Below are 57,671 nucleotides of genomic sequence, written 5' to 3'. Positions count from 1 at the left end.
CCGTTGCTACTTGTTCGCTTGCCGAAGCATCCTCCTCCGCTGAACGTCCTGTCTTTCCACATGAACTTAAAATCAATAATGAAAGTCCGCATAAAGCGAACGAAAGCATTGTTTTTTTAATATCCATAGTTGCCCCCAATCTTTAAGCCTAACCATTGGCGTGTAGAAGATATTCCTAACCCCAGTTTTTTTAATGGATAATTTCGTCTTGCTGTAGTGTGTGCTGAAATCACTATGTTTCCGGCATTACTTCCTGTTGAATGAACAATCATCGTATGATACGGAACACCTCCATCACATGAAGATCGTTACAACGTTTTCGTTAGTTGTCCCTTGCTCATGTAAAAAAGTCTATTCGTTACCTGAGACAAAAATCGCTCATCATGGCTTGCAATCAGAATGATTCGCTCCTTAGATGCATAGATCTTCAGCAGCTGCACTAATATTTCAATTCCTTGCGAATCCAATGCATTCGTGGGTTCATCTAATATAATGAGACGCGGTGCGTGAAGGAAGGCCGAGGCAAGACCTAATCGTTGCTTCATGCCCAATGAATACTTTCCGTACGCTTTGTTCTTCGCCTTTGCCAGTCCTACTTTGTTCATCATGTCGGATATTTCTTTATCCGTTATTTCCGACTTCAAATAGGAAAGCAATTTTAAATTTTGCTCTCCGCTCAGATAGGGCAAGGATGCCGGAGCTTCAAGGAGTAGTCCCACATCCTTTGGTAGATGATCGAAATCTACTTTATGCCCATCTATGTAACATTCGCCCTCTGTGAGCTGAATGAGTCCAAGAATAGCCCGAAAGAGCATCGTCTTCCCCGATCCGTTCTGTCCTACGAATCCATAAATTCCACCTTCTTCTATGTCCAACGTGACATTTTTCAAAACCCACTCTTCAGCCAACTTTTTTCCAACGTTTTTTAATTCAATCACGGTGTCCTCCTCACAGAACATCGACGTTCTTTGTTCGTCGATAATAGAGAATAAAAACCATAAAGAGATATAGCGCGCAGACTACAAGATTGAGAGGAAGCGAATATCCTTCCGGCTCTAAAAAATCTTGGCGAAAAACGAGAGAGCCACTGCCCAACAGAAATGGCGATGGTATCAAGCTAACTGCTCCTAACCACAAAAAAACAACGACAAGCCCCACTCGATACAGTATCCATACACTTAGAAAAAGCACTGCTGTAAGGAACACAATATTCTCTATGGTAAAAAACAGATGAATTCGTAAAAAAGACATCCATCCACTAACACCTCCGCCTTTGACCAATGCAAGAACGCTTAGCACAAGAACTAACGTCCCATGAAAAGCTATGCACAGGGTACATATGCTTCCAAGTCCTACCATAAAGTAAAGTCTTTTCGATCCGGACTGCAACAAGAGCTGACATCCGTTCGCTTGATAGTCCTTCCAAAAAGCATCGGAAAACAGCCACACAGGAAGGAAATGTAATAAAAACCACACAGAAGGAAGTCGATACATGGAAGCATCCACATGCAAGCCAACGTCATATTGAACGATCTGCATCCATGTCTCATAGGGAGATAATCCCATCTCCGCTCCCTCCTGTAATGCCATCCCCTGGAAAAGCGTAATAATCATCAGAATGAGAAGTGATTTCCGCAAGCAAAAGAAAAAATAATAGATGAGGTTGCGACTAAATAGCTTCATAGCACATCTCGATTGCGACAGGCATGCAAATATGTTGCGAAAATGAAGAAGACCCAAACGCCGAGTTCGATTTTTGCCATAGTGTTTAAGGCTACAACGCCATAGGGGAATCGGATCGATAGCTGGGCAAACCACTCGATGGGAAGCTGAAGAAGTCGAGCCAATCGGTTCCATAAAAAGTCGAAAACTTGAATGACAAAAAACGGAATAAATAGCCCCGCATAGCTTCCTTTTAACCAATAATTTATTGACAGCGACGCACACGCCAATATTCCCCCAAAAAGTCCACATCGTAATAATGCAAAAACAAGATAGAAGAAAGGGTGCTTCAGGAAAAACAGAGAAAAGATATTTTGACCTGACGCCGGAGGAATATAGTGTTCCGAAATGGGGATCATAGGAATTCGCGTAAAAATGATGGCATTCTGCACCATCCCCAAAAGAAGCAATACAGAAAAGCCGGCTAAAAAATTCAGGATATAGTGCGATCTGGTAATTATCTTTTGCCTCTTCTCTGTGCGAAAAGGAACAACAAGGCGATGTTTTTGATCTTCATAGAAGAGGTCGCTTGCCGGTAGGGCAACCATCACAAATGAAAGCCATCCTAATATCGTCGCCGGAATTCCGTTGGAGAAGGGTTGCCACATATTCCATGCGCTATTTAATGGAAACCAGTGTCTTACATCCAGGGGTATTTCCCCTCCATCTCCAAATGAAATATCCTGTATGGCTACGAAACAACAAATGAAGAGGATAGGAATGATCGCCCAAATGCGTTTTCGATAACACACCCGATACAAGTCAAGATTGAACATGTTTGGCCTCCAAAGGAATAAATTCAAGGTATAGATTACCTGCATTCCATTCACGATCATACAATTCAAGATATGCGCGCGGCTTCATAACCAATGCCGGTCGAACGGAATCGGCTTTTTGTGCAGCGCTAAGCAAAAACATAATGCTTCCTTCCACCGCGTTATTGGGCTCCAACACAAGTGCTCTCGTTTCGGGATCGCGAAGATTCTCAGAATATTCTTGTATGTCCGGGAAAATATAATCATTTTCAACCATAGCAAAAGGAAAGAGAGAAGCCTTCGGATCAGGCATATCGTCGCCTGTTTTTACTTGCAAGAAGATCGTACAAGTATGATAGGTTATTCCATCCAGTTCTTTCGTACCAAATGCGTAATCGGTCACCGTTACTTCGGTACCATCTACATTCAAAGTATATGGCAATGACTTTTGTACTTCTCGTACTTGATTTGGTATTTCACGATTGATCTGAAATATTTGAAAGGCGCAAAATAGAAAAAGCCCTACTAAAGCACCTATAAAGACTTTAAATCTCTTTGGCATTTTCATTCCTCCCTTTCTTTGATTAATACTTTTGCAGCGCAGTTGAGTCCCTTGTTTCAGATAGCGATGATAATTTTTAGCCTGCCGCGAATCGTTTTCCCTGTTTTGCCGACAACAATCTTACTTGTGTGTACCCCCCCCCCATTTTCTATCAAGACAACCTAACTGTCTACTCCAATTATAATACATGCTATATCGTTTTCACAAATACAAATGATGATTATAGTTTTGTAAAAATAGAGTGAAAATAACGAACCGACTTCCACTCAAAATCAAGAATCTACTGCCTCTTGTTTTTTTGAAGTCGGTTCATGATTAAGAATTCAGAACGAAAGGATCCCCCCCCTAAAACCACAGCGTATCGCGGTTGATGGGCGTTTGAAAGAGTTTTCGTGCTTCCTTTGGATATGCAGTTTGACCCATTACCCACATCAATTTCGTCACCACCGACGGCAGCGACATATCATAGGCTTCCCAAAGATCGAGATCTTCTTTAACATCCCGCCCCACGGCATAGACGGACATATCGCTTCCTTCATACGGTACCTGCGTAGTCATCACAATTGTTTTTCCTTCACGGATCAACTCCGCAACTGCATCACGATAAGCGCCTGCCCGATACGTTGGCAAACCGCCCACACCGAACGCTTCGATGATCACAGCGTGGAACGAACGACCAAAAATAGTGAGCATCTTCGGATCAAGGGAGGGCGTCAACTTAAACAGGCCCACAGCAGGATCGAGCGTGGAATAAAAATGAACCGGTGCGCTTTGACGCGCTTTGTCTTCAATATAGAAGGCGATTCGCTCCTCCTGGATCGCCGCCAACAACGGATAATTCACACTGTCAAAGGCATTGTAGCTTTTTGTACGCACCTTCTGCACACGCGTACCACAGATCACCTTGCCCTCGAACACGATATTCACGTCGTGGGCACGCGGATCGGCTGCAAAGCGCACAGCGTCACGCAAATTGACACGCGCATCGGTATTGTCGAGATTAATCGGTTTTTGTGATCCGGTAAGCACGATGGGCTTGGGCGAATGCTGAATCAAATAAGAAAGAGCTGCGGAAGAATAGGCCAATGTATCTGTTCCATGACAGAGAACGAAACCGTCATACGCGTCATAATGCTCTTCAATGGCCTTTGCCATGGCCAACCAATGGCATACTTCAATATTGGTTGAGTCGAGGTTGAGCAGCTGTACAGCATCTACTTCAATAGAAGGAGATAGCTCCGGCAAATACGCCAACAGCTCTTCAGCCGTAATCGCCGGCGTAAGTCCATCTTTTGTGGCCACCGATGCAATGGTTCCGCCGGTACCCAAAAGCAAAATCTTTTTGTTCATGGTCTCTCCCTCCCAAACGCAATTTTGACGATGGATTATCCATTCGACTACCATTGTCTTGCTGATGGAAAGCGAACACCGAAATCCACAGACATTATAAGGTGATAATACGATCGAAGCGAGGATCTTCTTCCGCATGTTCGTCATGTTTCACGTAGACGAAGGTAATATTCGGGTCTTGCAAAAGAATCTCCTCGATCTCGCGCGCACTGTCTGTATCCAAGTTGGAAGTTGTTTCATCGACAAGTATAACGTCTTTTTTGCGGATCAATGCGCGAGCGAGGGCAATGCGCTGACGCTCGCCGCCGGAAATATTCTCGCCATGCTCCAGCAGGTTCATATCCAGACCATCTTGATTGACGAAGCGGTCGATTCCGACAAGATGGGCAATGCGCTCGATCTCTTCGTTCGAAAAAGTATCGCCAAGCGTAATATTAAACCGCACCGTATTTTCAAAAATATAATTATTTTGCGTGATATACGCCATGTTCCGCACTCCGCGATAGGGAGAAATCACAGTTCCATCGATTTGAATGGCCCCTTCATCAGGAGCATCGACGCCGAAAAGAATATTCAGTAAGGTGGTCTTGCCGCTTCCGCTCGGTCCGACGATGCGTACATTTTCTCCACGCCGAATGGACACGTTCACAGCTTGAAAAAGTGTTTTATCTCCATACCTTTTTATCAATCCGGAGGCGGTCAGTTCGTGTTCAAGAATCGGCTTTTCCTTATCATCCTCCGCCTCTCCCTTTGAAAGGCGCGCGTATAAAGGACGAGCGCCTTTGACTTTGCTCAACAATTCCGGAAAGGAGGCGAGCGAATTATACAACTGACCCGTGAGATTTCCGGCGGTCAGAACCAACGAAATAGGGATGGCTCCAATAAAAATGAGTAGCGCCAAAACAAAGAGATTCACCACTTGGGCAATTACACTGGAAAGAGCGCTAATCTGTTCTAGGACGATAGAACGATGCTTTAACGAGATCCATGCCTCGTTGAACGCACGGAACAGCGGCATATGTGCTTCCTTAAAGCCACGTGAAAAATCAAAAACAGCATACACCTTTCTTCCATTAAAGAGATCCGTAAGGTGATGAAGAAAGGTTTCGTTTGCTGTGGAATACTCTTGCACCATTCGTTCGCTATAAGGCCCCATCTTGCTGTTGGTTATAACAATGACACCGAAAAGAACCAAGCTGACGCACGCGAGACGCCAATCAATCCACAATAAGGCTGCCAAAGCCATGGCAATTTGAAGCCCGTTTTCAACACTACTAAAATACGGATTGAAAAAGTTGTTCTCCAGCAAATCCATATCGCTCGTCAGATTGGATATTTCGTAGCCGCTCAAGCGAGAGATTTGTATTTTGCGCATTTGTAGCTGTTGGTCAATAATGTATTGCGCCTGAAAAATCTTCATCGCCGCATCGGTTGCTAAAATAATGAAAACGCCGAAAAAGTTGACGCCAACAGCCCGGATCAACCGATGAAAATCCTGTGCGATGAGTGCCTCTAAAAGCAGAGCCATGGCAAAGTTGTAGAGCACATTGGCGGCAACGTTCAACGTCGTGAATGAGATGGTGAGCCAATACGCCTTATTTTTTCTCATTGCCCCGCCCTTTGTGTCCTTATTTTTTCTCATCGTTTCCCCCTTATGCACGGATACGTATTTATAGACAAACCACTTGAGAATATCCCAAACGATGAATACCTGCTTCGGACGATTTTAGGCCTGTTGTTTCTTTCTCATCTTTTTCTTCTTGAGCAATTTTAGGCGGAAAAACTCCTCACGCTCTTTTTCTTCGAGCGATTGCGCAATAAAATCACGATATATTTTATATTTGGGAATTTGCACCTTTTCCAGAGCATTGGCACGCTTCTGTGTTTTCAGCATCTCCCGCTGCAGACGATCCGCCGCGTCCGTAACCGAAGCCAATTCCAACAGGATACTCTTAAACTCCTGCATGGCTCCGGTCGCAAAATCGAGGGTAATGTGTACGGTGTCATAATCCAGCTCATCCTTCGTGCTTTCCTCATAGTGCAGATGGGTTACCTCTACGCCCATATAGGAGCGGTTACTCAAGGTAATGGATTCGTCAAAAGGCATGCCGGCAGCGATGGATTCCAGTCGATAATGTCCCATGGCCACTGTGGCGTGCTTCAGCTTTTTCTGAAAATCCGCGCTCACGGTTTGCAGGCGCGCTTCCAGATCCGCTTTTTTCTTCTGCTCGGCATTGGCCGCACGCAGAAGAACGACGCGTTTTTTGTCCAAAAGCGTATAGCTGGACTCCATCAGCGCAAGCATCGCTTTCACTTTCATTAAATTAGCTTTGGTCGGTGTAATCTTAAAAAAGGCCATGTCTCACCGCTTCAAATACTTTTCTTTCATTTCCGGACTGATCTGCGAAAGTTCGCCTTCCGGCAACAGTGCAAAAAGTTCCCAGCCCAAGTCGAGTGTCTCCTCAATGGAACGATTTTCCGTGAATTCCTGTTGCAGGAATCGCTTTTCAAACGCGTCACCAAAAGCAAGGATTTTGCGGTCATCTTCGCTCAAATCGTCTTCACCGATAATTTGTGCGAGATTGCGCACTTCCTGCGCTTTGGCGTAGGAGGCATAAATTTGGCGCATAACGTCGGCATGATCTTCCCTCGTGAATCCTTCCCCGATGCCGTCTTTCATTAAACGAGATAGGCTCGGCAGAATATCGATGGCCGGATAGATGCCGCGGCGGGACAGTTCGCGCGAAAGTACGATCTGTCCTTCCGTAATATAGCCCGTCAAGTCCGGAATGGGATGCGTGATGTCGTCATTGGGCATGGAAAGAATCGGAATGAGCGTAATCGAACCTTTTCCGGAACGAAGGATACCGGCGCGCTCATACATGGCAGCCAAATCGGAATAGAGATAGCCCGGAAAGCCCTTTCGGCTCGGCACTTCCTCACGAAGGTTGGAAATTTCACGCAACGCCTCGGCATAAGAGGTAATATCCGTTAACAAGACCAACACGTGCTTGTGTTCTTCAAACGCCAGATATTCCGCTGCCGTTAAGGCGCACTTCGGCGTGATCAAACGCTCCATGACCGGATCGTCCGCCAGATTGATAAAGCTTGCGACCTGATCTTGTACGCCGGCGGCACGGAAGGTTTCTTCAAAGAAATCCGCTTCATCCTTCTGCACGCCGATCGCCCCGAAAACAAAGCAAAAGTCGTCGTCCGAATGACGAATTTGCGATTGCCGGATGATTTGTGCCGCAATGCGGTCATGATCCAGACCGGATCCGGAGAAAATCGGTAACTTCTGTCCGCGGATAATAGTCATCAAGCCATCAATGGCGGAAATTCCGGTTTGAATAAAATTCTTGGGGTATTCGCGAGCGACCGGATTCATGGCGGAACCGTTGATATTATAGCGTTTATTGGAAAATACCGCGCCGCCGCCGTCGATGGGATTGCCCAAGCCGTCGAACACGCGGCCCAGAATGGAGGCGTTGAGCGGAATGGAAAGCGGATGGCCTTCAAAGGTGACCACGGCGTTGTCGACACGCATACCCGTAGTATCGCCGAAGACCTGCACCATGGCTAAATCGTCTTCGATCGCCATGACTTGTCCGGTGTATGTCTTGCCTTCAGAGGTGATGGTGACAATTTCGCCGTAGCCCACATCATGCACTTTATCGACGGTAACGATGGCGCTCTCCAGATGCTTCAGTTTAATGTACTCAATATTCACGACGCATCCTCCCCCTGATATTGCATTTTCAACGCATCGTAATGCGAAACGATAGCTTCTTCCAGATCGTCAATGGCTGATAGATTGTCGTTTGCCACATTGTATTTCATCATGGTGACCTTCTGATACAGATCATCATCACGTACAATGCGCAAAGGCGCATGCAGACGCAAAAGATCCCTACCGTTTTCATAAAGCGTGTTGATGACCTGCAGCATCCGCACCTGCTTTTTGAGCGGTACATAGGTGTCCTGTGCATGAAAAGAATTTTGTTGCAGATAGCCGACGCGAAGAACGCGTGCAATTTCCAATACCAAACGCTGTTCTTCCGGCAAAACATCCGCCCCGACGAGAGAAACGATGTCGTTGAGCTTGCTTTCTTCAAGAAGAATGCCCATCATCTTCTTGCGAAGCGCCATCACGTCCACGTCCGTACGATCCAGATAATCATTGGTTAACAGCTCGGTATAGCCGGAATAGCTATTCATCCAATTGATAGCCGGATAATGGCGCGAATAGGCCAATTCCTTGTCCAAGCCAAGGAAGACCTTCACATAACGCTTCGTTGCTTCCGTCACCGGTTCCGAAAAGTCGCCACCGGCAGGCGAAACCGCACCGATTAGCGTTACCGATCCGGTGGAAGCATTAAGGTTTTCCACGCGACCCGCCCGTTCATAGAATTGCGCGATACGCGAGGAAAGATAGGCAGGATACCCTTCTTCCGCCGGCATTTCCTCCAGGCGGCCGGAGATTTCTCGCAGAGCCTCCGCCCATCGCGAGGTGGAGTCCGCCATCAGGGCGACATCATAGCCCATATCGCGATAGTATTCCGCCATGGTAATGCCGGTATAAATAGACGCTTCTCGCGCTGCCACCGGCATATTCGACGTGTTGGCAATCAGCACGGTTCGGTTCATCAGGTTTTCTCCGGTATTCGGATCGATCAGTTGCGGAAAAGAATCCAGAACATCCGTCATTTCGTTTCCGCGTTCCCCGCAGCCGATGTAGATAATGACGTCCGCATCGCAGAACTTCGCAATCTGATGCTGCAGCATGGTTTTTCCCGTACCGAAACCGCCCGGAATCGCTACGGTTCCCCCTTTCGCAATGGGGAAAAAGACATCCAGTACTCGCTGACCGGTCACCAATAGATCATTGGTCGAAAGACGGCGGGAAACCGGACGTGGACGACGCACCGGCCAACGCTGCATCAACGTAAGCTCGTGACGAATCCCGTCCTGTTCGACGATGGCCAAAACATCATTGACGGTATACTCTCCGTCCGCAACGCAGGAGATGACCTTTCCGGAAATACCGTTCGGCACCATGGCGCGATGCTCGATCAGTACCGTTTCTTTGCAGGTGGCAAAGACTTGTCCGGAAGAGAGCGTATCACCTTCGTGGATCTTTATCGACACCGTCCATTTTTTTGCAGCATCCAGCGCCGGCATCTTGACGCCGGTGGCCATGAAATCGCCATGAGCATCCTGAATACGTTCCAGCGGACGTTCAATGCCGTCAAACATATTCATCAGCAGTCCCGGCCCGAGAACGACGGAAAGCGGTTCACCCGTTGCATAGATCGCATCGCCGACCTTGAGTCCTTCCGTCTGCTCATAGACCTGAATGACGGCACGATCTTCATCCAGTGAAATGATCTCGCCCAGTCGACGGTTCTCGCCCACTTCCACCATTTCATGTATGCCGAATCCATTCATGCGCGTCCCGCGTATAACCGGACCGTTGATGGCACGAATGATACCTTCTGCGGTCTTATTCATGCGCTTCTCCTTCCGCTTCCTGAATTGCACCGTTCATCAGCCAGTCGTTGAGTGCGCGGCCGATTTCATATTCATTGTCCTGAATCAAATAATGAAAGGTGTGGCGCGTGCGTTTTGCCTGCTGGCGATCCACGAGAACAAAGCCGCCGATTTCTTCCTCCGGCATGCTTTTTACCGGCAAATCTTCACCGCAGATTTCTCTGGCCAGATCCCGATCGCGATCCAACACATGGACTTCCGCCACATCCATTTCTTCCAGTGCAGCGCGAAGATGCTTTTTCATCCAGTCCGCATATTCCGGCGTCTGTGCAAAATCGGCAAATTTTTGCCGAATGGAGGCATTTAACGCATCGAGGCACTTCTTCTGTGTTTCCAAAAAGATGCGCTGATTTTCCTGCCGATGTACGACCAGACGCTCATGGGCTTCGCGCCTTGCGCGATCCACATGCTGTGCGATATACTGCTCGCTCTCCCGCGCTAAGCGGGCTCTACGTTCTTCAATGAGTTTTGAATTCTGTGTCGTAGAATCGTAGAGCATTTGTTCGGAGCGGCGTTTTTCCTCCGACCAGATCATGTTGCGAAATAAGGCCAATTTACTTTGTAATTCAACCATGATCAACTCTCCTCCTGTTCCGGAAGAACGACGACAATCGGCTGATGGTGTTTCGCCCGAAATGCATCAATTTCTTCCTGTAAGGCTTCCGCCACATTTTTCGACAGATAGAGCACGCCCAGATCCTTATCCTCCACCGCCATTTTCCACTCATCGGAAAGAACGGTGTTCTCGTCCACCTCGCGTGTTTGAATGCCACTTAAGCGTGAGCCGAGCGCCAATTCTCTATCGTCGGTAATGAGCTTCATGTGCATAATCGCCTCTTAGCCGATTTGGCCGAGAATCATGATGGAGATAATCAAGCCGTAAATTGCAATACCTTCGGCAAGCCCCACAAAGATGAGCGTTTTACCGAGGATGGATTGGTCTTCGGAAACTGCACCGAGAGCAGCCGAACCGCAGGCGCCGACGGCGATACCGGTGCCGATGGTGGCCATTCCGGTGGAAAGCGCCGCACCAAGGTAGGCCAAGCCGCTTGCCGCATTATTCGCATTGCCCTGCGCAAAGGCGGTAGAAGGCATGAATAAAATCAATGCCATCAAAATACAGGGAGCAAAACAGGTCAGATTCAACCGAAGCGCATGTTTTAAGCGCTTTTTGGAGGAATCCGTATTCTTATAAAGCAAATAAAAACCCGAAGAGATGGTTAATACGACAATAATGGTGGATAACGTTAAAATGGGTGCCACAGTATTTCTCCTTTTCCGTATGCGTACAAAACACTACCGATGCTGAAACATTTTTTTTGCATCAATAAAGGGTTTGCCGTCGCCAACATAATACTTGCCGAACAGCTCATAATATTCCAAACGAAGGGACTGAATAAACACGATCAGTCCTTCAAGGCCAATGATGACAATGTTACCGATGATGAGCATCGCCACATTTCCCGCACCGCCCATCATCTTTCCCATGGTTGAGAAGGCCATGAACAACCCGACGTGGTTGATGGCGAATGCGCCGACACGAATGAAGGAAAGCGCGCCGGAAAAAATGGAAATGAGCGCTTCCAAAAGGGAAAATCCGGTTTCGACGTAGTAATCTCCCACCCCCTGGTGATAAAGCGGCCGCTTACGTAGCAGCAGATTCGTTAACGGCTGCTGGAACAAAATTCCGGCTAATGCGGCGACAATCAGGGCAGTCAATACACCCGAAGGAAGAACAGGTTGGACAGCAACATTAACCACCGTCAACAGAAGCGAAAGGTACAGAACAAAGCCGCATAATCCTTCTTTACCGAACCAGGCTTCCTGGTACTCCTTCCTTCTCAACTTATTCACAATACCGAGAAGATAAGCGATGCTTGACAGCACCACACCGAAAAGGATGGCGGCAATAAGCACTGTGTTGATGTTTTCAAACGGTCGCACAACGAGAGCGGGAATGACCGTTTCCAGACCGAAGAACGACCCGTAAGCCAGGCCGAACGCCATCGAGGCAATGCCCATGCGAAAGACCACGCCGCCTAAATTGGGATGGCGCATCTTTTTCAAAAGCAAGCCGAGCAGAGCAAAGACCGCTCCCTGCCCCAGATCGCCGAACATCGCGCCGAAGAGAAGGACATACGTAATGGCGAAAAAGCCGGTAGGGTCCAACTCCTTGTAATTCGGTGTACCATACATGTTCACCATCGCTTCAAACGGGCGAACAATCGCTGCATTCTGTAAGCGTGTCGGCGCCTTCTCGGATACGTGTTCTTCATCAATGAACTGTACAAAGGTATCTTTGAAACGAGCAATCGTCCGACGAAAAGCTTCCTCCTCCTTTTCACTCACCCAGCCGGTAACATAAAAGTAGGATTTCCCGCGAGCAAAATACTGTTTTGCGTTGTTTACCGCGTCATTTAATGAAGCGGCATAATATAAGCCTTCAAGATCTTGTTCATGGCGATCGATACGTGTTTGTTTTTCTTTTTCCAGAGCTTCTAGCTTATTCCCTTCTTCTTTAAGGCTCTCTTCCATTAAGCGAATGCATTCTTCGTTCGTCTTGCCTTCCGAAAAATCGGGATTGAGCTGTTTCCAGTTAAGGCGGTCTTCCAGGCGATGAATTTCATTTTGCACCTTGTTCGGATAGACCAAAAGATAGAATTCCTCTTTTTCGATCGCACCGAGATGCAAAATCGCCGCCGGAATTTTTTCATAGCCGGAGCGAATAGCTCGTCGTTCAATCGCGGTAAGCGTACCAAATTCATACGCAAACTGTTCCAGACTTTGCAGCGCGGAATAGGCAATGTCATTTGCCGAAAGTAGGCGTAACAGGCTCAAGTCCGTTTTCACCTGTTTTTGCTTTTGACGGATCGTTTCGATTTCCGCATCCAATTCCATTAAGCCGGCCAATACCGCTTCCTGTTGCGTGGTCAGCTCCGTCGTGAGATTCGGTTGGGCAAAAATGTCGCCCATCTCGCGGGACTTCCGTTGCAAGTAGGTCAATGCGGCCTGTCGCCGCTCTCCGGTACCACTTTCTTTTTCAAACTGACGCACCGTGGAAACGTCCACCGTTTTCGACAAATTTTCTTCCGTCACCGGAATGGTGAAGGAATAATTTTCGATCATTTTTTCCGCATCCAATAGATGCAGGCCGCCGGTGCGAAAAAGGGCGAGCACGACGGGCGAAAGTTGCTCAATAGGGGCAACCAGCTGCATCATTTTCATTCGTTGAATTGCCAAAAGCCACCTCCTATTCCGTCTTCCATTCGATTAAATACTGTATCATCTGTTCCTCTTTCCATCCCAGATTTATGGCCTCCAGTATGCGTCGTATTTCGGCGATTCGACCGTTTAACATGTGTATAAAACACACTGCTGCAAGCAGACCGTCATCGGTGAGACTGAAGATTTTTCGACAACGCTGATAGAGATAGCGTTGCCTTGCGATGGGCAAAAAGGAATAATCCTCTTTACCGCCTTCAATCAAACCGCGATAAGGGCTTTGACGAAGCCATACCGTAAAGGCCGGCAAATCCAGGCTTACTACATTCTCCAACGTCTTTCCGTATAGGATCTTTCCGCCCGGAACCATCTGCATGGCCAAATACGGATCTTCATCGCGTAAAAAGCGCTTCGTATGGACGATCCAGGTAATGTTTCGCAAGTCGATCATCGTGCCGAGAAGATCATCGAGAACCACTGCCGTCTTTCCCCCGATGTCTTTCGCTTCCCGACGCAGTCGATGAAAATACCATCGGTTGAAATTGACCATGAGCGAATCGAAATCGATCGATCCCGTATCAACATCGTTTTGAACGATCGGTTCCAGAAGGCGATAATATGGTTTCTCTTTCAGCGTCGAAAGATATGCCGGCACGCTAATGGACGTGTCGGCAGTCAGATGAAGCGTGTCGGCATAAATGCTGTGCTGAATAAAAAGAAGCTGTTCTTTTCGATTATCTCGTTGTAGTACGCGAAGAAAGCGTTGCAACTCCAACAATTCATCTTCCATAAAAAAGCTGTGGAGGAATTGTTTTTGCTTGGCGTCCAAAAACGTCAGCAATTCATCATTTCTTTGACGTTTCCAGGCTTCGAGGCGCTGCTCGCCGGTGCGCACATCATGAAAATCGCCAATGTCCTTACCTACAATCTCGCGCAGAACACGAAATGCGCCCTCCAGGGTCGTTTCTTCCAACAGCCGAGAGAGCTGTTGAGGGTTGAGATATTTCCCAAAGCGCCCGCGTAATTTCGTTACTAAGGCTGTATCAGATCCCATTGTCGTCTCGCAATCGCTCAAACCATTCCGTAGCCATCTTCTCGCGATGCGCATCAAAAAAGCGCCATATCACCGCGATTTGTTCTTCTGACGTCGATACGAGGGCGCTCTCATCCTCTTTTCGTTTTTTTTCAATAGCGTTAACCTGTTCTTCCGCTTGTTCTCGCATTTGACGGTTCGCTTCCCGTTGAAGCTCAGCCATCACCGCTCGCGTGTTGTTCATTTCCGTTTCCAGCACATGATCGGTGTTTTCTTTGAGCTCCCGAGTCGAACGGTCTATGTCGAGGATGGCCTGAATCGTTTCATTCATTTTCGCCTCCTCCTTTTTCCTTTCCACTTTCTCGGTAACCGCCCCTATGGTACTCCTTTTTTGTTGTCAAGAAAAGGGTCACGAGAAAATAGCCGTGACCCTCATCGATTACCGATATTTCTTATAGCGTTCAATATTCTCTTTAGAGAGGAATTCATAGGCGGCATTGATTTCCTGGAATTTTTTCGTAGCTTCCGGATCACTGTTCACATCGGGATGGTATTTTTTCGCCAGCTTGCGATACGCCAGTTTCACCTCGTATTCCGTCGTATCCGTGGAAACGCCCAGCACGCTACAGCTCTTTTCATAAGTGGAACGAAACTGTTCCATGGGATTCGGCCCCGCCCAGGTATTTTGTCCATAGCCATTTTGTCCGCCACCGTAGCCGTAACCACCATAGCCTTGGCCATTAAAGCCCGAGGAACCGTCCGCACGCGGACCGTATTGCCCATCCGATCGGTAGTAGAAGCCGCCGTTACGGAAATACTCATTAAAGATACGATCCCACTTTTCCTTTTCGCGGCGTTGCGCTTCCTCGCGTTTTCTCACCTCTTCTTCCCACAACTTTCGACGATAGGCCGCTCCATAGCTCGAGAAATTACGATTGGAGGATTTTCCCTGTCGCAAGTCATCGGAAAGATCGTAGAGATATTCCGTCAACACGTATTTTCCGTATTCCAGCATCGAGACAAAGCCGCGTCCCAACAGCGGAAAAAGCACTAAAATAAAGAAGATGAGCCATACCCAAGCTGGAAGTCGTATGATGGGAATAAAAAAGAAGAAAAACGGCATGGAAAATAATAAGGTGGCCAAACAGCCGACCAAAGGCGCAAAATAGGCGCGAATGCGTTCCACAAGATTCACCGCAAGTTCCAGCAAAAAAATCAATCCTGAAAATAACAGGTCTATCCCTTTTGCCAATACGTATAGGATATGTCCCAAGAGCACTTTCATGTTTTTCCTCTTCTTCCTTGCACAGAAGCAAAAGCTCTGTGCTGACTTCGACAGGCGACAAAAAGGCATCGCTCATCATGACAATGATTTTTTCCATGGTATCATACCCCTATGAGAGAAAAAATAGAAGGCGGAGAAAAAATGACATCGCATACCATTCTGATCACCGGTGCATCACGAGGCATCGGCCGCGCATGTGCCCTTGCGCTTGCCCGTCCCGGAGCAAAATTGATCGTCCATTATCATACCCATGCAACGGAAGCGGAGCAAACGGCTGCGCTTTGCCGAAAATGTGGCGCAGAAGCCCTTGTCGTACAGGCGGATATTTCCTCTTCCGATGAAGTGAATCACCTGTTTTCCCAAGCGGAGAAACACTTTTCCCCGGTGGACATTTTGGTCAACAATGTCGGCATAGCGGTATACGGCCAGCTGCAGGATATTGCCGATGCCGAGTGGCAACACGTCTTTGCAACCAATGTCAACGGAATGTTTTATTGCACGAGAAGAGCGCTACCCGGCATGATTGCCCGTAAATGGGGACGCATCATTAATGTTTCCAGTATGTGGGGACAGGTCGGAGCGTCCTGTGAAGTGCTCTATTCTTCTACCAAAGGGGCGGTTGACGCCTTTACCAAGGCTGCCGCAAAAGAGTTGGTCTACTCCGGCATTACCGTAAACGCGGTATCTCCCGGCGTCGTAGATACCGATATGTTTTCCGCGCTCGGCGAGGATACCGCCCGTGAGGTTGTGACGGACATCCCGCTCGGCCGTCCGCTTCGCCCGGAAGAAATCGCCCTCTGGGTCAGCCATTTCGCGGCGGATGAGTCCGAAGCCATAACCGGACAGATCCTCGGCATTAACGGCGGAATGGAGATCCACTGATTCGAAGAAGGCTTGCCGAGTCGGCGTGCCTTCCTGCTGCAAAGTTCCTACTGTAAACGATCCGCTGTGCCATGCCGAATCCAATAGAGATACGCTGCCTTAACCGGCTTGTGATACGCTAGTTGCAACGCCCGCGCATAGAGCGCCAATTGCTTGCGGTATCGCTCGGGATTCGGATGTCGATCCGATTTAAAGTCCACTAAAATCATGCCGTCCGGCAGATCGACAAATAAATCAATCTGCCCGTCCACGGCAATTTCACTTTCTTCATAAGGTAAGCGCATTGTAAAGCTATGCTCCCTCACCACGTTTTTCTCATGGGCAATCACCGCTTGTCCCAAAGAACTTTCAAAAAAGCGCAATAAGAGCGCTTCCTCAAGCAGGGATCGCTCCTGCTCTGTAAAGAGCGCACGCGACGCCATCGCGTCCAGTGCTTGTTTCATAGTTTCTTCCGTATAATTTTTTAACGGTAAATTTTGCAGCGCACGATGCAACAACGTGCCTATGGTAGCCGGATCAGCTTCAACCTTTCCCTGCAGAAAAACAGGAAGTGGCATATGCTCGACGCTTTCCGTCGTGCTCGTCTCTGTCTTTGTCGGCGCACCGCCATACCACGGCCAATCTTCAAAATGCGGATCTAAGATTTGATTTTTCCCGGAGAGTTGTGAAACCGTCATTTTTAATGGCAACGGCGTTGTTTCTTCCTTGAGATCGGATGCCTGCAAAATCGCATCGATATCAAGAGCCCCTCCGTTCTCGCGATCGAGTGCCGTATCAGAGAGCGCCGGCAACGTGCGATAGTCTTCGCCTTGCGCAAAAAGAATCTCCAATCCTTCCTGCGACGAGAGGCCCTCGGCACTTGCTGAAAGAATTCCTAACGTCCAATCCAACACTGTATTGCTTTTTTCTAGAAATGCCTCTAAGTCCAGCACTTCCGGTTTTGCTTTCTCTATATTCGTAACGTGTCCCACCAAATATAAGCGATGCACGGCTCGTGTCAGCGCCACATAGAGAATGCGCACTTCTTCCGCGCGCTCTTTGTTAAGAATGGCATTGGTAATGAGGTTTTGATAGGTTGTCTTTTTGCGAAAACAGCTGCCTCCTTCTGGCGCACGGTAGTTCAATTGCAACGCCGTTCCCCACGAGGGATCCGATACCAGTGCCTTTTTCTTCACGGAAGCATTGAATTTTTTCGCCAAATCCACTAAGAATACGACGGAAAATTGCAACCCCTTCGCCTTGTGAATCGTCATCAGGCGAACGACGTTATCTTCTTCCGACAACGGTACGGACGGTAACGTATCTTCGCCATTGCCGGCAGGGCGCAACGCCTCTTTCAAAAATCCTGTCAGATCGCCGCCTTCCCGGCTTTCATAGTCTTCCGCTAAACGTATGAGGGCTAACACGTTTTGCAAACGCATCTCTCCATCTGGAAGCGTGGTCAAATACGCAAATAAGCCGCTCTCCTCGAAAAGAAGCGTCATCCATTCCGAGAGCGGCATTTCCGTATAGCGCTGCCGCCATGCGTTGCGTTTCTCCAAAAAGCGATCTCGCTTCGCCTGCAATGCCTCGGAGACGGACGACGTATCGGAAAGAAAAGCTTCATGGAAAGCACCATCCGGATATGCCGCACGCATTTGCGCCAGTTCTTCCTCTGAAAAGCCGCCCATTTGCGATAACAAAACAGAGAGCAGCGGAATATCATAGCGACGATTATCCATAAAACACAACAGATTTTTGGCCAGTTGCTTCTCGAGCGTTTCCTCTTCTGACGCCGACGCGTCCTGAAAATACGGAATGCCAAAGCGTCGAAATACCTGCTCGTATTCCGGCATGCGAAGGTTCGTACGTGCCAGCACCACACAATCGCGGTACTGACCGCCCGCCTTCACATGCTCTACGATCTGATGCGCCACATAGAAAGGTTCGGAAGAAATTTCATCCAATGCACTTTTCGGTTCCGCATCGTCTTCTTTTTCACGCACATCCTCCAAAACGCAGAGCGTAACCTCGCCTTTTCCCTCATGCTCTGCCGAAGCCTGCGCCCGATGCCCCGATGAATCATATGTCACACCGCCGCGCTGTTGCGTCATCAAGGGCGTAAAAATCCGATTCACAAAATCCAAAATACGACTGTCGCTACGGAAATTGGTTGTCAGGTTAAGGGCTTGCTCTCTGTCGGAAGCTTCATAGCGATTGAAGCGCTGCACAAAGTTTTCCGGCAAAGCCTGGCGAAAACCGTAGATGGATTGTTTCACATCACCGACGAAAAATAAATTATCCTCGCCTGCTAATGTCTCGACAATTTGTTCTTGAATGGCATTGGCATCCTGATATTCATCAAAGAAGATGCGTTGATATTGCTCCTTTAACGACTGCACCACTTCCGGATTTTGCAGTAAACGGATTAATTCGTGTTCGACATCGTTAAAATCCATCCCGTTGGCATCACGTTTTAGCTCTTGTAAGCGATGTCGATACTGTGTGGCTAAAAAAGCAAGCGGACGCAAGCGTTCCTGCAAAAGCTCCTGTTCTCGGGTAATGGCATCCCAATTCCACTGCTCCAGTCCTGCAAGCAATGCCTTAAAATCGTTTTTTAAAGCCGCACGCTGATTTTGAAATACTTCTTTAATGCGCACCGCCTGCGCACCGTCACGTTTTTCGGTTACCGACGGTTGTTTCTCAAAACGGAATGTTACGCCCTGTGCCAAGCGTTCCATCAACGCTTCCCGTTGTTCTTCGGTTAAGGTAAGTGGACCCTTTTCTCCTTCCGCGGCTTCAAATAAAGTGGCACGCAGTTGGGCGCATTCCCGATAGAAGAACTGCACAAAGAACTCCGGCAATTCCTTCCAAGGTAATGCTTCCATCCGACGCAGCTGTCTCTCCACGGAAAGAACCGGCGCGATGACAAGAGCATCCCGAACGCCGTCCATAATCTTTTGAATAGTAGCTTTCTCGGTTACCCCTTCCACGCTCTTTTGCATCCACTGTTCCGGATCGGCAGAAGCATCGGCCAGGCCATCCCACTGTTTTATGAGATCTTGCAAGTCCTGGTCGTCACGACGATTCGTATCCATATAACATGCCAAAAAATCATGCAACGATGCCGCCGATACTGAAAAAGGGTCTTCTTCCGATAAAAGGGTCCCCTGATACGCCGCGCGCAGCACGTTTTCCATGGCCTCTTCCTGCAGCCCTTCCAATTGTCGGCCGGATAAAATATGGAGTCCCGGATCGCGATCCAAAAGGTCAAAGTGACGCTGCAGCACTTCCAGGCAGAACGCATGCAGGGTTTGAATATTGGCCGCCGCTAAGAGATTGAGCTGGCGAAAAATCCAGACAGGATCACTGTTTCCATCGGATAGCCGCTGCTGCAGTGCCTCACGGATACGACTGCGTATCTCACCGGCTGCTTTTTTGGTAAAGGTGACAACCAGCATTTGATCCAGACCGATGTGATGAATGGTAATTTCACGCAAAATGCGTTCAACCAATACACCTGTCTTTCCGGCGCCCGCCTGTGCCGATACGATACGATTGGCGGGCGTTAATTCCAACGCTTTTTTCTGTTCGTCTGTGAAATTCATGCCTCGCCTCCTTTCGGCTCCGTTTCTTGTTGCGCCTTCCAACTTTTCCAATCCGTCGATGGAAGGATACGCTGGGCTCCAAATTGCCGCAGCCGTTCAAAGCGACAAATCGCCGCATAGGGACAATAGTGACATCCTGAGTGTCTTGAAGAATTGGAAATCTTCCAATATACCGGATGGGCAGAAATATAGCCGCTCTCACGAGACGCTGTCAGTTTTTGTGCTTTCTCGACCGATTCCTGCAATAAACGTTCCATTTCCGTCTGCGTGAGCACATTCTCTCTCTTCGTCCAATCCTTTCCGGTGCCGTTAAATTGATAGACAGACGCCGTAGCACTCTCGGCCAAGCGTTCATCCAACGCTTCGCCTACCGGGACGCGACTCAAAAATCCGCTAAGCTTTAATTCCTTCGGCCACAGCAGCGTCTCCCCGTCGCCCTCCTTTTCTTCCGAAAGGGCGGGCGCATGCACGGGGAAATAAAAGGCCCCGAGCGGTTTTGCGTTTTGGGAGGCAGCTTTGAGATAAAGCGGCAGCTGAAGACGGGTGCCGCTCATCATGGCCGTTAAGTCAAAACTCGTATTTCCTGTTTTGTAGTCGATAACTTCCACATAGCGTTGTGCGTTTTCTCGAATGGTATCCACTCGATCCATGCGCCCCTCTAGCAGTACCGATCGCGGGGATTCGGCCAAAACAATACCCGGTAAGTTTCGTCCCGGGCCAAAGGAATATTCGTGATCCACACGGCAAATCTTACTCTTTGCCAAATGCGAAAGCAGACGGGCATGGGTTTCCCGCATGGTTTCTTTAGCTAAATCCAACATAAATGCATTTTTCGGATCGTTGCGCTTTACAGCGTCTAAGAAGTCTTGTATCGATGCGTCACCGGCTTGAAGAAGCACCGCTTCCGACGCAGCAAAGTCGGGAAGTTTTCCCTGTTCCAGATAGTCCGGCAACAACGTCGTCCATTGGTCCACAGCCGCATGCAAAATGCTCCCGATATCCAACGCCCGAATGGATAGATCCTCGCTTTCTTTTGCACGCAAACCATAGCGAACAAAATATTGATACGGGCATGCCGCAAAGCATTCTAATTGTGAGGCACTAATCGTCTCCGAAGGATAAAGGGCGAGGGTAATCTCTTGCGTCAAGAGCGGGCGCTCCGGAGATTCGGCGCCTTCCCGTTCCAGCGTTTCTGCCAGCTCGCGATAGGCGGGCAAAGCTTTCATATGGCTTAAAACGCGTTCGGCAAAACGGCGCACGGCAGGAGAAGTGTCTTCTTCTCGCAATAATGCAGGCAAGCGCTTCAGTAAGAGCCCACGGGAATACAGGATCTCCGGAAAACCGAAAGTATCCTGCACCGTTAGCGCAAGACCCAAACATTCTTTCATGCGTAAGAGCCAGTGGCTGGGTGTCATTGACACATTCGCACTGTCCTGCATCGCCGTGGACAAGGTCAGGCGCTCTGTTGCTTGCTGCAAGACAGAATAGAAATTCAGACGCTCCTCTTCTACCGCAAAGCGTTGCATCGAAGGCAAAGCTTCGCCTTTTTCCAACACCAATGCCTTTTCTTCTTCGCTTAAAAGCCCGGTCTCTTTATGCATGCCCGGCAGCCAAGCATCCGTCATACCGAGTATGAACACATATTTACGTGGTTGCATACGGCTACGGAGCAGATCGCCGACAAATACCTGCTCTTTAAAGGGAGGAATGACCCCCAGTGATATACCGGCAAGACCTTCTTCACAAAGGCCCGCAAACAAGGCAAGATCCGTCTCCTTATCGGCAAAGAGTTCGACCATTTCGTCCAAACGTTCCATGAGAGCACTCCAAACGCGCTCATGGATGGCCAATCTCTCCTCTTCCCCTTCCGCCTGCAGGGTTTCGCCATAGGCAAAGAGGGCATTTTGCGTGGTCGGCGTGCGTAAGGTTTCTACCAATGCTGCCGCAAAATCTTTCACCCGATGCGCCGTTTCGATGCGTCTTGCGAAGAAGTGCAGTCGTTCCAAAACGACGGTATTCACACGACGTGCGACATCATACGGATGACGATAGCGTGCTTCTTCCTCAGCATCACGAAATTGTCGCGTGGGATCCGCCGTAAAATAACGAATCTCCTCAAACATCCCATAGCGAATGTGCCGTTCTTCAATGAAGCGTTGATAGATCTCGATCTCCTCTTCTTCAACGCCCAACAGACCCGCCTTCAAGAAGGCCAGCATCGTTTCGGGACGCGGTCCCTTCAGATTTAAGGCGAGCAAAGCACGAATTGTTCGCAGCAGCGGATGATAGGCCACTTCCTTCACTTCATCGTAGAAAAAGCGAATGCGATCCCTATGGAAGGCGCGTTTGAGCATGGAGGCATATTCCGTCTGCTCCGTTAAAAAGACAGCGATATCGCTAAAGTGCGCCCCTTCTTCTGCCACCAGCTTTTTCATGGCGACCACCAAGCCATCCACTTCCTGCTCGGTATTGCGATAGCTCACGAGGCGTATGCCTTGATTCTTGTGCTCCGACGCCAAAGCCTCTTTAGCAGGATGCAGTGGCGTCTTTAACGCAAAAACCGCCTGCGCCGCCTGTAATGCCTGCTTTTGATAAGGCGTGGCGGGTCGGGCCGCAACAGGACGCAGCGTAACGGATGTCATCGCAGCAAGTTGACGTACAAAACGGGTGCTCAACGAAAACGCCGCAGCATCATCCGTTTTCTCGGAAAGCATCCATTCCAAGGTCTCTGCACCGATTTCCGGCGGTGCGGAAAGAATGGTGCGCGCCATTCCCGGATCCATGGTGACCGAGACATGAAGCGTATGCCCCGTCTTTTCTAGGGCCGCAAGCGCTTCCCCTTCTATCTTTGACATGGAATGAAAGCGATCAAAGAAAAAATCCACACCGTCGAATACCGGAACTTCCGATAATTGCGCAAAGGCATGGCGCATTTGGTCATCGCCATCCAAGCGAATGTTGCCTAATGCTTCTTCATAAGCTTCATAAATAGCGGCAATCTCTGTAAATTTACGGCGCGTGCGATGATTTTCCGGCGCTTTCTCCGCTTGCGCCTGCAGGCGTTGACTATCAATGCCGTACTCTTTCCATTCCTGCATCTGGCGTACAAAATCATCCACCAATTGCGTGCCGATCGTCCCTGCGGTAAAAACCTCTCGTTCCTCTTTTTTGGATTCCAACAGCGAGCGCACCAGCATGCGGCGGCCTTCTTCGGTTAACACCGGCGTGCGCAGACCGCTGCCTTCCTGCAAAATATCGCGAACTAAAGAACGAAAACTTTTAACCTGCGCTTTCATCAGAATCGGCGTGTCCAGAGCAGCAAAAAGAGCCTGCTCCGCTTCCACCGTAAACTGCGAAGGCACCACTAAATAGGCATGTCTTCCGGCAGCAATGCTTTGCCGAATGGCATCGGTTAACGCATACCAAACCTCCATCGGGACACGCGAGGCGTAAAGATTGAGCATTACGCTTCCTCCGCAGGAAAGACGAGGCGTGCTGCGCCGATCATACCCGCTTTATTGCCAAGTTTTGCCTGAACAATGGGCGTTTCCCTTGTGGCGAAAAAAGAATATTTACGATACGCAATGCGAAGCGGCTCGAGCAGCGTATCGCCGGCATTGCTCACGCCGCCGCCAATGACAAAGCATTCGGGATCCAAGGTGGCGCTTAAAACCGCTAAGCCCCGCCCCAGCGTATCAGTGACGTGCTCTACCACGCGCTGACAAAGAGCGTCGCCGTTTTGTGCACCGCGGAAAATGGCACGAGTGTCGTAGCTGTCACCATAGGGGCGTAACGACGATGGCTCATCCGATTGCGCCAAAAGTTCACCGGCATAACGCAGAATATTGGGCGCCGAGCAGACTTGCTCCAAGCAATAATGGCCGCCGCAGCCACATTCGAAAGAAAAAGGCTCCGATAATATCGGCATATGGCCAATCTCACCGCCGGCGCCGTGAACACCCGCTAAGATTTGATCGTTCAAGATGATGCCCCCGCCGATACCCGTGCCGATAATAATAAACACAATGGAGTTGCGATCCGAAGCGGCACCTTGCCACACTTCGCCAAGAGCCGCCACATCCGCATCATTTTCCACAACAATGGGACAAGTAAATCCTTCCTGCTCCTTAAACAGATCTACCAGAGGCACCAGCCCCCAGCTCAGATTGACGCAACCGTTCACGAGTGAATGGTTCATCACCGGACCCGGCACACCAATGCCGATCCCGGCCAACGCTTCTTCCGAATAGCCCTCTTCTTTTAGAAAACTGCGAATCCGTACAGCCATCTCGTGAATCAGCGTATCTTGCGCTTTTGCTTTTCCCGTGGGTATGGAAACAGACTTACAGAGTTTTCCTTTTTCATCAAATAAGCCAAACTTTGCCGTCGTTCCGCCCAGATCTATACCAATATATGCCGTCATGCGCTCCTCCTTCAGGATCTGTCAAGTCTTCTCTATTTTATCATGATGCTGTCGTTCCCGCCCATCAATCGCTTTCCTCGTCCAAACAAAACATGAGCATGTAGTAGGTAATTTTATAACATAGAACAATACGAATGCTTAATGTGCTAATAGAACCTTTATCAACATGTCGCGTTTGAATAAGAGAACAATGGGAAATAACAAAAATAGAAAGGAAACCTTTTCTCTTTGCGTGTGATCTTCTAATACTACTGGTGAAAGGAGAAAATATCCTATGAAAAAAATCTTTTTTCGTTCCCTGAGCGGCTGGACATTCCTCGTTTTTCTATTGCTGTTGACCGCCTGTACCGGACAGAAGGCGCCGGAAGAAAGTGAATCGCTGATCATATTAGAATCGAAGCGGGCTTCCGAATCGTCAGTGGAAAGCCGTGTTCTTGGAAGCGGTGATGGATGGCTGGAGGATATAAGTTTTTATCGCAGTGACGATGTTTTTCCCCTACACGTTGATGGGGAACAGTATCGTCTTGATATAAAGTTAGACGGCGTGAATACCAATTTTCCCGTGGATCTTTCCATGTTTGATTCTCCGCAAATCTATGCCATGGTTTCTTTCGACGGAATCATACCTCACACGATGAAAGAAACAAAAAACAAGATTTTTCCCATTGCGGCGGAGAACGGATGTATGCCCGGAACAATTTCTTTCTCTGTGTCTTCGGATACGAAGGCGTTCGACGAAGAAAATGAAGCGATCCTCCAAGAGTTTATTCATGGCAAACGGGATCGCTTAAACGCGACCGTATATTTGTTTGCTCCGGACGGCTATGGTATTGAAGTCTTAGCCGGCATTCTTCTTCCGGAGAATATCCTGACGGGGATGAATACCATACACGCAAAGGCCGTGGCAAAAGCGTCGCCAATAGGCGATGCGCCTATCCATGTGCGACTTATCGAAGAAAACGGAGAAAACGTATTCGATGTTCAATTCGATTACGATAAACAGATACCTTCCGATGCCGGTGATAGCTACTATCTCCAACTGAATGCTTCCGATCGTTTTCCGTATCGCGCTGTGGAAGGCGAAAATGTGAAAAGAGTGCCTCTAATCAAGACAAACACGGAAGATGAGGAACTGAAAATCAAAAAAGAAGAGCATTATCGTTTTCCGTTAAATACGGCATTGACAAAAGAACAGCGGTTGCGTCTAGAAGGTTTCTTAGCACACCCCGATACACTAGGTTTTCCGCTGTCGATTTCGCTTCATGATCAGCTCGGGCGCATCCGCTGCAAGGCGATTGTGTACATTAATCCCGTACAATAAAGGGAGCTGGCAAAGTTTTGAAATTCGTTAAAAATAAAGAAAGGCACGAAAACGGTAATCGCTTTTGTGCCTTTCTGTTCTCCTATTTTTTTATTTCAGTATCTTGATGCTTGCGTGCATTCTCGGCGCATCCATGGGCAAACTGACATCTGTCTGCCAATGGCCGTCGTCTGGAGTAAAAGTGATCGTTATTTCCTGTCCGTCACAGGCATCCATTCTTCATGGCTCTTCTATCCCCTTTCAAGAGACTACGGAATGTGACGGTTGGCGTTTTATGGAATCGTTTATCGTGATTGTACTTATATATTTTACACAATATTATGGACTCGCGTACACCTTTGGGTATCTATGAAAAGAATGATAGAACGATGCGCTGTTATAATGCAGCATCTACATGTGAAAGAACCCTCTGAAGGAGGATACTATGCCAAGCTATGAGTTATATAAAAAAGATGTCTGCCCCTACTGCCAAAAAGTGATGCGCTTTATGGAGAAACATCATGTTCAAGGCGTTGAAATGAAGGATATCGTAGAAGAGCCCAAAAATAAGGAAGATCTGATCGCCCGTGGCGGAATGAATCAGGTTCCCTGCCTCTTTATTGACGGAGAAGCTCTCTATGAATCGGATGACATTATTCAATATATGAAGGAACATCTGGTAACGGATGCCTCTGACGACGATGGAGACGATAGCGCACCCGGCGTTTGCAACGTGCTGTAGTTCGCACGCTTCGATCCAAATTTTAAGCAAATCACGGTGGAAAATCTGAGAAAACGGATTCTCCGCCGTGATTTTTATGCTTTTATGGGGAGGGCGTTGCATGTGGCCAATTCACCTTTATAAACTCCCATGTACTCCAGATAAAAAGGGTAAATATTTTTTTAAAGCGGAAGGAGGTTTTGTGATGAATAAAAGAAATCAATGGTTCCCCCTTCTGGTGCTTTTTGCCATTCTTGCGTTCTTCTTTTTACGACAAGGAACCGCAGTGCCTGTGCACAAGACGGAAATTGACTCTGAAGCATCGATAAGCCAAGAAATAAAAACGGAAGCGCTGCAAAAAGAGGGGCGATACTACACTAAAGAAGAAGTAGCTGCGTACATCCATGCGTTCGGCACTTTGCCGACAAATTACATCACAAAAAAGGAGGCCGAAGAAAAAAACTGGTCGACTTCCGATAATAATGGTTATGTGATCGGTGGCGATCGCTTCGGCAATCGCGAGGGAAAATTGCCCATGAAAAAAGGGCGCGTTTATTACGAAGCCGATCTCATTGCCGGCTATGACGAGCATCGCGGCTCGGAACGTCTGGTGTTCTCAAACGATGGTGCCATCTATTATACCGGGGATCATTATGAGCATTTTGAGCAATTATACGGATCGGGGGAGTAAATGAATCGTTATGTGTTAAACGGTACCTCCTTTACGTCCCGCGAAGCGGCATTCTCCTATATGCAACAGATCTTTCAATGGCCGAATTATGTTGGCCATAATTTAGATGCCCTTTGGGATGTGTTACAAGACCTACAAGGGGTCGAGATTGAAATTAACGAGGCGCGCGCCATTCCTGAGCAATTGGGTGATTACGGCCTACGCCTGTTGGATGTATTCGGGGATTTGCAACGAGAAGAAGGCTACAGCGTCCATATTTATTGGTAAACAGGCTGGATGGATTGGTAAGCAAGTTGGTCGGAATCCGCCGTGGTTTACGGCGGCTTTTCGCACTTTTGCGCTTTGCTGCCGTAATTTTCCGCCGTGGTTTACGGCGGCTTTTCGCACTTTTGCGCTTTGCTGCCGTAATTTTCCGCCGTAAAGATATAATGCCAACATTATAAAAAGAAAAGGGACTAACCCAAAGGCTGGTCTTGACACAATACCGAAGATTGAGTCGCCACATTTCAACGCTTTTGCATTTCGAAATGCAGACGTCTTGCCTTTTGAATCAGTCCACTTTGCTATGGAGATGGAGGGAATCGAACCCTCGTCCAAGAGAACATCCGAACGAGTTTCTCCGAGCGCAGTTTATTTCGGTTGTTTCCCGAATGACCGGCGAAATAAACAAACGATGGCATTCGGTAGCTTCATGAGTCCAACCTGCGGGCAAAGCTTAGCGCAGGAAGTTTCCCGAGATCGTTGAGGTCAGTCCGTCTGTTACGGGTCCAGTCGGAGGACCGGCAGCCATGGTTAGGCCGCGTAAGCTAATTCGTTGTCGTTAGCAGTTATTGGTTTTGCCTGATTAACGTCATCTGCCTGACGGCTCGCTTCTCCTTTTTCCGTTCCCCTGTCGAAACCGGGCATCCCCGTGTTTTTTATTATAGCATACAAAGCAAACGACATTTTAGACGTTTTAAAAGAGAGAAGGGATCACTTTCTCACTTAGGAAACGGCCGGACTTACTCTGTCTCTTCTGTCGGTTCGCCTTCCTCATTTACGGACGACGTCTCAACTTGTTCGCCATTTGATTCGGGTGTTTCCGTTTCCCTCTGCGAAGTTTCATTTTCCCATTCTGTATTTTCGGTGATGGAGGAAGAAAAATCATTGGTTTCTTCCGGATCACCCGTCTCATATTCGTCGGTCGATGCATGGCCGTTAATATAGTCCATGATATTGTAGACCGGAATATCAGCATAATCTTCCTCATGCAAAGAATAGGTCTTTGGTGAGGCCGGCGGAACAGACTTGCCGTCCAGAACATATTGCATATCCTTAAGAATGTCCCGCTTACTCTCCTGGCTGGGCAGGAACATAAACAGCGACGAATCGGGCATCTGATACGAGGGCAATCCCATCGTACCGAAACCTTGAAGCTGAGAAGAAGAAACGGTCCACTTCCGATTGTTTTCAATTTGATAGTTGATATAATCCACCATCGTTTGACGAGGCATATTGGTCGAAACTTCTTTTCCAATCACCTGCAAGAGAGAAGGATAATTCATCAAAATGGCCGGAGAAGCCACCCGCTCAATAAGTGCCTTCATGATGCGCACGTGATTTCTTCCGCGCGCCATTTCTCCATCACCCAGACCATAACGCTCACGGGCAAAAACAAGCGTCTGCTTGCCATCCAGATGAATCCTCCCGGTGTTGAAATAGTAGCCTTGCGCTTCAAAGGCTTCCGAGTTCTCAACATCTACGCCATCCAACACATCCACAATGTCCACTATGGAATCAAAGTTAACCATGACATGATATTTGATTTTGATACCGAAAAAGTTTTCGAGCGTTTCTTCGGATGTCTGAACACCGAAGTTTCCCGAATGCGTTAACTTGTCATATTGGTTTTCGCCTCTTCCGGCAATACGCATATAGGCATCGCGCGGGACGGTCGTAATATGAACGGTATGCGTTGCCGGGTTGACGGTCAGAATCATGTTGACATCGCTTCGTGAGGTCGTTTCCAACGGACCTCTGGTATCTTTTCCGCTGAGATAAACATGGAAAGGTTGGACCAGTTCTTCCTGCGTCAACGGAATATCCGGTTTTTCGGCGCTCTCTTCGCCGGGAAACATCGATTTTTGCGACACAAAATCAAGCGTTTGAATGGAAGACCAAACATAATAACCGCTGACTGCTTCTGCGGACATAATCAAAAAGAGCAAAACACCGGCGACCGCCGCCGAGCCGCGTTTCGTGTAAACAAAGCCGATCATCAGCAAGAGATTGAGCACGAAAAAGATGCCCACCAACAGCAGCCGTTCCTTTAACGGTAAAAAATGATGAATGAAAAAGATGGCGCCAAAGCACACATAGATCATCACGCCGAGAAAAACGACCACTTTTTTGAATTTATTCATGTTTTTGCTCCCGTAGCTCTATCTGTTGATCGTGAGGCAGACCTATGCCCTCACGAAAATTCACAATAGATAAATTATACACTAATCGGATGAAATTCTGTTTTTTTCTCGCGCGTCATAAGCGAAAAAACCGTGGAGCGCACATCCGCGCCGCAAAGAACGTCGTAAACGGCATCGGCAAGCGGCATCTCCACCCCATAGCGACTCGCCAATGCACGTGCAGCGGGCAAAGCGTTCATACCTTCCACCACCTGCCCCACTTCACGAACCGCCTCTTCCGGTGAAAAGCCTTTGCCGATAAGTTCTCCGCACTGATGGTTGCGGCTATGCACGGACGTGGCCGTCACAATCAAATCGCCATAGCCGGCAAGACCCGCGAAGGTTTCCGGCGCGCAACCCAAAGCAAGTCCAAGGCGCGTCATCTCGGCCATTCCACGCGTAATGATGGCCGCTTTCGCGTTATCGCCGAACCCGAGACCATCAGAAATGCCGGCGGCAAGAGCAATAATATTTTTCAGTGCACCGCAAAGCTCCACGCCGTGAATATCCCGATTCGTATACACCCGAAACTGTTCGTTCATGAAGGCGTCTTGAACGCTCTTGGCCGCCCATTCATCAAGGCTGGCGGATACAATCGCCGAGGGTAGATCTTTTGCTACTTCTTCGGCGTGGGTCGGTCCGGATAAAGCGACAAGGGCAAAACGCTCCTGCGGTCTCTTTTGTGTCAGAACATCCTGTATCACGCCGGTCAACGTCAAGCCGGTATCTTTTTCGATGCCTTTGGCGACATCTACCAAAATCTGATGTGCTGAAAGAAATGGTGCCGCCTCTTCGGTTGTTATCCGCACATAGGGTGAAGGCACGGCGAAAACGACCAACCCCTTTTTACAAACCGCTTTCTCCAAATCAGCAGTAAAACAAAGGCTGGTCGGCATTTCCGCATCTCCCAGATGCGGATGGCGATGCGTTTTTTCGATCTTCTCCAACTCTTCGGGGAATTTCGACCACAAGGTAACGGCATGCCCGTTCTTGGCTAATAGACGTGCGAGCGCGCTTCCCCACGTGCCGGCGCCCAAAACAGCAATTTTCATCGCGTCCCTCCCTGCACTGTTTAATCTCTATTAACTATCGTACCACGTCTTGCCGGTGTACGTGAATAGCGTAAGGCGGAACCACGACTGGAGGTCTGGGCAGGAAGAGGGAAAAAGGATATAATCGAACCAACATCGCGTAAGATGGATTTGAGACATCAAAAAGGAGGAGATATGGCGATCTATCTAAAAGAACCATCTCGTACATTTAGCGAATATCTGTTGATTCCCGGCTATTCATCCAGTGAATGCCGTGTGGAAAATGTCAATCTGACAACACCATTGGTCCGTTTTCGTCGAGGCGAAGAACCGGAACATACGTTAAGCATTCCGATGGTTTCCGCTGTCATGCAGTCCGTTTCTAATGATACGCTCGCCATCGCTTTAGCCCGTGAAGGCGGTCTTTCTTTTATATATGGGTCGCAATCTCCCGAGAGTCAGGCGGCCATGGTTGCGAATGTCAAAGGATACAAAGCCGGCTTTGTGCCCAGTGATGCCAATATCTCCCCGGAAAAAACGCTGAAGGATGTCTTAAAATTAAAGCAAAAAACCGGTCATTCCACGATGGCGGTGACGGAAGACGGTACACAACATGGAAAATTGGTCGGCATTGTTACCAGTCGCGATTACCGCGTCTCCCGTATGGATCCTGCCACTCCGGTTCATGAATTCATGACACCGTTTGAAGATCTGATTTTCGGTCAGGAGGGCATGACTCTGAAAGAAGCCAATGATGTCATTTGGGAGAAAAAGCTGAATGCTTTGCCCATTATTGACCGTAATCAACGGCTGCTCTATTTTGTATTCCGTAAGGACTACGACAGCCATAAAGAAAATCCCCAGGAATTATTGGATGCGAAAAAGCGCTTAAAGGTCGGCGCCGGAATCAATACCCGAGACTACGAGACACGCGTTCCGCTGTTGGTCGAAGCGGGAGCCGATGTCCTCTGCATTGATTCCAGCGAAGGATTCAGTGAATGGCAAAAGAAAACCATCGATTGGATTCGCGAACGCTATGGCGATACGGTAAAAGTGGGCGCCGGCAATGTGGTGGACGGCGAGGGATTCCGCTTCCTGGCAGATTGCGGAGCGGATTTCATCAAAATCGGCATTGGCGGCGGTTCCATCTGCATTACTCGTGAAACCAAGGGTATTGGCCGAGGACAGGCCACTGCCGTTATGGATGTCGCACAGGCACGCGACGAGTACTACAAAGAAACCGGCATCTATGTCCCCATCTGTTCCGACGGTGGTATCGTCTACGACTATCACATTACACTTGCGCTGGCTATGGGCGCGGACTTCGTCATGCTCGGCCGTTATTTTGCACGTTTTGATGAATCTCCTACCGCAAAAGTGAATGTTAATGGTACATCCATGAAGGAATACTGGGGCGAAGGCAGTGCACGCGCGCGCAACTGGCAACGCTATGATCTGGGCGGTGAAGCGCATCTCCAGTTTGAAGAAGGTGTCGATTCCTATGTTCCCTATGCCGGTTCCCTTAAAGACAATGTGGGAATTTCTCTGCACAAAGTAAAAGCAACAATGTGCAATTGCGGAGCCTTATCCATTGCCGAGTTGCACGAAAAAGCAAAACTGACTCTCGTTTCTTCCACCTCCATTATTGAAGGCGGTGCGCATGACGTGATGCTGAAAACAAATCGGTCACAAATCAACTAAAGACATCGGAAAGGTCAAAATACAAGACGAGATAAGCAAAGCCCTTCGTTGCCATGCGCAACGAAGGGCTTTTTCGTTTCTTTGTTTTCTTCACTAATCGTTCATCCGCACACTCACTTCCCCGGAGGACAGGGCTTCTTCACTTCCGTCGTCATAACGCACAAGAAGGTGACAGGCTTCATCAATATCGATAGCGTAGGCATCCGTTTTTTTATCCCCCCGCCAAACTTGAACGGCTTTGCCGAGGACAAAGCATCGACGGCGATACTCCTCAACATAGCGATGGCTGTCCTCCTGCTCATAGTATGCAAAAAAACGTTGCAAAAAGGCAGAAGCCAGGCGGTTTTTTGCATCTTTTTGTGGAGAAGAAAAAATGGCGGTAGCCACATCTTTAACTTCTTCGGGGAATCCGCCTTCGGGGAGATAAACATTGACGCCTGCGCCCAACACGGCATAGGCAACGCGGCCGTTCTCCATATTCAACGACGCTTCGGTTAAAATCCCGCATACTTTTTTATCCCCCAAAAAGATGTCGTTCACCCATTTTATCGATGCATTCTGTCCGCTGATGCTTTCGATCGCTTCGCACATAGCGACCGCCGCCATCGTCGTAATGTGTACGGTTTCCGACAACAGGCGATTCTCGGGACGAAGCAGAAGACTGAGATAAACCCCGGTATTCGCAGGAGAATAGAAAGAACGCTGACGTCGTCCTCTCCCCTTGGTCTGCTCTCCGGCAATGACACAAGCGCCTTGTGGAGCGCCGGCATCCGCCTTTTCTTTCAATAGTAGGTTTGTCGACGTCACCACCGGCAGTACGGTCAAATCGACCAAAGAAGGGTTTGATAAATATTTACGAATCCCCTGTGCGGAAAGGATATCCGTATCTTCGGAAAAACAATAACCGCGGTTCGTAACAGCGGTAATGGCATAGCCTTCTTCCCGCAGCGATTGCACACCTTTCCAGATCGCTGTGCGAGAAACGCCCAAATTCTCCGCTAACTGCTGTCCCGAATAAAATATGCCGCGATGTGCTTCAAAATAAGCCAGCAGCTTTTCCTTTGTTGTCATTGTCTCCCCCTCTTCGGCATTATAACCAGTCAAATTCAAAGCCTTCGATGTTGATGACATCCTCTTCATCCGGATCCAGAGCACGAACGCGATCCATTACACCCATCTGCTCCAGGGACCGCTCAAAAAACTGAATGGAAGAACCGTCGGTAATGATGAGCTTCTTGGCCAAATTGGCAATCGGCTGTCCTTGAACAAAAATGGTATGCCCTTCGCGGCGAACGGTAATCGCGGTATCGCGTTGAAAAAATTGCTCAACAGGCACGATTTCTTCCTCACACGTAAGAAGTGTCTTCGGAATCTCGCTTATTTCCTGCCATAGGACGCGTCGAAGCACATCCATTCCCTTCGTTGTCGCAGCAGAAAGGGGAACCAGAACAATAGCATTCGTGGTTTTTTCCTGCCACGGATCAGCGGATTGCTCCGGCTTTTCCCCGGCAGCACGCACCACAAAGCCGCGGTCAGCGACGGCTTCTCGAAAACGAGTCAAATTCTTTTCGGCACCGGGCAGATCCATCTTGTTTGCTACGATTACCCGCAGTTTTTTGGGCAGTGCCTCATGGTATGCAGCAAGTTCCTGCTGAATGAGATCAAAATCCTGGATGGGATCACGCCCTTCACTGCCTGACATATCCAACACATGAGCGATAACACGGGTCCGCTCAATATGACGAAGAAAATCATGGCCCAAGCCCGCGCCGGCATGCGCCCCTTCAATCAAGCCGGGAATATCCGCGATGATAAAGGAACGCCCCTCTCCCATATCAACTGCACCGAGATTGGGTTCTATGGTTGTAAAATGATAATTGGCAATCTTCGGTTTCGCCCGCGTCAGAATTGAGAGAATGGTGCTTTTTCCTACATTAGGAAGCCCTACCAATCCAACATCCGCGATGAGCTTGACTTCAAGGATGATCTTCAGCTGTTGGCCCATGCCGCCCGGCTTAGCAAAACGCGGAGCCTGTCGAATGGAACTTTTAAAATGCACGTTCCCCTTTCCGCCGAAACCGCCCTTTACGACGACAAAGCGCTGTCCGTCTTCCCGCAGATCCGCAATGGGAAGTCCACTTTCTGCTTCACGTACTACCGTCCCTACCGGCACCTTTAAGATCACATCTTCCCCGGACTTGCCGAATTGTTGCTGACCACGTCCCGGTTCGCCTGACGGTGCTTTATAGATGGGATGATACTTAAAATCCAACAGCGTATTCACGTCCTTATCGGCTTCCAGAAGGATGGAGCCGCCGCGACCTCCGTCGCCGCCGTCGGGTCCGCCGTCGGGAACAAATTTTTCTCTGCGCCAGGAAATGGCTCCGTCGCCTCCATGCCCGGCACGTACTTCAATAGTCACCTGATCGATAAACATACTTCCTCCAATGAAAAGCACCCCGCACGGCCTGTGGCCGAACGGGGTGCAGTAGGAATCGTTTCGTTCCGCCTCCGGCAGGCTTACGCCAGAGCTTCTACGGGATAAACGCTCACCTGTTTTTTATCTTTGCCCTTGCGCTCAAAACGAACAACGCCATCCGATACCGCAAAGAGCGTATCATCACCGCCACGCATGACGTTCAGACCGGGATGAAATTTTGTTCCCCGCTGACGTACAATAATATTGCCGGCCTTGACGACCACGCCGTCATGGCGTTTTACGCCCAGGCGCTGCGCATTGGAGTCACGCCCGTTTTTCGAGCTGGACACCCCTTTTTTACTTGAGAAAAGTTGTAAATTAAAAGCAATCATCATAACCTCCGATCGTTTACGTTGATATGACCCGGATATTCTTTCTGTAATTCTTGCATGTTGAGACGAAAACCGTTCAACAGGACTTGACGGATTTTTTGTTGTTCTTCGTTGAGCGGCTCCTCGACGTCTACGGCAACATCCCCTTCTGCATAATGCACGCGGACGTTTTTCCCGAAGTCGGTTGCTTCGGTGAGTGTGTTAATCAGTGCAGTCACGATACCGGAAACATTGGCACATAACAGATCCTGTTGTGCTTCGCCATAATCCGCGTGCCCTTTCATCGTAAAGCCGCTAAGCATCGACGGATTCGCCTTGCTCGTGTAGAACTCGACGTGAATCATTAGGCGTTGATCGCCTCGATTTTCAACAGCGTATACGGTTGACGATGGCCGCGCGTGCGACGGTATCCCGACTTCGGACGGAATTTTCCGATCACGATCTTTTTCTCTTTGCCCTGGGCAAGAACGGTGGCTTTTACACTGGCGCCTTCGATATAGGGTTTGCCCACCTTGAGGTCATCTCCGCCAAGCATGAGCACCTTGTCCAACGCGATCGACTCGCCGACTTCACTGGCGATTTTTTCGACTTTGATCTGATCGCCGACCTGCACCTGGAACTGTTTTCCACCGGTTTCCAATACTGCGTACATAATTTCTCCTTACCTTTCGCATCGCCTTAAAGGCAGTTTCCAAACGAAACATTTACGTTTACCTTTTCAGAGCGGTATTACCGATCAATTATACCGGATGACGGCCGTGCTGTCCACCTTTTTAATCGTGCACAGGTTGCTCCTGGGATGAGGCTTCCTCGGAGGTCTTTGGCTTGGGCGGATCATACGTGGTCAACCCCTCATAAATGGAAGACGAATCCTGCTGCGAAGCCGGTGTGCCGAGATACGAAGCGAGAATATCCCTTGCGATCGGGACAACATTTAAGCTGGTGTACCCGTCCGGCATAAACACGACGGTAGCAATTCTCGGCTGTTGAAATGGCGCAAAACAGATGTCCCAGGCATACGGTGCATAATCCTCGCCCGTTCGCGGATCTTTCCCGGCGCGCTCCGCCGTACCGGTCTTACTGCCAACAACAAAATCAATGCCGCTGAACTCACTGCGATTATCTTCTGCAGATTGCAGCATACCCTGGCGCACTTCCTGGAAATAATTTTCGGCAATCGGAACCTGCCGTCCACGCGGTGTCTGATTGTAAAGGACGGTCTTATTATCCGGACTTCGAATTTCCTTTACCAGCGTAAAATCGTAATCCGTTCCGCCATTGGCAAAAATGGACGCCACGGTGCACATCGAAATCGGTGTATAGGCATTCTGTCCCTGACCGATGACAGCATTCATCGTATCCGCCACCGTCCAGTTGGTCTGATTAAAATACGTATATTTTAACAGATCCGCCAGGCCATTTCGCTCGCCGTCCAACGGGCGCTCCGCATAATAGCCCAATTCCTCCAAATCTTCAATGAGCTGCGCACGCGTATAATCTTCTCCCTTCTCCGACCACTTGAGAATGGTTTGAATATCCCGAGCAATAACTGTGTTGCCTTTATTGGCTCCGGGCTTTTCATAACGCTTGAGATTGCGTTCCAGAAAACCGGACAGCATGGATTTGATGAGACTCATCTTAGCGGACCGGCTGGGGATATAATTTCGCACTTCCGACGGCTGCTTAATTTCCAATCCGGATGAATGATTTAAGCCCATGGCTTCGGCTGTCTTTTCAATATCATCCACCGTCACCTGAACACCGATATCTTCTCCTGTGGCAGGCACACGACCGAGACCGAGAATATAGAAATAGTAGTTGTTGGATTTCCCGATAGCGTCATACATATTGATCATGCCGTCAGATCCGCCGGTTAGCGTATAGAGCAAGTTATTAAACTGTCTGTCGCCTATTTTGACATAGCCGTAGTCATAGATCTGCATCTCTGGATCGAGTCCCTTTTCCAAGGCGGCCAGCGACACAATGGTCTTGAATGTGGAACCGGGTTGGACAGCCGCCTGCGTGGCGAGATTCAACAGTGGCCTTGGCGCATTGGTGTCCAGACGCGTGGCAGATTGATACATTTCCCAATCGGAGCCGGAAATGCCCGTAACAAAGAGGTTCGGATCATACATGGGATAGGAGGCCATGGCGAGCAATGCGCCATTGTTGGGATCCACCGATACACTGGCTGCACTGTTGGCTGTCGGAGAATAGTACGCCCGGTTGACGCCCCATTTGCTGTAATAGGAAAGGCCGTGACGCACAGAAAGAATGCCCTTTTTTAACGATTCTTCCGACTGCTGCTGCAAGCGAATATCCACGGTAAGATACACATTGTTTCCCGCCTTCGGCTCCTGACGATCAATAATTTCTGTCCGGTTTCCGAAAGAATCAACCAACACGGTTTCTTTTCCGCTCGTTCCGTGCAAGGTACTCTCAAAACTCTGTTCTACACCGGTCTTCCCGATAAACTCATTGGGAAGATAATTCTGCTCTTTGACATAGGTTTGTACTTCCTCATCCGTGGCAATTTTTCCGATGTAGCCAAGAATATGCGATGCCGACTCGCCAAAAGGATAATAGCGTATAGCCTGTTGCGATACCATGATCCCCTGGGCACCGGAAATATTTTCTTCGATCTTTGCCACGGTGTCTTCGGAAAGCTCATAGCAAATATTGATGGGCCAAAAGGCGTAGTTTCCGGATTTTGCAACCCGATCCGTAATCAGCATAATGCCCTGTTGAAGCAAAGGATCCATCGTTGGCGCAATCGCATATTCCTCGAGCAATCGACGAAATGCTTCGTCCGGACTGGCATTCTGTAAATCGTATCGTTCTTCAAAATCTTTCTGATCGGTTTCCAGCGCATAAGTCCAGGTCTTGAGAGCAATTCCCGGATAAAAGCCTTCCGCAAACATTGCCTCTTCAGCTAAATATTTATAGTCTTCATTTGTAATCAACCCGTCAAGCAGCTGATGCTCCTCGCCCAGTTTTTTTAAGTGTTCAAGTGCGGTTCCTTCCATCCCGTCCGGATGGACAAATTCAACGGAGACCGTACGAGCATCCGCCGAAATCGTGTACTTGAGATTGGTATCTACTCCTTTGTTCGCCAATTGGTTGAGCAAGCCTTCTGCCGGAATGGTAAATCGGTTGTCCTCACCAACGGAAATGGACGTCAAAAAGCGATCCAAGGCCGCATTTTTAACAACCGTAACAAAATCTTCCTGTGCGGTGGACATCAGCGTAATCGCCGAAAAAGCCTGATGAAATGCTGCCTTCTTCTGGCGGAAATTTTCCACATAGGTATAATCACATTCCAGCAAACGCAAATTATCGGTTAAGTTCTCCTGGCTCAGGAGCTGATACGCCAATTTTCTTGCCGCAGGATGATTCAACACATGAGCCAATAGGTTTTTGTTGTCGGTGACCCGTTTGGTTAAATACTGCAACGCGGTAGTGTCTTCGTTGATCACCTTGTTTTTCTTCAGCTCTTCATAGGCTTTTCCGGGAATCCAAGAAAGAGCAAAATTTGCATCCGGATCGGCTTTCACGGGAATTGCACTTCCTTTCAGCGAAAGTGCGGTAAGCGCCCGAGCTGCCGGTGAGACGCAAAACTCGCGATCCAGGGGTGTGCGATAGACCATCTGCAACCATTTTTCTAAAAGATGGTTTTCGACCAAAAGACGCTGTACTTTTTCCTGTGGTGTTTCCTTTTCCTTCAAATAATCCGCTTCGGAAGCATAAACAATCTGATTGAGCTGCAGAGGAAAATTCTCCCCGTATTCCGCGCCATCACGCTCAATGTAGCGTAAAAGACGCGCTAAAACGTCATTTCGTTCAGCGGTCTTTAAATTCATCAATTCATCTTTAAACCCTTGGACAGCAAAAGAAGAACGGCTTCCTGCCAATAGGACGCCATTGCAATCATAAATGTTGCCGCGAGGGGCGGCAATTTGGATTTCTTTTGTTCGACGCGTTTGAGCAAGCTGGCTATAATGCTCTCCTTGTACAACGGTAAGATCGTACAACCGCCACAAAAGAAGGCCGATAAAAGCCATCATGACAGCCAGGATGATGCCCCATCGCAACGAAAAGTGCTTTTTCATGACTTTCTCCTGACGCTTCTATATGCGGCCGAATGGGCGAATGCTTTCTGGCTTCATCAAGCGTTGCATCAACAGCATCACGGGCGTAAACAGCAGTGCATTAAACACCGCGTAAAACAGCGCCGGTTTGCCGATGAGATAGCTTGCCGGCAAGGGCATGCCCAATAAAAACAGAATACCCCACTGGCCAAACAGCACAAAGAGGGAAACGAGTGCCGTGGCAAGCGTCCCCGTAGCAAAGTTATGCTCATTATGATAGAGGGCTTTGCCCACCGCTGTTGCGGCGACAAAGAAGAGTAGCGCACGCACCCCCAGAACACTCGAAAACATCATATCTTCAAAAAGGCCGAGCGCAAGACCGGTATAGCCGCCCCATAGCGGTCCATAAAGAAAGGAAAGCGCAACGATATATACCAAATTCAACGCCGGCGAAATCCCGAAAAAGGTCCAATTGGTAACCACGGCGGCCTGAATGATGAGCACGACGATCAGACTGATGGCATAGCGCAATTTATTCACCAGAGTCTCCTTTCTCTGTAGACGTATCGCTATCGGCAGTCGACGGTTCAGCAGAAGACGTTCCTACAATTTCGCTGTTTTCCTGATGACGCTTGTCCGGAACAACCAACACGCGGTACAGCTTGGAAAAGTCCACGGCCGGCGTGATACTGACGGTTTTCGTCAGCCCATCCTCCGCCAACTTGACTTCGCTGACGACGCCAAGATATAGGCCTCGCGGATACCTTCCGCCAACTCCGCTCGTGACAATTTCCTCACCCACCGGCACATCGGTCTGCGCGTCGAGCAGATAACCGTAAAAGCGCTCGGCGTCACGATTATTAATGATCCCGTATTTTTTACTGGACGGAAAGAGAATAGAAATATTGTGAGACTGATCCAATATCGTTGACACCTTGGCATAATTAAACCCCGCCTCGGTAACTTGACCGATCAGACCGGACACAACGTTTTTTGATGCGTTTTGCACCCCCTGGACAACAATATCGCCCTCCTGTACACCGTCTTTTGTACCTTTGTTAATCGTAAAGCGCACAAATGTCGGCGAAGGGTCGAACATGGTCACCTCGGCGGAAATAACGGGATGTTCCGCCACATGCTGCAAAGCATATTCGTCTTTCAGATACGGCGCATCCGCAATCACATTTTGCATCGTACGCACTTCATCCTTTAACGCCTGATTCTCCAGCGTGAGTCGATCCAATTCCGCCTGTGTCGCCTTCGGCCCGAAAAGATGATCATACACATCCTGAAGTGACCGGGAAGCGGAGTAGAAGAGTCGATTCACAGGAGAGATAACCATATTGAACAGATTGGAGGGAAGGCGGCTCGTTTCCGGATTGCGATGCGAAAACAAAATAAGCAAAACCAAAATAGCAACCGTAATGAAAAAAGGACGACGCCGTTTAGCCTTGTTGGTGCGAATCATGACGCGCTCCTTTTTCCATTGTTTCTTCCTTGTTTTCCATCACAAAACGGCATCCGAAAAGTACATCTTTCTCCGGATGCGGTGACAACAAGGTCGGCACATGCATTTCCTGCATAAGATAATCGCATAAACCGTCCAGCTGAGCACCACCGCCACTGAGCATCAGCCCGCGTTCCATGACGTCCGTCGCTAATTCCGGCGGGGTCTTTTCCAACGTAAAGCGCAAGCGATCCATGACGGTTTGAATAAAAGGCAAAATGGCCTGGGTCACATCGGACGCATACACATCAATATTCTTTGGCATACCCGTGATCAAGTCTCGACCGGCAACCTCCATTGCGTCATTCTGTCGATCTTCGCGCAGCGTGCCGATGGTTTTTTTTACCTTTTCCGCTGTGCTTTCGCCGATCATCAACGAATACTTTTCACGAATAAAATGCACGATATCCTGATCTAAATCGTTTCCGCCGCGCTTCATGGTCTCCGCGACGATAACGCCATAGCTGTTCACCACCGCAATTTCGGTAGTCCCCGCACCCATGTTGAGCATTAAAGCGCCTTTTGTCGCATGATCGATGCGTTTCGTCCCGTAGGCGCACGCAAGGGACTCTTCCACCAGGATGACGCGGCGCGCACCGGACTGAAGGCAAGCATCTTCCAGTGCCTTACGCTCGACATCAGTTGCCCCGGACGGATAGGATACACCGATGCAAGGTGCAACAAGCGAAATGCCCGGCAAAAGCCGACGGAGATAATGCTCCAGCATAGCACGCGTCAAATCGTAATCTGCAATGACACCTTGCTGAAGCGGACGAATAGCAATGATGTTTTCCGGTGATTTTCCTAAAAGAGCGCTTGCCTCTTCGCCCACCGCCATAATCTGCATTTTTTTATAATCCAGCGCCACTACACTCGGTTCTTCCACCATTTGATGATTGTCCAAACGCATTGCTCTGGTATACGCGGAGCCGATATCTATGGCTAAATCCGGCGCGGTAAAACGAAAATAATCCACCCCATACTCCTGTGTGTTCGATTTCTCTTTTGTCTGTTCCGTTATTCTATCACGACGAGCCCCGTTCGCTCAATGAAAAGCGTCACATGAGATGTCGTTCACGTAAACTGACGTAATGCGCTTTGCCAACGATAACGTGATCATAGACCTCAATACCCAGAAGTTTTCCGCATTCCACCAAACGACTTGTTATGGCAATATCCTGCGGTGACGGCTCCGGATCGCCACTGGGATGATTGTGGGAAAGAACAATTCCGGCACACCCGATACGCACGGCCGGTTGAAACACCTCTCGGGGATGCACGCGTGCCTGGGTCAGGGAGCCGATAGAGATCAGTACCGTACGAATAGGCTTAAGTTTTGCATTGACTAATATCGCACAAAAATGTTCCCGTTGCTCTTCGGCATAATACGTCTGAAAATAATTTGCAATGGATTGAGGGTTCGCAAGCGTGATCGAAAAAAACGCCTGTTCTTCGCTCAGTCGCTTTCCCAGCTGTACACCGGCCAGGATACGACAGGCCTTGGTTCTTCCAATCCCTTCAAAACGCATCAATTCTTCCGCTGTCGCCTGCAGAAGACCGGCTTTAGGTTGATCCCGACGAAAAAGCGAAGAAGCCAGCTCCAGTGCACTTTTTCGTTTTGTGCCCGTGCCGATCAAAATCGCCGCCAATTCTTCATCCGAGAGAGTCTGTACCCCGAGACGAATCAGTTTTTCCATGGGACGATCCTCTTGCGGCATATCCTTAATGCCGAAAAAGATTTTGTCCTTTTTGTTGCCTTCTTTATTATTCTCTATCGCTGTCTTATCCGCGCCCACGGTTGTTCTCACAGCGCCTTCTCTATTGTTGACCATCCGTTGATTCTTGTTTTCCATGGATTCTCCCTTCGCTTTGTCCTTCGACAGCCCTTCGAAGAGAGGGAGCTAACATATTGGCTGAAAGCCCCACAAAGAACCCCGTAAATAATCCGACAAGAGTCAGAATCGGCAGATAAACGAAGACGGCACCGTTTTGCAACACAATGCACGCAACACACAGCTGCCCGACATTGTGAGCCAGAGCACCCAATTCACTTACTCCGACCAGGCTGAACGGCGGAAAAGCGAAGCGCACGGCAAGGCTCATCACTGCCGAGGAAAGTAATGCACCAGCAATCGAATACCAAAACCCGGTGACTGAACCGGTAAGCAACAAAAGCAGGACAGACTTCAACAGTGCAACCGTCATCCCCTCTTTTGCGCCAAAAACCACAACGGTCGTTAAAATGACCAGGTTCGATAAGCCTAATTTTGCGCCGGGTACACCGATGGGCAGCGGCATTGCCTGTTCAAAAAGCGAGATAACCAGTGCCATCGCCGTTAACAGCGACAAAAAAACGATTTTTTTTGTCGAAATGTTTCTCATGCGCATGACTCATTGGAGATAAGCATCCACATCGGATGCTTCCTCCGATCCTCCTATCAGCTCCACCAAAAAACGATTCGGTAAACAAACAAGGATCTGTCCAGGCCGCGAAATGCGGCCCTGGTGCATACAAAGTTTATCGGGACAATCCGCTTCTAAAACGTAAACGCCGCCCTGTTCAATTTTTACCACGTTGCAGCCGTAAGCGCTCTTATAGCGCATCGTCCGCCCTTCTGCTTCGACAAGCGAATAGCGTTCAATCTCTTTTCCATCCACCTGAATACTGACGAATACGTCCCGGGTCGGTTTTGCTCGACTGGAAAAAAGAATACTCAACGCTATAGTGCTTGCTAAGGCTAAAAGCAGGATGAGCACACGATCCGCGCGTGTTGTCCATCGTTTTTTCATACTGCCCCCTTACCGTGCCTTAGTTTATCATATGCTCGAAATGCCGAACAGACGAAAACCGTTCCACTATGTCTCACTTTTCAGCAAAAAAGAGAGACATAATGTCTCTCTTTCGGAAAACAGAATTTTTAATGTGTTTTACCTGCTCCGCGTACAAGGCGGCGAAATTCATGTTAAGGGCAACGAAAGCATGTCGTTCTCTCCCTCTGCATGCAAGACGGCCGAACAAAAGGGAGTCGCCTTTTGCGCGTTCGTACTACCGCCGTTCTCCGGCACCATCTCCTGCAGTCGAAAGGATGAGTTCGGGGGATATGCCCATTTTTTCCGTGTAGGCTTTCTGCACATGCGCGGAAAAGGCATCCACTGCCGATTCTTTTACCAAAGCGATGGCACAGCCGCCGAAACCCGCACCCGTCATACGCGCACCGAAGCAGCCTTCGGCGTGATTTGCCGCATCGACAATAGCGTCCAGATGCGGACCGCTTGCTTCATAGTCATCACGCATGGAAGCATGGCCGGCTTTCAATAATTCGCCCACCAGGGAGAGATTCCCCTCTTCAAGCGCGGCCACCGTATCCTTGACACGTTGATTTTCAGTAATGACGTGGCGCACACGGCGACGCAGAATATCGGAATTCAACTGTGCAAGACGAGGAAGATCGTCAAGGGTAAATTCACAAAGGTGCGTTTTTTCCTTTTTTCCCTCGGCGATCAGCGACGCATTTAGCTGCTCCAATGCCTCTTCGCATTCCGCGCGACGTTCATTATATTTGGAATCTTTTAATTCGCGCCGATGTTGAGTGTTTAACACAATGAGCACCGCTTTTTTCTCCTGAAGGGAAAGCGGAACGTAGGTATGGGTCTTCGCCGCCGTATCCAACACCATGGCATAACCCGCTTTTCCGAAGCCGATCACATATTGGTCCATAATACCGGTGTGGAGACCAAAAAATTCATTTTCACACCAAACGCCCGCTTCTACTAAGGTGAGCGTGGGAATCGGTGTTTGACTCCAAAAAGCGGAATAGATGACACCGAAAAGCAACTCAAGACTCGCTGACGAACTGAGTCCGGATCCGTTGGGAATGTTGCCATAGACAACAACATCCAATCCCTTCGGCAAAATGCCTTCCTTTTCCAGCGCTTTGGCTACACCGATGGGATAATTCGTCCACTCTCTCTTCGGATCATAGTCCGGAAGCGGCAAAGAGATGTCCTGACGATTCGCCATGTTGACGGAATACAAGCGTAAAAGGCCAAGATCGTTGGGTCTGGCCAACGCATAGGTGCCGATGGTCAGTGCACAGGGAAATACGGCTCCTCCGTTATAATCAATATGTTCGCCAATAATGTTGATGCGGCTTGGCGCGAAAAAGAAGCGCGCATCGCGCGCATCGCCAAACTGTTGTTCATACTCCGTCTGCAAACGGGTGCGAATATACGCTTCGTTTTCTTGCATACTTTCTCCTTTTCCATGAGCACATTTTTCGCTCAACCGTAACAAAAAATTAGCGGACAACAAAAAGAACGCGCACCCAACGGCAGAAGGATTTCCTCTGCCGCAGGATGTACGTTCCCTTCACGTTACTACGCGTGCGCAACTTCCTTTTCTTCTTCCTCAACCAACGCCTTGGCATTCACATCGCCTTCGGCATCGATCACAATGCACTTCGCCGGACATTTTGCGGCTGCCGCCTGTGCCTTTTCGACATCATAGCCGTCATGATACGTAGCATGAGCCAGTTTTCCTTCAAGGGCAAATTCTTCCGGTGCCAATTTCGCACAGATTCCGCAACCGATGCAACCGATGGTGCAAGCGTTCTTGACATCTTTACCGAATTCGGGATTATGGCATTTCACCTGCGCAACAGCATGATAGGGGACCAATTCAATGATGTGCTTGGGACAAACCTTCATGCACTGCATACACTGTGTGCACTTCTCCTGGTTAATGACCGCTACACCGTTAATCATCCGAATCGCGCCGAAAGCGCAAACCGATTGGCAGGTGCCGCAGCCTAAACAGCCATACAGACAGGATTTGTTTCCGCCGCGCTGCTTCGCCATCATGCGGCAATCCTGAATGCCGTGATAGGCAAAAATTTCTTTCGTATGTTCACAATCTCCCTGGCACTTTACACTGGCTACGTAACGCTGACCTGCTTCGACGGCGGAACCCATGATCGTCGCGATTTTTTCTGTTACCTCCGCACCACCGACCACGCAGGCGCTCAACGGTGCTTTTCCTTCCGCCATCGCTACCGCACAGCCGTCACAACCGGGATATCCGCAGGCGCCGCAGTTTGCCCCGGGGAGGGCTTCGCGAATCTGCGTAATGCGCGGATCGACATCAATATGTGTCAACTTGCTGACGACGCCGATTAACAGAGCAAACGCACCGCCCAAAATGGACATAATCGCCACCGGCGGAAAAATTTTCGTAAAATCCATGACTACCTTCTTTCCGTTTCTTACTGGAACATGCCGGCAAACCCGGCAAATGCCATGGACATCAGGCCAAGTGTCGTCAATGCCGCAGGCACGCCCCGGAAGCATTCCGGAACATTTTCCATGCGTGTGAACTGCTCACGAATGGCGGCGAGCAGTATCAGAGCCAGAGCAAAACCGATGGAAGCGCCCAGCGCACTGGCAACGGTCTGCAACAGAGTGTAGCCGGTTTGTACATTCAAAATAGCCACGCCGAGCACCACGCAGTTTGTGGTAATGAGCGGAAGATAGATACCCAGGGCATTATAAAGTCCCGGCGCCGATTTCTTAAGAAACATTTCTACGATCTGCACCAAAGCGGCAATGACCAGAATAAACGCAACGGTACGCAAGTACACGAGGTTCGGCTGCAGGATGAAGCGATCCAACACCCAGGTGATCACGGATGCCAACGTAATAACGAAGGTAACCGCCGCGCTCATACCCATGGATGTTTCAACTTTACTGGAAACGCCGATGCTCGGGCAGATACCGAGGAACTGGGCAAGAACGTAGTTGTTGACAAATATGGTCAAAAAGATGATTTGAAAAAATCCCATGTTCTCCTCCTTATTCCGTCATAGTCTGCGACGATGATGCCGCTAACGCCTGTTCTTCTTTTGCCTTAGCTTTTCGCTCATGCGAAATATTGATCTGGTTCATAACCGCCAAGAAAATACCCAAGAGCATGAAAGAAGAAGCCGGCTGCTGCAGAAACGGGATCGTGGCCGTTTCCGGAAGAATTCGTGCGCCAAGAAGTGTCCCGGCGCCGAAAAGCTCACGCACCACCGCAACCGTGATGATGACGAACGCATAACCGATGCCGTTGACAATGCCGTCAATGGCGGAAGCGAACACGCCGTTCTTAGAGGCAAACGCCTCAGCGCGGCCGAGAATAATGCAGTTTACAACGATCAAGGGAAGAAAGATTCCTAAAAGATCGTAGATTTCTTCAAAATACGCTTGCAGGCACATCTGCAAAATCGTGACGAAACTCGCAATGACAACGATAAACGCCGGAATACGAATTTCATTTGGAATGAAATTGCGCAGGAGCGAAATCACGATATTGGAAAGTACCAAAACGAACATGAACGACAAGGACATACCGATGGCGCCGAGAACCGTCGAAGAAACGGCCAAAACCGAACAAAATCCAATCAGCTGAATCAGGACCGGATTGTTGGAAAATACACCTTCTTTTAATTTATCCATCCTATCCCTCCTACTTTTGTGTGGTTTCTGCGGACGAGCCGGCAAGTTTGGCGTGGGCTTCCACCACCATGTTCATGGCTTTTTCCATGGCTGTCGTCGTGCGCGTTGCGCCGCTGATAGCGGGCATCACGTCGGGCTGTCCGCCGTTTCCTTCCGCTTTCAGCGGCTGATTGAGCGTTACCCCGTGCATACCTTCGGCATATTCCGGCTTTGCAACACCGGCACCGAAACCGGTGGTCTCGGTTTGGTTGATGACTTTTAATCCCGTCACCGTGCCGTCTGTTTTCGCCCCGACGACAAAGGTAATCGGTCCGTCGTAGCCGACCGGAGAACTTACGGAATAGAGATAGCCTTCTGTCTTTCCTCCGACGATCGCCTCGTTGACAGCAACAATATTGTCGCTAAGAACGCTCGTATCCTCCACAGGTTTCGTTTCTTCCAGGCCCGGGAAAACTTCCGTAAACGCCTGCAATTCTTTTTGTTTCTGTGCTTCTTCAATCACCGGCGCCGTCGCAGAGTTGGTTACGGCGAGCACGAAGGTTGCTACAGCACAAATCACGAATAATTTCACCGCATACATTATGGATTTATTCATCGCGATACACCTCCAAACGGCTGGTTTTTCACGTATTTATCGATCAGCGGCGTGGCTACGTTCATCAGGAGAATTGCATACGAAACGCCTTCCGGAAGAGTTCCGAAATGACGAATCAACGCCGTAAGAAATCCCGCTCCGATCGCAAAGATCAGTTGGCCGCGCCCGGTCATCGGGGTGGTGGCATAGTCGGTCGCCATAAAGAAGGCGCCGAGCATCAAACCGCCGCTGAGTACTTCCGTCGGAATATTTGCCGGGGCAAACGTACCGTTAATCATACCGAACAAAGAGGTGAATACGATAAATGAGCCAATCATTCCACAAGGGATGCGCAGACGAATCACGCCTCGCCAGAGAAGATACGCTGCACCAATGAGAATTGCCAATGCACTGACTTCACCAAGCATACCGGGCATATTGCCGACGAACATATCCCATAAAGCGGGAACCGGTCCGCCGGAAAGCGGCGTCGCGGCCGTTACCGAATCCACACCCGCCGGAGCCACGCCGAACGGATAAGGCGTTTTCGAAAAATCTTTTGCCCAGGCTGACATAAGAAAAGCACGTCCTGCTAAAGCAGGGTTAACAAAATTACGTCCGAGACCGCCAAAAAACTGTTTGGCAATCACGATGGCGAAAATGCCGCCGAGGGCCGCTTTCCAAAGCGGAAACGTCGAAGGCAGGTTAAAGGCTAATAAAACACCGGTAATCATAGCGGAGCCATCCGAGACGGTAATTGGCTGTTTGCGCAGTTTTTGAAAGACCGCTTCGGCACCGACCGTTGCAACAACGCAGACGGCAATGAGAAGAATGGCCTGCAGACCGAAAACCACGCCCGATACGACGATGGACGGAATTAAGGCGATCAGAACATCGAACATCATGCGCTGCATCGTTTCGCCGGTATGTACATGGGGCGAGGCAGCAACATGAAGCAGTTGATCTTTCACCTGAATTTGCGAAGTAGTTTCCATAGTTTCCCCTACTTTCTATCCATTTTAGCGATTTCCGCTTTGCCGAAACGAATCCATTGCAATAGCGGACGATTGGACGGACAGCTATATACGCAGGTTCCGCACTCAATGCACTGTTTGATGTAGTACTCACGCGCCGAATCATAGTTTCCGATGCGCACATCGTTAGCGAGCATGAGCGGTTCCAGGTGCATCGGGCAGGCTTCCACGCAGCGTCCGCAACGAATACAGGGATCAATCGCTTTGGGAATGCTCTCTTCGACGGTCATGACCAAAATACCGTTGTTGCGTTTATCCAGCGGTACTTCGTCCGAAGCCATCGCAACGCCCATCATCGGGCCGCCGCAGATGATTTTTCCGGGCTGCTGGGAATACCCTCCGGCAAATTCAACCGCCTCGCGGATGGACGTACCGAAACGCAAAAGAATATTTTTTGGCCCTTTCACAGCATGGCCTGTCACCGTGACAATGCGCTCATAGAGCGGTTTACCGTAGTAAACGGCATCGACAACCGCGCAGGTCGTTGCCGCGTTGGAGACCACGCAGCCCACACTGGCCGGAAGCTGTCCGGCTGGAATGTGGCGCCCCGTGACCGCAGCAATGAGATTCTTTTCATCGCCCTGCGGATATTTTGTCTTCATCGTTGCCACGGCAAGATTTTCTTCTTCGCCCAAAGCAGCCGCTACCGCCTCAATGGCCTTCGGCTTATTTTGTTCGATTGCTATGTAGCCTTTTTTTGCGCCGGTGGCTTTGATAATTAATTTCAAACCGGCAATCACCTTCTCCGGATGCATGCGCATGAGCATGTCATCGCTGGTCAGATACGGCTCACATTCTGCACCATTGATAATGATTGTGTCGATGGTCATATCCTTTGGAGGCATGTACTTGACATGCGTCGGAAATCCGGCGCCGCCCATACCGACAATGCCGGCCTCTTTCACGTATTCCACGATCTGTTCCGGTGTCAGCTCTTCCTGGCTGCGATCCACCGGCGTGTAGCCAAGGGTATCCTGATGATCGTTGGCAATAACAATGGCCGGTACCTTGGAGCCGTCCGGCTTGACGTAGTCGATAATGCCCTGCACTTCACCGGAAACACTGGAATGCACAGCCGCCGAAACGAATCCGCCGGCTTCCGCAATTTTTTGTCCCACATCGACATGGTCGCCTTTCTTCACGATGGGCTTTGCCGGTGCGCCAATATGTTGGGACATCGGTAAAGTGATCACATCGGGAGCAGGCATGACCTGAAGTTCGGTTCCGTTGGAAAGCGCTTTATAATCTTCAAAATGCACCCCTCCCCGGAACGTCAGGTTGTTTAATTGCATAAACTACTCCTCTCAAACCTTCTTATCCGTTATGAGGAATCGTTCTCCCCCTCCATCTGCGGAAAACGACTGAACCCTAAACATGACTATTCTACCACACCTCCCCACCTTGTTACACCATTCACAAAGAAATGTGTAGGCTTTGTGAGGAAATACATAAAGGAAAAGGCAAAAAAAGAACGGCCTGAATGCTCAGGCCGCTGTAGTGCAGAAGATGGGATTCGAACCCACACAAGCTATGCTCACCACCCCCTCAAGATGGCGTGTCTGCCTATTCCACCACTTCTGCAAATGTGACCCCTATATTATAGGGGCACTTTCTTTTCTTGTCAAACCGCTATTTTTCTCATGATTGCCATGCTTCCAGCGAAGATGCTGCGGGCCATGACGCATACATGGCGAAACAGAGAGCTCCACACACCGCCTTAATATTGTGCGGCAAAGGAGCGCATGGTCCGCCACATATTCTTCACCGCTAAAAGAACCCGGTTTTCGCCGGTGGTATCGTCCGGCAAGCCGTCACTATACATCTTGGCATAGATGTCCCTCGTCTTGTCCACACGATGGACATAGCGCCGAGGAACATCATATGGCACATTCTGCATCGTTTCAAACGCCCATGTGATCGTACCGTCTTTTAACCACTTGTCGACATTCGTCATTCCCGTATTATACGCCACAATCGCGAGATGTTCACTTTGATAGCGGCTGATCAGATAGGAAAGATAATGTGTTCCGATCATCAGGTTGGTCTTCGGATCCTTCAAGTCGATCGTCGCTTTATCCACATCCAAACGTTGGCAGACCCAATCGACCGCCTCCGGCATGAGTTGCATCAGTCCGACGCCGCCGTCATCGGCGACTACATCCGCCTGAAAATCGCTTTCCGATTTGACGACACCGGCTACGAGATACGGGCTCAGACCTTCTTTTTTCGCCGCAGCCGTAATTTCGTTTCCGTACTTGACCTGATAGCTCGCGCTCCCGCGATAGAACAGGAACGCCACACCGCATAGTGCCAACACGATTAAAACGAGCAGTATAATCAACACATTGCGAAAGAAATGTCTTACCGTTTTTGCTCCGGTTTTTGCCTTACGCATATCACTCTCCTCGAACAGCCTCTTCCACGATCTTCTTCAGTTGCTCCAAATCGGCGTCATTGTGAAGAACCACGTCCGCCTTTTTTCGTTTCTCTTCTTCGCTCATCTGGGCGGCCAAGCGACGCTCAACCTCCACCACGGAAAGACCGTCGCGCATCATCAGTCGTTTTTTTCGCACCGCTTCGGGCGCCGTCACCAACCAGATTCGATCCAGTGAAAGGCATTTCGATGCCGCAAGCGATTCGATCAGGAGCGGCACATCAAAAAAGAGCAACCTATGCGTCTCTTCCTCCGTCTTCCCCTGCATTTGACCTTCCCATTGCTGAATCGTCTCTTTGGCCAGCCGGTCCAATTCATGATAGACCGCCGAATGGGTCAGCGCGTCCAGTTTTTTGCGCTCCTCTTCCTCGGCAAAAACGCGCTCGGCGAGAACACGGCGGTCGAGCGAACCGTCTGCGGCAAGAATGTCTTTGCCGAAAGCCTCGACCAGACGAGGGAGCAGAGAACCGTCCTTATCGACCAACTGATGATAAACCGCATCGGCATCAAGAACGGTAAAGCCCATTTCCCGAAGGAGTTCGGTGACCGTGGACTTTCCGCTGGCAATACCGCCGGTAAGTCCGATACGGCGCACACATAGTTTTTCTTCCATGGTCACGCCTTCCTTTCTTCCATTGTAATCGATATGCGCCGCAGAAAACACTCCTTCGTATGCGCTCGGCGTTTCCGAATTGTCCTTATCGTATCATTTGCTTTCATTATTATTTTTTTCGTGTCCGGTCGAAAGCCTTTATTTTGCTTCCAGCCAGCTTTTACCACGATTCATATCCGCGACAATGGGCACAGGAAAGTCACTGATCTCCTGCATCCATTCCACCACCCGTTCTCCAATTTCTTCCGCTTCGTCTTCCGGTGCCTCAATAATGAGCTCATCGTGAATTTGCAGAACCAGACGGGAACGATAGTTTCCTTCACGAAGGCCGCGATCCACGCGAATCATGGCCAGTTTTATCATATCCGCAGCAGTTCCCTGGATGGGCGTATTTAAGGCAATGCGTTCGCCGAAGCCGCGCACATTAAAATTTCGGCTCTTCAGTTCCGGAATCTCCCGGCGACGACCGTAGTACGTATCCACATAGCCATCCTTTTTCGCCTGTTCTACAATATTTTCCATATAAAGGCGAATCTGCGGATAGGTATCCTTATAGGAGGCAATGTATTCTGCCGCTTCTTTTCGTGGAATGTTTAGATCACGGGAAAGGCCGTAGTCGCTAATGCCATAAATGATCCCGAAGTTTACCGCCTTGGCATAGGAACGCTGCAAGAGTGTCACCTCTTCCGGGGAAATGTGGTTTACCTCGGCGGCGGTTTTCCGATGAATATCCATGCCGTGACGAAACGCATCCATCATCGTTTCATCTCCGCTAAGCGAAGCCAGAATGCGCAGTTCAATCTGTGAGTAGTCAGCATCCACAAGTTCACAGCCGTCAGCAGCCACAAAGACCGCGCGCAATTTTCGGCCTTCTTCTGTGCGCACGGGAATATTCTGCAAATTGGGTTCCGTAGACGAAATGCGCCCGGTCGCCGCCACATTTTGGCGAAAGGTGGAATGAATGCGACCGTCTTCGACAATATGCGGGCGCAGACCATCAACATAAGTGGATTTCAATTTGGACAACTTTCGTACTTCTAAAATCGCCGGAATAACCGGATCTACTTCCCGCAATTTTTCCAGCACCTCGGCGCTTGTGGAATATCCCGTTTTGGTCTTCTTTCCGTGCGGAAGACCCATTTTTTCAAACAGCACTTCCCCCAACTGTTTGGGCGACTGCAAGTTGAATTCCTCTCCGGCCGCAACGAAAACTCGTTTTTCCGCTGCCGAAAGAGCGGCCGAAAACTCTTCATCCAAAGCATCCAGCGTCTGTTCATCGACCGCAATACCGGCGATCTCCATGCGAGCCAGTACGGCGGCAAGCGGATTTTCAATCTGTTCATAGAGCTTGTGCATGGCAAGACGATCAATCTCCTGCGTCAGCAGAGGTTTCGCGTCCCTTACGATTTTCAACGCGGCACTGACATAACCCGACACCGCATCGGGATCTGTCGTCGTGATCGTTGTCTTGCTCTTTCCTGAACCGAAAAACTCTTTCTTTGACGGCAAGTGATCCAAGCCAAACCGTGAGGCCAACTGGTCGACCGTATAACTCGACCGATTGGGATCTGCAAGATATTCCATGAGCATGACATCATCGTATGCCGCAGAAAAGGAAATGCCCAATCTGGACAACAACACCATGCTTTCCTTCACATCGTAGGCGATGAAGCGTACCGACGAGGAAGAAAAAAGGCGTTGAAACGCGGTGCGAAATGTCTCTTCTTCACCGGATAAATGCAACAGCTTACCGGTATCGTCTGCTGTAAAGAACGCAGCAACCGCTACCGGGTCATGGATATAGCTTTCGCCGTCCGCAAAAAGAGCAAAGGTCACTTCTTCTTCCGCAGACAGCGATTCGGCAAGCGCCTTCCACGAGGAAGCGTCCACCCATTCTCCCTGCGCCGCGGGTGTCATATTGGCTGTTTTTCCTCCATCCACCCGATCGGCAAAGGAATGGAACTCAAGACGGGTAAAACGATCTTTCAGTTTTTCATTGTCAACCGGCTTCGGAAGGAAGTCGTCCAATTCCATTTCCAACGGCACTTCCCGATAAATCGTGCCCAAACGGCGACTTAAATAGGCTTGTGTTTCTCCTTCTTCCAGGTTTTGTCTCATCTTACCTTTCAGTTCTTCTATGTGCGCATAGACATTTTCGATCGTTCCGTAGGTGCGGATCAACTTAAGCGCGGTCTTTTCTCCGATGCCGGCAACACCGGGAATATTGTCCGATGTGTCGCCCTGCAGTCCTTTCACTTCGATCAAATCGCGCGGAAGCAAACCGTACGTTTTCTGAATCCAGGCGACATCCACCTTTTCGACTTCCGTAATGCCTTTTTTGGTAAACAGAACCGTTGTGTTTTCATCCACCAGTTGGAAATAGTCGCGATCTCCGGTTAACAAATAACTTTGTACGCCGTTTTCTGAAGCCATTTTGGCTACCGTTCCGATGATATCGTCCGCTTCGTAGCCGTCTTGATCCAAATGGCAGATGCCCATCGCATCCAAAACATCTTTGGTCATGCCGAACTGCGCACTGAGTTCAGAAGGCGTTTCCTGCCTTGTTCCTTTATATGCTTCATAATCCTCCGCACGAAAGGTTTTGCCGCCGCGATCAAAGGCAACCAAAATATAATCCGGGTTCACCATATCGCGTGCCCGAAAGAACATATTCAGAAAGCCGTACACTCCGTTGGTAAAAATGCCGTCTCGTGTAGTCAGATGGCGAATAGCATAAAATGCACGAAATAACAAGCTCGATCCGTCAACCATCAGAAATGTCTTATTCTTCTGCATGCTTTCCTCCGTTCGTGGATTGTGCCCGTAGGCAAAGTTGATAGAAAACAATGGCACAAAGTTGGGCTGCCGTCGAGACCAACACCATCATCCTTTCTTACCTTCAGATGGATAAAAAAAGAGCGACCGAGGCCGCTCTTCGCTATGCTGGTGGTGGGACTTGAACCCACACGCTATTGCTAGCAACAGATTTTGAGTCTGCCTCGTCTGCCATTCCGACACACCAGCGCAAAACTTGACTTGCCCATTGTACCACAGTCCGTTTCCCTGTGGCAAGATCCGCTTTTAGATTGTCAAAATAAACCGGAAGCATCCGGTCTGATAGGAACTCCTCAGGCAAAAGAGATACCGAAAAAGACAGCCAAAGGAAAAAAGGAAATTTCGTGTAACAGCGCTACACCGAAAAGGAATGCGGATAAAACACAATATCCGTTACAATAAGGACATCCGACAGCAGGGAGGCGTAGAGAAGATGATTTTTACCCGCACACAACAACAAGCTATTGCTCATCGTGACGGTCCCTGTCTCGTCCTTGCCGTTCCCGGCGCGGGAAAAACCACGATCCTACTGGAACGTCTTCGTCAGCTGGAAGCGTCGGGCGTTCCGGTGGAAACCATCGCCTCCATCACTTTTTCCAGGCAACAGGCAATGGACATGAAAAACCGATACACGGCGGAAAACGGGAATAACCGCGCGGTTTTTTCCACCATCCATGCCTTCTGCTATCGTATTTTGCGGGAGTACGCCGCCGAAAAGCATATCCGCATGGAATTACTGGAAGCCTCGAATACCTACAATAAGTATCTTATCGTGGATGCGCTCTATCGTCAGCTTTTTCACCGTCCCATGCCGGAAGACGAACAGAACGACTTCTTTCGCCTGGACAGTTTCATGAAAAACACGTTACAAAGCGCTGAGCAAGCCAAGAAAAAGACCGCCATCCGCTTTTCCCGTTTTGAAACGTTACAAAAAGCGTATCAACAGTTTAAAAGTGAACACCACCTGATCGATTTTGATGATATGCTCTGGCGAACCTTGCAGTTACTGGATCAGGAAGAAAGTATGCGCAAACGCTGGCAACAAAAACACCGTTACTATCAAGTCGATGAAGCGCAGGATACTTCACTTGTGCAATGGCGCATTCTGCATCTGCTTACGGCGCCGGAAAACAATATTTTCATCGTTGCGGATGATGATCAGGCCATTTACAGTTTTCGTGGAGCCGATCCGAAATATCTGTTGAACGTCCGGACGCTCTTTCCGGATACCAAAGTACTCTTTATGCAGGAAAATTATCGTTCCACGAAAAACATCGTCAATCTCTCCGCAGGACTGATCCGTGAAAATACGGCGAGATATGGAAAAACGGCAAAAAGTGAGACCGAAAGCACCGAAAAAACGCAGGTCATTCTGACCCATGCCCTTCGCGCGCAAACTGACCGATTATGTCGTGACCTGCCTAAAGAGCAAGCAAAAGGCAGCGTTGCGGTGTTATATCGGAACAATCTGTCCGCGCTGGCACTGATGGATGCACTGGATCGACGTAAAATTCCGTTTCAGTTGCGTTCGGACGTCTCCCGCTACTTTCACCATCCGGTATTAAACGATATCTTTGATTTTTTTACCTTATCCATGGATCCCTATGACGTCGCCTGCTTTTCACGCATCTACTATAAGATGAATCAATTTCTGAAAAAAAGCTTCCTTTGCGCACTGGATCCGGTTTCATCGGGAGAAACGATCTGGCGTCAGCTTCTTACCTGCGAAGAGACGCAAAGTTCATTTTACCAGGAGCGGCTGTTATTTCTTGAAGACGCTTTTTTGCGTATGCAAACTGCCATGCCAAAACAGGCGATCGCCATCCTTTACGAAGAAATCGGTTATAAGGAGTTTCTGAAAGAACGCGCGCGTCGCGGTACTAACGCCGTGTCCATCGAAGCGCGCCTCATTGAATGGTTGGAGGACTGTGCTTCCTATTGTGAGACGTATCCCACTTTTCGTCGGCGTCTGCGTGAGCTGGAAGCGCGCAGTCAGGCAGATCGGCAGGAAATGGCTAAAAATCTTGACGAAAAAACGGATGATTCGACTTCCCCACAGTCTTTTCCGGTCATTCTATCCACAATCCATGGGGCAAAAGGTTTGGAGTACGATACCGTTTGGTTGATTGATCTCATCCAAACGGAATTTCCCTCTTCGCTGGCGCTCGAAGCAAATGCTGCCGGCCATCCCGATTTGCTGGAAGAGGAGAGACGTTTATTTTATGTCGGCATGACTCGAGCGAAGCGTCGGCTCCGATTGATGGGACGAGAAGCGGTCTGGGATCGTCCGGTCAAGCATTCGCAATTTATTGATGAGTTGGCGGGAGAGCGCCGTAAAATACAATGAGCGCGCCGATATCGACGCGCTCTGAAAAACAATTATCCTGAAATAATGCTTAGAGAATGGAAATAAACACCGTTACACTGCACCTTGCGGGCGTTCGGAACGATAACAATCACGTTTGTTGATCGCCACCAATTCATCAAAAGTGCGCGGACAATAGCCCACAATATCCGCTCCGCAATTCAGCGCTTTGGGCAGTTCCTTCGTTCGCTCCTGCGTGAGCGAAGGATGATTGTGAATGTGACCGTAGAGATGCCAGGTACCGTAATAATAGCCATCCCATTCCAGCATCGGATAATGAAAAAGCACAAGGCGATGATGATGGTCGTAAACAACCGCGTAGGACGTTATTTCCTCAAAGTAACGATGGAGCGAGGGATTATCTTCGATACAGCGATCATGATTTCCGAGGATGAGATGCAAATGACCGTTTAAGCGCTCCAAGTACCTTTCCGGCTCGAGACAACGATGAATCAGGTCCCCGACAATGTATACTTCATCGGATATTTTTACGGTACGGTTCCAACGGGCAATCATCGTTTCATCCATTTCCTCCACCGTGGCAAAGGGGCGATGGCTGAATCGTATCACTTCTTCATCGCCGAAATGACAGTCGGCGATATAGTACTTCCTCATCTTTTTTCGCTTCCTAAGCCCCTTCGGGGCGTTGGCCTGCGGCAATG

The 57,671-nt window shown here is 49.2% G+C and carries 53 protein-coding genes, 2 tRNA genes and 1 other RNA gene (2 of these 56 running past the window's edge); 7 read left to right on the top strand and 49 right to left on the bottom strand.

The features are described 5' to 3' along the window. The 17 genes from BN3910_RS01585 to BN3910_RS01505 all read right to left on the bottom strand — a co-directional run. Positions 1-127, bottom strand: partial view of a hypothetical protein gene (locus BN3910_RS01585; protein WP_066923664.1) — the start only. Its footprint begins 665 nt before the window's first position; 127 of the gene's 792 nt are visible here — the first part of the coding sequence; its start codon is at positions 125-127; its stop codon lies off the left edge, out of view. A gap of 181 nt (positions 128-308) precedes the next feature. Continuing rightward, positions 309-938 carry an ABC transporter ATP-binding protein gene (locus BN3910_RS01580; RefSeq protein ID WP_197457212.1) on the bottom strand — a complete coding sequence of 210 codons (630 nt, stop codon included), beginning with the start codon at positions 936-938 and terminating at the stop codon, positions 309-311. Between the two features lie 10 nt (positions 939-948). After that, positions 949-1,566: a hypothetical protein gene (locus BN3910_RS01575; RefSeq protein WP_148417311.1), complete on the bottom strand. Its 618-nt coding sequence runs from the start codon at positions 1,564-1,566 to the stop codon at positions 949-951. 113 nt (positions 1,567-1,679) lie between these two features. Next, positions 1,680-2,498 carry a hypothetical protein gene (locus BN3910_RS01570; RefSeq protein WP_066923657.1) on the bottom strand — a complete coding sequence of 273 codons (819 nt, stop codon included), beginning with the start codon at positions 2,496-2,498 and terminating at the stop codon, positions 1,680-1,682. Beyond that, positions 2,485-3,039 carry a hypothetical protein gene (locus tag BN3910_RS01565; RefSeq protein ID WP_066923655.1) on the bottom strand — a complete coding sequence of 185 codons (555 nt, stop codon included), beginning with the start codon at positions 3,037-3,039 and terminating at the stop codon, positions 2,485-2,487. The genes BN3910_RS01570 and BN3910_RS01565 overlap by 14 nt, the downstream gene beginning before the upstream one ends. 345 nt (positions 3,040-3,384) lie before the next feature. Beyond that, positions 3,385-4,389: an asparaginase gene (locus tag BN3910_RS01560; RefSeq protein WP_066923652.1), complete on the bottom strand. Its 1,005-nt coding sequence runs from the start codon at positions 4,387-4,389 to the stop codon at positions 3,385-3,387. A 94-nt stretch (positions 4,390-4,483) separates the two neighbouring features. Next, positions 4,484-6,031, bottom strand: coding sequence for an ATP-binding cassette domain-containing protein (locus BN3910_RS01555; RefSeq protein WP_066923649.1), 1,548 nt, complete (start codon positions 6,029-6,031; stop codon positions 4,484-4,486). Positions 6,032-6,115: 84 nt separating this feature from the next. After that, positions 6,116-6,748, bottom strand: coding sequence for a V-type ATP synthase subunit D (locus tag BN3910_RS01550; RefSeq protein WP_066923647.1), 633 nt, complete (start codon positions 6,746-6,748; stop codon positions 6,116-6,118). A gap of 3 nt (positions 6,749-6,751) precedes the next feature. Next, entirely contained in the window at positions 6,752-8,119 is a 1,368-nt protein-coding gene (locus tag BN3910_RS01545) for a V-type ATP synthase subunit B (RefSeq protein WP_066923644.1), read from the bottom strand. Next, positions 8,116-9,900, bottom strand: coding sequence for a V-type ATP synthase subunit A (locus tag BN3910_RS01540; protein WP_066923642.1), 1,785 nt, complete (start codon positions 9,898-9,900; stop codon positions 8,116-8,118). Before BN3910_RS01540 ends, BN3910_RS01545 begins: the two co-directional genes overlap by 4 nt. Continuing rightward, complete coding sequence (locus BN3910_RS01535; protein ID WP_066923640.1) at positions 9,893-10,513, bottom strand: V-type ATP synthase subunit E; 621 nt, start codon at positions 10,511-10,513, stop codon at positions 9,893-9,895. The genes BN3910_RS01540 and BN3910_RS01535 overlap by 8 nt, the downstream gene beginning before the upstream one ends. Positions 10,514-10,515: 2 nt before the next feature. Continuing rightward, positions 10,516-10,767, bottom strand: coding sequence for a V-type ATP synthase subunit F (locus BN3910_RS01530; protein ID WP_066923638.1), 252 nt, complete (start codon positions 10,765-10,767; stop codon positions 10,516-10,518). 9 nt (positions 10,768-10,776) lie between these two features. Then, a complete protein-coding gene (locus BN3910_RS01525) occupies positions 10,777-11,202 on the bottom strand; it encodes an ATP synthase subunit C (protein WP_066923636.1) in 426 nt (141 codons plus the stop codon). Between the two features lie 33 nt (positions 11,203-11,235). Then, a complete protein-coding gene (locus tag BN3910_RS01520; RefSeq protein ID WP_148417310.1) occupies positions 11,236-13,179 on the bottom strand; it encodes a V-type ATP synthase subunit I in 1,944 nt (647 codons plus the stop codon). A gap of 10 nt (positions 13,180-13,189) precedes the next feature. Beyond that, a complete protein-coding gene (locus BN3910_RS01515; protein ID WP_066923633.1) occupies positions 13,190-14,215 on the bottom strand; it encodes a V-type ATPase subunit in 1,026 nt (341 codons plus the stop codon). Continuing rightward, positions 14,205-14,525, bottom strand: a complete 321-nt coding sequence (locus BN3910_RS01510; RefSeq protein ID WP_066923631.1) for a hypothetical protein — start codon at positions 14,523-14,525, stop codon at positions 14,205-14,207. The genes BN3910_RS01515 and BN3910_RS01510 overlap by 11 nt, the downstream gene beginning before the upstream one ends. A gap of 108 nt (positions 14,526-14,633) precedes the next feature. Next, complete coding sequence (locus tag BN3910_RS01505; RefSeq protein WP_066923629.1) at positions 14,634-15,479, bottom strand: DnaJ domain-containing protein; 846 nt, start codon at positions 15,477-15,479, stop codon at positions 14,634-14,636. A gap of 141 nt (positions 15,480-15,620) precedes the next feature. Between BN3910_RS01505 and ymfI the strand changes: the two genes are divergently transcribed. Next, a complete protein-coding gene (gene ymfI, locus BN3910_RS01500; protein ID WP_066923627.1) occupies positions 15,621-16,361 on the top strand; it encodes an elongation factor P 5-aminopentanone reductase in 741 nt (246 codons plus the stop codon). Positions 16,362-16,408: 47 nt separating this feature from the next. On the opposite strand, the gene BN3910_RS01495 is transcribed toward ymfI, so the two are convergent. The 3 genes from BN3910_RS01495 to BN3910_RS01485 are packed head-to-tail and all read right to left on the bottom strand — an operon-like array spanning position 16,409 to position 24,371. Continuing rightward, positions 16,409-19,948, bottom strand: a complete 3,540-nt coding sequence (locus tag BN3910_RS01495; protein WP_066923625.1) for a UvrD-helicase domain-containing protein — start codon at positions 19,946-19,948, stop codon at positions 16,409-16,411. Next, the gene (locus BN3910_RS01490) at positions 19,945-23,412 is read right to left on the bottom strand and encodes a PD-(D/E)XK nuclease family protein (protein ID WP_066923623.1); all 3,468 of its coding nucleotides are present in this window, start codon (positions 23,410-23,412) and stop codon (positions 19,945-19,947) included. Before BN3910_RS01490 ends, BN3910_RS01495 begins: the two co-directional genes overlap by 4 nt. Beyond that, entirely contained in the window at positions 23,412-24,371 is a 960-nt protein-coding gene (locus BN3910_RS01485) for an ROK family glucokinase (protein ID WP_066923621.1), read from the bottom strand. The genes BN3910_RS01490 and BN3910_RS01485 overlap by 1 nt, the downstream gene beginning before the upstream one ends. A 274-nt stretch (positions 24,372-24,645) precedes the next feature. Here BN3910_RS01485 and BN3910_RS01480 point away from each other — a divergent pair, with 274 nt between their 5' ends. From BN3910_RS01480 to BN3910_RS01465, 4 genes are all read left to right on the top strand, one after another. Continuing rightward, positions 24,646-25,692 carry a hypothetical protein gene (locus BN3910_RS01480; RefSeq protein ID WP_066923619.1) on the top strand — a complete coding sequence of 349 codons (1,047 nt, stop codon included), beginning with the start codon at positions 24,646-24,648 and terminating at the stop codon, positions 25,690-25,692. Positions 25,693-26,116: 424 nt separating this feature from the next. After that, positions 26,117-26,413, top strand: a complete 297-nt coding sequence (locus BN3910_RS01475; RefSeq protein ID WP_066923617.1) for a glutaredoxin family protein — start codon at positions 26,117-26,119, stop codon at positions 26,411-26,413. Positions 26,414-26,597: 184 nt separating this feature from the next. Continuing rightward, positions 26,598-27,083 carry a ribonuclease domain-containing protein gene (locus tag BN3910_RS01470; protein WP_066923615.1) on the top strand — a complete coding sequence of 162 codons (486 nt, stop codon included), beginning with the start codon at positions 26,598-26,600 and terminating at the stop codon, positions 27,081-27,083. Beyond that, a complete protein-coding gene (locus tag BN3910_RS01465) occupies positions 27,084-27,350 on the top strand; it encodes a barstar family protein (RefSeq protein ID WP_066923613.1) in 267 nt (88 codons plus the stop codon). It begins immediately after the preceding gene. 296 nt (positions 27,351-27,646) lie between these two features. Here the strand turns inward: BN3910_RS01465 and ssrA are convergent. The 3 genes from ssrA to BN3910_RS01450 all read right to left on the bottom strand — a co-directional run bounded on the left by ssrA (position 27,647) and on the right by BN3910_RS01450 (position 30,576). Next, positions 27,647-27,993: a transfer-messenger RNA gene (gene ssrA / locus BN3910_RS01460) on the bottom strand. Positions 27,994-28,084: 91 nt separating this feature from the next. Further along, positions 28,085-29,485, bottom strand: a complete 1,401-nt coding sequence (locus tag BN3910_RS01455) for an LCP family protein (protein ID WP_066923611.1) — start codon at positions 29,483-29,485, stop codon at positions 28,085-28,087. A 74-nt stretch (positions 29,486-29,559) separates the two neighbouring features. Continuing rightward, positions 29,560-30,576 carry an NAD(P)H-dependent glycerol-3-phosphate dehydrogenase gene (locus tag BN3910_RS01450; RefSeq protein WP_066923609.1) on the bottom strand — a complete coding sequence of 339 codons (1,017 nt, stop codon included), beginning with the start codon at positions 30,574-30,576 and terminating at the stop codon, positions 29,560-29,562. A 174-nt stretch (positions 30,577-30,750) separates the two neighbouring features. Between BN3910_RS01450 and BN3910_RS01445 the strand changes: the two genes are divergently transcribed. Next, complete coding sequence (locus BN3910_RS01445; protein ID WP_066923607.1) at positions 30,751-32,256, top strand: IMP dehydrogenase; 1,506 nt, start codon at positions 30,751-30,753, stop codon at positions 32,254-32,256. Between the two features lie 93 nt (positions 32,257-32,349). On the opposite strand, the gene BN3910_RS01440 is transcribed toward BN3910_RS01445, so the two are convergent. The 24 genes from BN3910_RS01440 to BN3910_RS01325 all read right to left on the bottom strand — a co-directional run bounded on the left by BN3910_RS01440 (position 32,350) and on the right by BN3910_RS01325 (position 54,833). Then, on the bottom strand, positions 32,350-33,327 hold the full coding sequence (locus tag BN3910_RS01440; RefSeq protein WP_066923605.1) for a biotin--[acetyl-CoA-carboxylase] ligase: 978 nt from the start codon (positions 33,325-33,327) through the stop codon (positions 32,350-32,352). 19 nt (positions 33,328-33,346) lie between these two features. Further along, positions 33,347-34,693, bottom strand: a complete 1,347-nt coding sequence (gene obgE, locus BN3910_RS01435; RefSeq protein ID WP_066923602.1) for a GTPase ObgE — start codon at positions 34,691-34,693, stop codon at positions 33,347-33,349. Between the two features lie 83 nt (positions 34,694-34,776). Beyond that, positions 34,777-35,070: a 50S ribosomal protein L27 gene (gene rpmA / locus BN3910_RS01430; protein WP_066923599.1), complete on the bottom strand. Its 294-nt coding sequence runs from the start codon at positions 35,068-35,070 to the stop codon at positions 34,777-34,779. Further along, positions 35,067-35,411 (bottom strand): ribosomal-processing cysteine protease Prp, encoded by a 345-nt coding sequence (locus tag BN3910_RS01425; RefSeq protein WP_066923596.1) that lies wholly within the window; start codon positions 35,409-35,411, stop codon positions 35,067-35,069. Before BN3910_RS01425 ends, rpmA begins: the two co-directional genes overlap by 4 nt. Then, positions 35,411-35,719, bottom strand: coding sequence for a 50S ribosomal protein L21 (gene rplU, locus BN3910_RS01420; protein ID WP_066923593.1), 309 nt, complete (start codon positions 35,717-35,719; stop codon positions 35,411-35,413). The genes BN3910_RS01425 and rplU overlap by 1 nt, the downstream gene beginning before the upstream one ends. Before the next feature lie 121 nt (positions 35,720-35,840). Next, on the bottom strand, positions 35,841-39,176 hold the full coding sequence (locus BN3910_RS01415; RefSeq protein WP_066923589.1) for a penicillin-binding transpeptidase domain-containing protein: 3,336 nt from the start codon (positions 39,174-39,176) through the stop codon (positions 35,841-35,843). Between the two features lie 18 nt (positions 39,177-39,194). Then, positions 39,195-39,695 (bottom strand): rod shape-determining protein MreD, encoded by a 501-nt coding sequence (mreD, locus tag BN3910_RS01410; protein ID WP_066923585.1) that lies wholly within the window; start codon positions 39,693-39,695, stop codon positions 39,195-39,197. Beyond that, positions 39,688-40,623 (bottom strand): rod shape-determining protein MreC, encoded by a 936-nt coding sequence (mreC, locus tag BN3910_RS01405; RefSeq protein WP_066923582.1) that lies wholly within the window; start codon positions 40,621-40,623, stop codon positions 39,688-39,690. Before mreC ends, mreD begins: the two co-directional genes overlap by 8 nt. Continuing rightward, a complete protein-coding gene (gene mreB / locus BN3910_RS01400; RefSeq protein ID WP_066923579.1) occupies positions 40,601-41,638 on the bottom strand; it encodes a rod shape-determining protein in 1,038 nt (345 codons plus the stop codon). Before mreB ends, mreC begins: the two co-directional genes overlap by 23 nt. A gap of 82 nt (positions 41,639-41,720) precedes the next feature. Further along, positions 41,721-42,515: a RadC family protein gene (gene radC, locus BN3910_RS01395; RefSeq protein WP_066923577.1), complete on the bottom strand. Its 795-nt coding sequence runs from the start codon at positions 42,513-42,515 to the stop codon at positions 41,721-41,723. Continuing rightward, positions 42,481-43,044, bottom strand: coding sequence for a Gx transporter family protein (locus BN3910_RS01390; protein ID WP_187367675.1), 564 nt, complete (start codon positions 43,042-43,044; stop codon positions 42,481-42,483). Before BN3910_RS01390 ends, radC begins: the two co-directional genes overlap by 35 nt. 9 nt (positions 43,045-43,053) lie before the next feature. Beyond that, entirely contained in the window at positions 43,054-43,452 is a 399-nt protein-coding gene (locus tag BN3910_RS01385) for a NusG domain II-containing protein (protein WP_066923574.1), read from the bottom strand. A 256-nt stretch (positions 43,453-43,708) separates the two neighbouring features. After that, entirely contained in the window at positions 43,709-44,911 is a 1,203-nt protein-coding gene (locus BN3910_RS01380) for a galactokinase (RefSeq protein WP_066923570.1), read from the bottom strand. Between the two features lie 128 nt (positions 44,912-45,039). After that, positions 45,040-45,903 carry an RnfABCDGE type electron transport complex subunit B gene (locus BN3910_RS01375; protein WP_075967954.1) on the bottom strand — a complete coding sequence of 288 codons (864 nt, stop codon included), beginning with the start codon at positions 45,901-45,903 and terminating at the stop codon, positions 45,040-45,042. Between the two features lie 20 nt (positions 45,904-45,923). Then, complete coding sequence (locus BN3910_RS01370) at positions 45,924-46,499, bottom strand: electron transport complex protein RnfA (protein ID WP_066923567.1); 576 nt, start codon at positions 46,497-46,499, stop codon at positions 45,924-45,926. Positions 46,500-46,509: 10 nt separating this feature from the next. Further along, positions 46,510-47,154: an electron transport complex subunit RsxE gene (gene rsxE, locus BN3910_RS01365; protein ID WP_066923564.1), complete on the bottom strand. Its 645-nt coding sequence runs from the start codon at positions 47,152-47,154 to the stop codon at positions 46,510-46,512. 10 nt (positions 47,155-47,164) lie between these two features. Next, complete coding sequence (locus BN3910_RS01360; RefSeq protein WP_066923561.1) at positions 47,165-47,749, bottom strand: FMN-binding protein; 585 nt, start codon at positions 47,747-47,749, stop codon at positions 47,165-47,167. Further along, on the bottom strand, positions 47,746-48,723 hold the full coding sequence (locus BN3910_RS01355; protein ID WP_066923557.1) for an RnfABCDGE type electron transport complex subunit D: 978 nt from the start codon (positions 48,721-48,723) through the stop codon (positions 47,746-47,748). Before BN3910_RS01355 ends, BN3910_RS01360 begins: the two co-directional genes overlap by 4 nt. 8 nt (positions 48,724-48,731) lie before the next feature. Then, complete coding sequence (gene rsxC, locus BN3910_RS01350) at positions 48,732-50,054, bottom strand: electron transport complex subunit RsxC (protein WP_066923554.1); 1,323 nt, start codon at positions 50,052-50,054, stop codon at positions 48,732-48,734. A 206-nt stretch (positions 50,055-50,260) separates the two neighbouring features. Beyond that, positions 50,261-50,343: transfer RNA gene (locus BN3910_RS01345), tRNA-Leu, on the bottom strand. Positions 50,344-50,479: 136 nt separating this feature from the next. Continuing rightward, positions 50,480-51,157 (bottom strand): lytic transglycosylase domain-containing protein, encoded by a 678-nt coding sequence (locus BN3910_RS01340; RefSeq protein ID WP_066923551.1) that lies wholly within the window; start codon positions 51,155-51,157, stop codon positions 50,480-50,482. A 1-nt stretch (position 51,158) separates the two neighbouring features. Beyond that, positions 51,159-51,809, bottom strand: a complete 651-nt coding sequence (gene coaE / locus BN3910_RS01335) for a dephospho-CoA kinase (protein WP_075967965.1) — start codon at positions 51,807-51,809, stop codon at positions 51,159-51,161. 138 nt (positions 51,810-51,947) lie between these two features. Continuing rightward, entirely contained in the window at positions 51,948-54,605 is a 2,658-nt protein-coding gene (gene polA / locus BN3910_RS01330) for a DNA polymerase I (RefSeq protein WP_066923545.1), read from the bottom strand. A 145-nt stretch (positions 54,606-54,750) separates the two neighbouring features. Beyond that, positions 54,751-54,833, bottom strand: a tRNA-Leu gene (locus BN3910_RS01325). 181 nt (positions 54,834-55,014) lie between these two features. On the opposite strand from BN3910_RS01325, the gene BN3910_RS01320 reads away from it, so the two are divergent. Then, a complete protein-coding gene (locus BN3910_RS01320; RefSeq protein WP_075967953.1) occupies positions 55,015-56,991 on the top strand; it encodes an ATP-dependent helicase in 1,977 nt (658 codons plus the stop codon). 72 nt (positions 56,992-57,063) lie between these two features. Here BN3910_RS01320 and BN3910_RS01315 read toward each other — a convergent pair whose 3' ends face one another. Both BN3910_RS01315 and BN3910_RS01310 read right to left on the bottom strand, forming a co-directional pair. Next, positions 57,064-57,624, bottom strand: a complete 561-nt coding sequence (locus tag BN3910_RS01315; protein WP_066923540.1) for a hypothetical protein — start codon at positions 57,622-57,624, stop codon at positions 57,064-57,066. A gap of 13 nt (positions 57,625-57,637) precedes the next feature. Then, positions 57,638-57,671 carry the end of a pseudouridine synthase gene (locus BN3910_RS01310; protein WP_075967952.1) on the bottom strand. The gene runs 698 nt beyond the window's last position, so the window shows 34 of its 732 coding nt (coding positions 699-732); its start codon lies off the right edge, out of view; the stop codon is at positions 57,638-57,640.

The organism is Murdochiella massiliensis, assembly GCF_900059565.1.
Lineage (GTDB): Bacteria > Bacillota > Clostridia > Tissierellales > Peptoniphilaceae > Murdochiella > Murdochiella massiliensis.
Note: the sequence above shows the minus strand (reverse complement) of the source record. Positions and strands in the feature narration are given on the sequence as shown.

Bases quoted from the DNA above. Each gene is read 5' to 3' on its own strand.
- ymfI (WP_066923627.1), top strand. From the start codon at position 15,621: ATGACATCGCATACCATTCTGATCACCGGTGCATCACGAGGCATCGGC.
- BN3910_RS01375 (WP_075967954.1), bottom strand. From the start codon at position 45,903: ATGGATTTTACGAAAATTTTTCCGCCGGTGGCGATTATGTCCATTTTG.
- BN3910_RS01510 (WP_066923631.1), bottom strand. From the start codon at position 14,525: ATGAATGAAACGATTCAGGCCATCCTCGACATAGACCGTTCGACTCGG.
- BN3910_RS01480 (WP_066923619.1), top strand. From the start codon at position 24,646: ATGAAAAAAATCTTTTTTCGTTCCCTGAGCGGCTGGACATTCCTCGTT.
- mreC (WP_066923582.1), bottom strand. From the start codon at position 40,623: ATGATTCGCACCAACAAGGCTAAACGGCGTCGTCCTTTTTTCATTACG.
- rpmA (WP_066923599.1), bottom strand. From the start codon at position 35,070: ATGATGATTGCTTTTAATTTACAACTTTTCTCAAGTAAAAAAGGGGTG.
- BN3910_RS01535 (WP_066923640.1), bottom strand. From the start codon at position 10,513: ATGGTTGAATTACAAAGTAAATTGGCCTTATTTCGCAACATGATCTGG.
- BN3910_RS01445 (WP_066923607.1), top strand. From the start codon at position 30,751: ATGGCGATCTATCTAAAAGAACCATCTCGTACATTTAGCGAATATCTG.
- BN3910_RS01495 (WP_066923625.1), bottom strand. From the start codon at position 19,948: ATGAATTTCACAGACGAACAGAAAAAAGCGTTGGAATTAACGCCCGCC.
- BN3910_RS01550 (WP_066923647.1), bottom strand. From the start codon at position 6,748: ATGGCCTTTTTTAAGATTACACCGACCAAAGCTAATTTAATGAAAGTG.
- BN3910_RS01515 (WP_066923633.1), bottom strand. From the start codon at position 14,215: ATGGGATCTGATACAGCCTTAGTAACGAAATTACGCGGGCGCTTTGGG.
- BN3910_RS01570 (WP_066923657.1), bottom strand. From the start codon at position 2,498: ATGTTCAATCTTGACTTGTATCGGGTGTGTTATCGAAAACGCATTTGG.
- rplU (WP_066923593.1), bottom strand. From the start codon at position 35,719: ATGTACGCAGTATTGGAAACCGGTGGAAAACAGTTCCAGGTGCAGGTC.
- rsxC (WP_066923554.1), bottom strand. From the start codon at position 50,054: ATGCAATTAAACAACCTGACGTTCCGGGGAGGGGTGCATTTTGAAGAT.
- obgE (WP_066923602.1), bottom strand. From the start codon at position 34,693: ATGTTTATCGATCAGGTGACTATTGAAGTACGTGCCGGGCATGGAGGC.
- BN3910_RS01340 (WP_066923551.1), bottom strand. From the start codon at position 51,157: ATGCGTAAGGCAAAAACCGGAGCAAAAACGGTAAGACATTTCTTTCGC.
- BN3910_RS01465 (WP_066923613.1), top strand. From the start codon at position 27,084: ATGAATCGTTATGTGTTAAACGGTACCTCCTTTACGTCCCGCGAAGCG.
- BN3910_RS01380 (WP_066923570.1), bottom strand. From the start codon at position 44,911: ATGCAAGAAAACGAAGCGTATATTCGCACCCGTTTGCAGACGGAGTAT.
- BN3910_RS01470 (WP_066923615.1), top strand. From the start codon at position 26,598: ATGAATAAAAGAAATCAATGGTTCCCCCTTCTGGTGCTTTTTGCCATT.
- BN3910_RS01425 (WP_066923596.1), bottom strand. From the start codon at position 35,411: ATGATTCACGTCGAGTTCTACACGAGCAAGGCGAATCCGTCGATGCTT.
- BN3910_RS01385 (WP_066923574.1), bottom strand. From the start codon at position 43,452: ATGAAAAAACGATGGACAACACGCGCGGATCGTGTGCTCATCCTGCTT.
- BN3910_RS01490 (WP_066923623.1), bottom strand. From the start codon at position 23,412: ATGCTCAATCTTTACGCCTCGCGTGTCCCGATGGAGGTTTGGTATGCG.
- radC (WP_066923577.1), bottom strand. From the start codon at position 42,515: ATGGAAAACAAGAATCAACGGATGGTCAACAATAGAGAAGGCGCTGTG.
- BN3910_RS01315 (WP_066923540.1), bottom strand. From the start codon at position 57,624: ATGAGGAAGTACTATATCGCCGACTGTCATTTCGGCGATGAAGAAGTG.
- BN3910_RS01415 (WP_066923589.1), bottom strand. From the start codon at position 39,176: ATGAAAAAGCACTTTTCGTTGCGATGGGGCATCATCCTGGCTGTCATG.
- BN3910_RS01320 (WP_075967953.1), top strand. From the start codon at position 55,015: ATGCGGATAAAACACAATATCCGTTACAATAAGGACATCCGACAGCAG.
- BN3910_RS01505 (WP_066923629.1), bottom strand. From the start codon at position 15,479: ATGAAAGTGCTCTTGGGACATATCCTATACGTATTGGCAAAAGGGATA.
- BN3910_RS01565 (WP_066923655.1), bottom strand. From the start codon at position 3,039: ATGCCAAAGAGATTTAAAGTCTTTATAGGTGCTTTAGTAGGGCTTTTT.
- BN3910_RS01560 (WP_066923652.1), bottom strand. From the start codon at position 4,389: ATGAACAAAAAGATTTTGCTTTTGGGTACCGGCGGAACCATTGCATCG.
- BN3910_RS01355 (WP_066923557.1), bottom strand. From the start codon at position 48,723: ATGGAAACTACTTCGCAAATTCAGGTGAAAGATCAACTGCTTCATGTT.
- BN3910_RS01360 (WP_066923561.1), bottom strand. From the start codon at position 47,749: ATGAATAAATCCATAATGTATGCGGTGAAATTATTCGTGATTTGTGCT.
- BN3910_RS01440 (WP_066923605.1), bottom strand. From the start codon at position 33,327: ATGACAACAAAGGAAAAGCTGCTGGCTTATTTTGAAGCACATCGCGGC.
- BN3910_RS01390 (WP_187367675.1), bottom strand. From the start codon at position 43,044: ATGAGAAACATTTCGACAAAAAAAATCGTTTTTTTGTCGCTGTTAACG.
- BN3910_RS01450 (WP_066923609.1), bottom strand. From the start codon at position 30,576: ATGAAAATTGCTGTTTTGGGCGCCGGCACGTGGGGAAGCGCGCTCGCA.
- BN3910_RS01540 (WP_066923642.1), bottom strand. From the start codon at position 9,900: ATGAATAAGACCGCAGAAGGTATCATTCGTGCCATCAACGGTCCGGTT.
- BN3910_RS01530 (WP_066923638.1), bottom strand. From the start codon at position 10,767: ATGCACATGAAGCTCATTACCGACGATAGAGAATTGGCGCTCGGCTCA.
- BN3910_RS01555 (WP_066923649.1), bottom strand. From the start codon at position 6,031: ATGAGAAAAAATAAGGACACAAAGGGCGGGGCAATGAGAAAAAATAAG.
- BN3910_RS01455 (WP_066923611.1), bottom strand. From the start codon at position 29,485: ATGAATAAATTCAAAAAAGTGGTCGTTTTTCTCGGCGTGATGATCTAT.
- BN3910_RS01575 (WP_148417311.1), bottom strand. From the start codon at position 1,566: ATGGGATTATCTCCCTATGAGACATGGATGCAGATCGTTCAATATGAC.
- rsxE (WP_066923564.1), bottom strand. From the start codon at position 47,154: ATGGATAAATTAAAAGAAGGTGTATTTTCCAACAATCCGGTCCTGATT.
- BN3910_RS01370 (WP_066923567.1), bottom strand. From the start codon at position 46,499: ATGGGATTTTTTCAAATCATCTTTTTGACCATATTTGTCAACAACTAC.
- coaE (WP_075967965.1), bottom strand. From the start codon at position 51,809: ATGGAAGAAAAACTATGTGTGCGCCGTATCGGACTTACCGGCGGTATT.
- BN3910_RS01485 (WP_066923621.1), bottom strand. From the start codon at position 24,371: ATGACGGCATATATTGGTATAGATCTGGGCGGAACGACGGCAAAGTTT.
- BN3910_RS01475 (WP_066923617.1), top strand. From the start codon at position 26,117: ATGCCAAGCTATGAGTTATATAAAAAAGATGTCTGCCCCTACTGCCAA.
- polA (WP_066923545.1), bottom strand. From the start codon at position 54,605: ATGCAGAAGAATAAGACATTTCTGATGGTTGACGGATCGAGCTTGTTA.